Source organism: Micromonospora sp. BQ32, assembly GCF_059358895.1.
Genome location: NZ_JCADBI010000010.1, coordinates 1 through 57,671, shown reverse-complemented (window position 1 = coordinate 57,671; position 57,671 = coordinate 1). Strand labels below are relative to the sequence as shown.

The window sequence follows — 57,671 nt, the reverse complement described above, 5'->3', positions numbered from 1 at the left end:
TCCGCGACCAGCCGGACCGCCGGGACCTGCCGCCGCCTCCCCCGGCGTCGCAGCTGCGCTACGACCCGCTGACCGACGAGTGGGTGGCGGTCGCCGTGCACCGGCAGACCCGCACCTTCCTGCCGCCGGCGAACGAGTGCCCCCTCGACCCGTCCGAGGGCGACCGGCTGACCGAGATCCCCGCACCCGACTACGACGTGGTGGTCTTCGAGAACCGGTTCCCGTCGCTGAGCGGTCGGGTGGCCGACGAGCCCGGCGAGATCACCCCGTTCACACCGGTCCGGCCGGGCCTCGGCCGGTGCGAGGTGGTCTGCTTCACGTCCGACCACAACGCCTCCTTCGCCAGCCTGCCGCCGCGACGGGTCCGCACCGTGCTGGACGCGCTCGCGGACCGCACCGAGGTGCTCGGCGCGCTGCCCGGGGTCGAGCAGATCTTCTGCTTCGAGAACCGGGGCGTCGAGATCGGTGTCACGCTGCACCACCCGCACGGGCAGATCTACGCGTACCCCTTCGTGACGCCGCGCACCCGCGCGCTGCTGGCCGCGGCACGCCGGCACGCCGAGCGGACCGGCGGGGGCAACCTGTACGCGGACGTGCTGGCCGCCGAGCGCGCCACCGGTGACCGGGTGGTGGTTGAGAACGAACACTGGACGGCGTTCGTCCCGGCGGCCGCGCGCTGGCCGTTCGAGGTACACGTCGCGCCGCGCCGCGTGGTGCCGGACATCCCGGCGCTCAGCGACAGCGAGCGGGACGCCTTCGGGCCGCTCTACCTGGATCTGCTTCGCCGCTTCGACGGCCTGTTCGACATGCCGATGCCGTACATCTCGGCCTGGCACCAGGCGCCCGTACGGATCGACCGCGAGCTGGGCCACCTGCACCTTCAGCTATTCAGCATCCGGCGGGCCAAGGACAAGCTGAAGTACCTGGCGGGCTCCGAATCCGGGATGGGCGTCTTCATCAACGACATCGCTCCGGAACGCGCCGCCGACCTGCTGCGCGCCGCCTGAGCAGCACCGCTGCCGGCCGGGTGCGGAGCCCGAGCTTGGCGCGGCGCGGCATGAGCAGCGCAAGAGAGTGACGGGCGGCGGGCCTGAGCTTGGCGCGGCGCGGCGCGGCGCGGCGCGGCGCGGCCTGAGTTTGGCGGGAAACAGGGCGCGGGGGGCCCGGGACAGGGCCCCCCGCAGGGAAGGGACGGCTGGCTGTGCACGGCACAGCCGGGAAGGCTGGCTGATCGGCGCACGGGTGCCGCGGGTCGACCGTGGTCAACCTTCCTGGACTCGACTGGCATCTCGTCCATCCTGGTCAACGAGGCGCGCCGGCCGCAGTGACGCCGACCGGCGTGGCGACGCCGGACACGCCGAAGCCCGCCGGCGGGGTGCCGGCGGGCTCCGATGACGCGGTACGCCTGATCAGGCGGCGATCTTGCGGGCCAGGTTCTCGTCGAGCGCGTTCATGAACTCATCGGTGGTCAGCCACGGGGCGTCGCGCGAGATGAGCAGCGCGAGGTCCTTGGTCATCTGGCCACCCTCGACGGTGTCGACGATGACCTGCTCCAGGGTGTTGGCGAACTCGGTGACCGCCGGGGTGCCGTCCAGCTTGCCCCGGTGGGCCAGGCCCCGGGTCCAGGCGTAGATCGACGCGATCGGGTTGGTCGAGGTCTTCTCGCCCTTCTGGTACTGCCGGTAGTGCCGGGTGACAGTGCCGTGCGCGGCCTCGGCCTCGACGGTCCGGCCGTCCGGGGAGAGCAGGACCGACGTCATCAGGCCCAGCGACCCGAAGCCCTGCGCGACGGTGTCGGACTGCACGTCACCGTCGTAGTTCTTGCAGGCCCAGACGTAGCCGCCCTCCCACTTGAGCGCGGCGGCGACCATGTCGTCGATGAGCCGGTGCTCGTAGGTGATGCCGGCGGCGTCGAACTCGGCCTTGAACTCGGCCTCGAACACCTCGGCGAAGATGTCCTTGAACCGGCCGTCGTACGCCTTGAGGATGGTGTTCTTGGTGGACAGGTAAACCGGGTAGTTACGGTCCAGTCCGTACCGGAACGACGCCCGGGCGAAGTCCCGGATCGACTCGTCGTAGTTGTACATGCCCATGGCGATGCCGCCGCCGGGGAAGTTGGCGACCTCCATCTCCATCGGCGCGCCGCCGTCGGCCGGGGTGTAGGTGATGGTCACCGTGCCCGGGCCGGGGACGACGAAGTCGGTGGCCTTGTACTGGTCACCGTGGGCGTGCCGGCCGATGATGATCGGCTTGGTCCAGCCGGGGACCAGCCGCGGCACGTTGGACATGATGATCGGCTCACGGAAGACGACGCCGCCGAGGATGTTGCGGATGGTGCCGTTGGGCGACCGCCACATCTTCTTCAGGCCGAACTCCTCGACCCGGGCCTCGTCCGGGGTGATGGTCGCGCACTTGACGCCGACGCCGTGCTCCTTGATGGCGTTGGCGGCGTCGATCGTGACCTGGTCGTCGGTCTCGTCGCGGTGCTGGATCGACAGGTCGTAGTAGTGCAGGTCGACGTCGAGGTAGGGCAGGATCAGCTGCTCCCGGATCTGCTTCCAGATGATCCGGGTCATCTCGTCGCCGTCGAGTTCTACGACCGGGTTGTTTACCTTGATCTTCGCCATCGGCCGGCGCTCCTCTCGGGGGACACGTGCTCAAGCAGTACGAGCGTACTGCAATTGGGCCGGCAACCCCCAGCCGGCCTCGACCGGCCGGCGGAACCGGGCTGCGCGGAACAGGAATGCCCTGGAATCATCGTCCGATGCCACTGAACCGCACCCTCGGGTCTATCACGGTCACCGCACTCACCGATGGTGAGGGTGCCTTCTTCCAGCCCCGCGCCGAGGCGTTTCCGCAGGCCACGGCGGCACAGTGGGCGGAGGCCGACCGGCGCGACCCTGGCTCGGTGACCGCCGACGGGCAGTGGTGGCTGCCGTTCCGCAGCTTCGCGATCCGCACCGGCGACGGGCCGGTCACCCTGGTCGACGCCGGAATCGGCCCGGCCGACGCACCCGCCGCGAGCTGGGCGCCCGTGCCCGGCCGGTTGCCCGCCGAGCTGGCCGCCGCGGGCATCGACCCGGCCGACGTCGACACGGTCGTGCTGACCCACCTGCACAGCGACCACATCGGCTGGGCCGTCACCGGCACGCCCGGGCGGCCGTACTTCCCGAACGCGAGCTACCTGATCCAGCGCGCCGAACTCGACGCGGCGGAGACGCTCAACCCCGGGCTGCCGGCCGGCCTCATCGCGCCGTTGCGCGCCGCCGGCCAGCTCCGGGTGGTCGACGGCGAGAGCGCCCTCACCCCAGCGGTACGTCTGCTGCCCACCCCCGGCCACACTCCCGGTCACCAGTCGGTGCTCCTGACCTCGGCCGACGAACGGATGCTGCTCACCGGCGACCTGCTGGTGCACATGGTGCAGCTCGTCGACCCCGACCTCGCGTACGCCCACGAGGAGGACCCGGAACTAGCCCGCACCTCCCGGCTGACCGCCCTGCACACCCACTCCCCCACCATCCTGGCCACCCCCCACCTGGGCACCCCCTTCACTCCCCATCCGCCCGCGTAGATCACCCGTGTGGAACGGTCAAGATCGCGCTCGATCCTGGATATAGGGGCATCGAGCGCGGAGGTGGCCACTACAACCATGGTCGAGCACGATCTCGACCCAAGATCCGCTCAATTTTGGCGAAACACTGCCTGCGGAGCCCCAGAGGCAGCAACATCCCCGAAATTGCGCCCATCCCAACCCGCCCACCCACCCCTCCTGGTTGATCAAGAGGTTTGCGTCATCACAACCGCGATTCGTGACGCAAACCTCTTGATCAACCGACTGGGAGGCCGGCGGGGCGGCCCGGGCAGCACGGCGGGGGCGGCAGGCTCGGGGGTATGGCGGGGCTCGGGTCTGGACGGCGAAGGGCGCGCCGGCCTTTGCCGGCGCGCCCTTCGTTGGTGTGGTGGTTCGGGGGAACTACATGCTGGAGATGTCGCCCTGCTTGGCGCGGACGGCCTCGGCAGCCTCCAGCAGGCTGGCGCGCTCGTCGGCGTCCAGGTCGGTCTCGACGACCCGCTTGACGCCCTCGGCGCCAATCTCGGCCTCGACACCCAGGTAGACACCGGAGATGCCGTACTCGCCGTCGACCCAGGCGCAGACCGGCATGACCTCGCCGGAGTCCTCCGCGACGGCCTTCGCCATCCGGGCCGCGGCAGCGGACGGGGCGTAGTAGGCCGAACCGGTCTTGAGCAGCGCGACCACCTCGGCGCCACCGTTGCGGGTCTTGACGACCAGCTCCTCGATCTGCTCGGCCGGCATCGCGTCACGCAGCGGCTTGCCGTTCACGGTGCTCTTCGACGGCACCGGGACCATGGTGTCGCCGTGCGAGCCGAGGGTCAGCGTGCGTACCGAGGCCACCGGCACGTTCAGCGCCTCGGCGACGAAGTTGCTGAACCGGGCGGTGTCGAGCATGCCGGCCTGGCCGAGCACCCGGTTCTTCGGGAACTGGGTGGCGAGCTGGGCCAGCGCGGTCATCTCGTCCAGCGGGTTGGAGACCACGATGACGACGGCGTTCGGGGCGTACTTGGCGACGTTCTCGGCGACCTGACGAACGATCTTGGCGTTGGTCTCCAGCAGGTCCATCCGGCTCATGCCGGGCTTCCGCGGCAGACCAGCGGTGATCACGACGACGTCGGAGCCCTCGATGCTCTCGTAGCCCTCACCGTTGGGGCCGGTCGTCACGCCGACCACCTTGGTCTCGAAGCCCTCGATGGCCCGGGACTGGTTGAGGTCGAGCGCGAGGCCCGCGGGCTTGCCCTCCACGATGTCGGTGATCACTACGGTGTCGAAGACGTCGTACTCGGCCAGGCGCTGTGCGGTGGTGGAGCCGTAGAAGCCAGCCCCGACGACAGTGACCTTCTTACCCATGGTCGTCCCACTCCCTGATACCAGTCGGTTTTCCGGACCGTATCAGTCATCCTGGCACCGATCGGGCCAGGGGCGGCGGCCATCGCCGGGATGGGGCGAACGTCACCGCCGTCCTGGTTCGGCGCTCCCGACGTGCGGGTCAGCCGCGCTCGGCGCGCTCCACGACATTGGTGAGCAGCATGGCCCGGGTCATCGGGCCCACGCCGCCGGGCATGGGGACCAGCGCGCCGGCCGTCTCGGCCACCTCCGGGTCCACGTCGCCGGTGTAGCGGCCCTTGCCGTCCGCCCCGATCACCCGGGTGATGCCGACGTCCACCACCACCGCGCCTGGCTTGATCATGTCGGCGGTGAGCAGACCGGGTACGCCGGCCGCGACGATGACGATGTCGGCGGCACGGGTGTGCGAGGCGATGTCCAGGGTGCCGGTGTGGCAGAGGGTGACCGTGGCGTTCTCGCTCCGCCTGGTGAGCAGCAGGCCGAGTGGTCGGCCGACGGTGTTACCCCGACCGACGACCGCGACGGTGGCGCCGCGCAGCGCAACGTCGTGCCGGCGGAGCAGCTCGACGATGCCGCGCGGGGTGCACGGCAGCGGACCGTCGTAGCCGAGCACGAGCCGGCCCAGGTTGACCGGGTGCAGGCCGTCGGCGTCCTTGTCCGGGTCGATCAACTCCAGCACCCGCTGGGTGTCCAGGTGGGCCGGCAGCGGCAGCTGGACGATGTAGCCGTGGCACGCCGGGTCGGCGTTCAACTCGGCCAACACGTCGTCGACCTGCTGCTGGGTGGCGTCGGCCGGCAGTTCGCGGCGGATCGAGGCGATGCCCACCTCGGCGCAGTCGCGGTGCTTGCCGTTGACGTACGCCTGGCTGCCCGGGTCCGCCCCGACCAGCACCGTGCCGAGTCCGGGGATGATGCCGCGTTCCGCGAGTGCCTTCACCCGGATGCGCAGCTCGTCCTTGATTTCCGCTGCGGTTGCCTTGCCGTCCAGAAGCGTCGCCGTCACGACCAGATCGTCTCACGACCACCACCCGCGGTTCAGACGACCTCGCTCGGGCCGTCCGCCGCCACCGCAGTGCGCCGGCCACCGGATAGCCGGGCGGCGCTGGGCGGGCCGCCGCCGCATTGACGGTGTGTGACGTGTCGCTAGTCACTCTCAGTCACTGTTTGTGGGTTCGATTACGGTCGAACCAGGCAGATTGGGCCGGGGCCACGGAGAGCGGACGTTCGCCCCAGCAGCGGTCGACCCGACCCAGACGCGGTCAACCAACTCGCCAACGAATCGGAAATCCGCAGGCCATCGCCAATAAACCCGGTTTCGGTTAGCAGATCTGCTCGCCCCCGACAAGGGAGGCAGCCCCGGACCGTTACCCACCCGCAACCGTGTCGTTGCCGAAGGCCCGCCACCGACCTACCGTTACCGCTTGTTGCGCAGCGTAACCCAGCGTCGGGCCTGACTGCGCAGCGTGAGGAGATGAGGAGGCTCAATGCGAGTTCGTAGACTCGCCGCCTGGACCGCCCTCCCGCTCGCGGTGACGCTGGGCCTCGCGGCCTGCGGCAGCGGCGGAGACGGTGGATCCGGCGGCAGCGACAGTTCGGCGGTCAGCATCCAGATCGCCGAGCCGAAGCACCTGGTTCCCACCAACACCACCGAGACGTCCGGGTCGCAGGTGCTCGCCGGCCTGTTCAGCCCGCTCGTCGACTACGACGCCCAGAACAAGCCGTACGAGGTCGCCGCGCAGTCGATCACCTCGTCCGACAACAAGGTCTGGACGATCAAGCTCAAGGACGGCTTCACCTTCCACAACGGTGAGAAGGTCACGTCCGAGGACTACATCAACGCGTGGAACTACGGCGCGTACGCCCCGAACGGCCAGGACAGCAACTACTTCTTCGAGAAGATCGCTGGCTACGCCGACCTGCAGGGCAAGGCGCCGAAGGCCAAGGAGATGTCCGGCCTGAAGAAGGTCGACGACCTCACCTTCACCGCGACGCTGTCCGAGCCGTACATCGACTTCAAGACGACGCTGGGCTACAACGCGTTCTACCCGCTGCCGGACGCCGCGTTCTCCGCGCCGGGCGTGCTCAAGGACTCCTACGAGCAGTCGCCGATCGGGCAGGGCCCCTTCAAGATGAAGGGCGCCTGGCAGCACGACAGCAAGATCGATGTCGAGCGCTACGACGCCTACCCGGGCGAGAAGCCCAAGGTCAAGAACGTTGAGTTCCGGATCTACCAGCAGCTCACCGCGGCCTACGCGGACGTCCTGGCGGACAACCTGGACGTGCTGCCCACGATCCCGACCGAGAGCCTGAGCACCGCGCCGAGCGACCTGGGCGACCGGTACAGGACCAGCCCGATGTCGTCGTTCCAGTTCCTCGCGTTCCCGACGTTCGACAAGGACTACAGCAACCCGGACGTGCGCAAGGCCATCTCGATGGCGATCGACCGTGACGAGATCACCAAGTCGGTCTTCAAGGGTTCGCAGACCTCGGCGCGCTCCTTCGTCTCGCCGGTCCTGCCGGGCTACCGGGAGAACACCGCGGGCAAGGCGGGCGAGTTCAACCCGACCGAGGCCAAGAAGCTCTACCAGGCCGCCGGCGGCCCGTCGAAGATCGTCATCTCGTACAACGGCGACGGCGGTCACAAGGACTGGGTCGACGCCACGGTCAACCAGCTCAAGACCAACCTGGGCGTGGACGCGGTCGGCTCGGCCGAGCCGAAGTTCGCCGACCTGCTGACCAAGGTCGAGAAGAAGACGCCGGTGGGCGCGTTCCGGATGGGTTGGGTCATGGACTACCCGACCATGGAGGACTACCTCGGCCCGCTGTACAGCACGAACGGCTCGTCGAACTACTACGGGTACAGCAACCCGGAGTTCGACAAGCTGGTCAAGGAGGGTTCCGCCGCCAAGACGCAGGACGAGGCGATCGCCAAGTACCAGCAGGCGGAGGACATCCTGGCCAAGGACATGCCGGTGATCCCGCTCCGCTTCGGCGAGAACGTCTTCGGCCACTCGTCCAAGGTCAAGAACGTGGAGATGGACCTGTTCCAGCGGGTCAACCTCGTCAAGATCGAAGCAGCCAGCTGAGCTGACCATGGTGCGGGCCACCCGGGCGACGAAGCCCGGGTGGCCCCGACCGCGTCACCGGGGCCGGGCCGCAGCAGCGGACCCGGCGTCGGTGGCGCCGGCTCCCCCGGGCCGGACGGCACGTCTCGGATATTTCGGGTACGACCAGAGATGCCGTCCTGCGACCCTTTCGCACATTTCCGGAGAGACTGCTAAGCATGTTCCGCTACATCCTGCGGCGCCTACTGCAGATGGTCCTGGCGTTCTTCGGGACCACCCTGATCGTCTACGCGCTGACATTCGCCGGGCAGGGCGACCCGATCCAGGCGCTCGCCGGCGAACGGCCGGTGACGCCAGCGCAGCGGGCCTACCTCACCGAGAAGTACAACCTGGATCAGACGGGCGTCGGCGGCTTCTTCTACCGCTACTTCGACTACGTGAAGGACCTGCTCCAGGGCAAGCTGGGCGAGTCGCTCACCGGTCGGAGCATCGGTGACATCCTCCAGCAGGCATGGCCGGTCACCGTGCGGCTCGCGCTCATCGCGCTCGCCGTGGCGATCATCTTCGGTGTCACCGCCGGGGTCCTCGCCGGCATCCGCCGGGCCAGCATCTTCGACAACTCGACGCTGGTGCTGACCCTGCTGGTGCTGGGCATCCCGACCATCGTGCTGGCGCCGCTGGCGCAGTACTTCCTGGGCGTCAAGTGGCAGCTCTTCCCACCCACGGCCGGCTCCGACCCGACGTTCTACGCGCTCCTGCTGCCAGGCATCGTGCTCGGCTCGCTGTCGCTGGCCACCGCGCTACGACTCACCCGGGCCTCGGTGGCGGAGAACCTTCGCGCGGACTACGTCCGGACCGCCCGCTCCAAGGGCCTGGTCAAGCGGCGCATCGTCATCGTCCACGTACTGCGCAACTCACTGATCCCGGTGGTCACCTTCCTCGGTGTGGAACTGGGCAACCTGATGAGCGGCGCGATCATCACCGAGGGCGTCTTCAACATCCCCGGCGTGGGCTTCAACCTCTTCCGCGGCATCCGCACCGAGGACGGCCCCCTGGTGGTGGGAATCGTCAGCGTGCTCGTCGTGGTCTACCTGGTCTCGAACCTGGTGGTGGACGTCCTGTACGCCGTACTCGACCCGAGGATTCGCTATGAGTGAGCGCAGCGACCGTGCCGGCGCCGAGCGCAGCGAGGTGCAGGCATGAGTGATTTTGAAACTGTGGCGGCGACCGAGAACCAGGCCGCGCGACGCGGCCCCTCGGGGGAGCCGGGCGCACCCAACCAGGTCGGCGCCGCGCAGAAGCCTCGCAGCCTGGCCGGTGACGCCTGGCGAGACCTGCGCCGCAACCCGATCTTCTGGATCTCGCTGGCGCTGGTCGTCATCTTCACCCTGATGGCGCTGCTCCCCGGCGTGTTCACCGCCAACAACCCGAACGACTGTCTGCTCTCCCGGCAGCACGCCGGGCCGTCCGGCGGGGCCATCTTCGGGTACGACTTCCAGGGCTGCGACACGTACTCCCGAGCGGTCTACGGCACCCGGGCGTCGTTGCTGGTCGGCGCGCTCGCCGCGCTCGGCACCGGGATCATCGCGCTGGTGATCGGCATGTTGGCCGGTTACTTCGGCCGCTGGGTCGACGCGGTGCTCTCCCGGGTGATCGACGTGGTGCTCGGCATCCCGCTGCTGCTGGCCGCGATCGTGCTGCTCAAGCGGGTGTCCAGTGACAGCCAGTGGGCTCGGATCGGCGCGGTCGTCTTCGTGCTGGCCCTGCTCGGTTGGACCACCGCCGCCCGCGTGGTCCGGTCCTCGGTGATCACCGCCAAGGAACAGGACTACGTCGCGGCGGCCCGGATGCTCGGCGCCGGCAACAGCCGGATCATGTGGCGGCACATCCTGCCGAACTCGCTGGCCCCGGCCATCGTCGTGCTGACCATCGCGCTCGGCTCGTTCATCGCGGCCGAGGCGACGCTCTCCTTCCTGGGCATCGGCCTGAAGGCGCCCACCATCTCGTGGGGCCAGGACATCGACACCGGCCGGATCCACATGCGGGAGGCGGCCACCCCGTTGATCGTCCCGTCGGCCTTCCTGGCGCTGACCGTGCTGGCGTTCATCATGCTCGGCGACGCGATCCGTGACGCCTTCGACCCGAAGCTGCGGTGAGAACTTCCATGCGAGCGCGAGGAGTGAGCGAAGCGAGCCCCGCAGTCGCGAGCGAAAGGCAGGCACAGTCTTGACCGTTCAACCCACGCCCGCCTCCGCCACACCCGAGGGCGGTCACCTGCTGGAGTTGCGGGACCTGCACGTCGAGTTCCGCACCAACGAGGGTGTCGCCCGGGTGATCAACGGCGTGTCGTACCACCTGGACGCCGGCGAGACGCTGGCCGTGCTCGGCGAATCCGGCTCGGGTAAGTCGGTCACCGCCCAGGCGATCATGGGCATCCTGGACACCCCGCCCGCGTTCGTCCGCTCCGGCCAGATCCTCTACCAGGGCGAGGACCTGCTCACCCGCTCCGAGGAGCAGCGCCGGCAGGTACGCGGCAAGGAGATCGCGATGATCTTCCAGGACGCGCTCTCCGCCCTCAACCCGGTCTTCCCGGTCGGTTGGCAGATCGGTGAGACGCTGCGCCAGCGCGCCGGCATGTCCCGAACCGACGCTCGACGTCGTGCCATTGAGCTGATGGATCTGGTCAAGATTCCGGGTGCCGCAAAGCGGATCGGCGACTACCCGCACCAGTTCTCCGGCGGTATGCGGCAGCGCGTCATGATCGCCATGGCGTTGGCGCTGGACCCGAAGGTGCTGATCGCCGACGAGCCCACCACGGCACTCGACGTGACCGTGCAGGCCCAGATCATGGACCTGCTGGCCGACCTGCGCCGGGAACTCAACATGGCGATGATCCTGATCACCCACGACCTGGGCGTGGTCGCCGGTGTCGCGGACCGGATCGCGGTCATGTACGCCGGCCGGATCGTCGAGCACGCCGACGTCCGCTCGCTCTACAAGGCGCCCGCCCACCCGTACACCAAGGGTTTGTTGGAGTCGATTCCGCGCCTGGACGTCCGCGGCCAGGAGCTGTCGACGATCAAGGGGTTGCCGCCGAACCTGATGCGCATCCCGTCCGGCTGCCCGTTCCACCCCCGGTGCCCGTACGTGCAGCAGGTCTGCGTGGACGAGGTGCCGCACGACCTGGTCCTCGGCGACGGCCGGACCAGCGCTTGCCACTTCGCGCAGGAGGTCCGTGATGACAGCGTCGCCCGCTAACTCCACCAAGGTCCGGGGCGAGACCATCCTCTCCGTCGACAACCTGGTGAAGCACTTCCCGATCACTCAGGGCGTGCTGTTCCAGCGGCAGATCGGGGCGGTGAAGGCCGTCGACGGGGTGAGCTTCGAGCTGCGTCGGGGCGAGACGCTCGGCGTGGTCGGCGAGTCCGGCTGCGGCAAGTCCACTCTCGCCCGGCTGTTGATGCGGTTGGAGAAGCCCACCTCCGGACGCGCCACCCTGGAGGGCAAGGACCTGTTCAAGGCTTCCGGGGGCGAGCTGCGCCGGCTGCGCCGCAACATGCAGATGGTGATGCAGGACCCGTACACCTCGCTGAACCCGCGGATGACCGTCGGCGACATCATCGGCGAGCCGTTCGAGATCCACCCGGATGCCGCGCCAAAGGGCAGCAAGGCCAAGCGGGTCCAGGAGCTGTTGGACCTGGTCGGGCTCAACCCGGAGCACATCAACCGGTACCCGCACCAGTTCTCCGGCGGTCAGCGTCAGCGCATCGGCATCGCCCGCGCCCTCGCGCTGAAGCCCGAGGTGATCGTCTGCGACGAGCCGGTGTCGGCGCTGGACGTCTCCATCCAGGCCCAGGTGATCAACCTGCTGAAGCAGCTCCAGGGCGAGCTGGGGCTCTCGTACATCTTCATCGCGCACGACCTGTCCGTGGTGCGGCACATCGCCGACCGCGTCGCGGTGATGTATCTCGGCCGGATCGTCGAGATCGGCACCGAGGACGAGATCTACGAGCGGGCCACCCACCCGTACACCCAGGCTCTGCTCTCTGCCGTGCCGGTGCCGGACCCGGAGGCCCGCGACCAGCGCAACATGATCCGGCTGGTCGGCGACGTGCCCAGCCCGGCCGACCCGCCCAGCGGGTGCCACTTCCGGACCCGCTGCTGGAAGGCCCAGGAGATCTGCGCCGTCGAGGACCCGGCGACGGTCCCGAGAGCAGCGGACCCCCACCCCTCCGCCTGCCACTTCGCCGAACTCCGCCCAACCCTCCCGGCCTGACCCGACCCCAGCCCTGATCATGAAGTTATTGCCCTGACACGCCGGTCAGACGGGCAATAACTTCATGATCAACGAGGCTGAGGTGGGGACGGGTTCAGTGGAAGAAGTGGCGGGTGCCGGTCAGGTACATCGTCACGTTGGCCTTCTTGGCTGCTGCGATGACCTCTTCGTCACGGATCGAGCCGCCCGGCTGGACGATGGCGCGGACGCCGGCGTCGATGAGGATCTGTGGGCCGTCGGCGAACGGGAAGAACGCGTCCGAGGCGGCGACCGAGCCGCGGGCCCGGTCGGCGCCGGCGCGGGTGACCGCGAGCTGCGCCGAGTCGACCCGGTTGACCTGACCCATGCCGACCCCGACGGTGGCGCCGTCCTTGGCGAGCAGGATCGCGTTGCTCTTCACCGCGCGGACCGCCCGCCAGGCGAACGCCAGGTCCCGCAGCAGCTCCTCGTCGGCGGCCTCGCCGGTCGCCAACTGCCAACTCGCCGGGTCGTCACCGGGGGCGTTCACCCGGTCGGCGACCTGGGCCAGCACGCCACCGGTCACCGGTCGCAACTCCACCAGTGCCGGCGTCCAGGCCGGTGCCCGCAGCAGCCGGATGTTCTTCTTGCCCTGCAACACCTCGACCGCGCCCTCGTCGAAGCCGGGGGCGACCACCACCTCGGTGAAGATCTCAGCGACCTGCCGGGCCAGCTCGACCGAGACCGGCCGGTTGACCGCGATCACACCGCCGAACGCCGACACCGGGTCGCAGGCGTGCGCCCTGCGGTGCGCCTCGGCGACGTCCGCGCCGACCGCGATGCCGCACGGGTTGGCGTGCTTGATGATCGCCACCGCCGGCTGGTCGGCGAAGTCGTTCGCGGCCCGCCAGGCGGCGTCCGCGTCGACGTAGTTGTTGTACGACATCTCCTTGCCGTGCAGCTGCTCGGCCTGGGCCAGCCCCGCCGGGGCGTCCGGGTCGGTGTAGAGCGCGGCCGGCTGGTGCGGGTTCTCCCCGTAGCGCAGCGCGGTCGACTTGCGCAGCGCCAGCCCCGCGAACTGCGGCCACCAGTCGTCGGCGGGCGCCAACTCCTGGGCGCACCACTGGGCCACCGCGACGTCGTACTCGGCGATGTCGGCGAACGCCCGGGCGGCCAGCGCGCGACGCTGGGCCAGGGTGAAGCCACCCTCGCTGAGCGCGCCGAGCAGCGCCGGGTAAGCGGTCGGGTCGGTGAGCACGGCGACCGAGGCGTGGTTCTTGGCGGCGGCCCGCACCATGGCCGGGCCACCGATGTCGATCTGCTCCACGCACTCCTCGACGCCGGCGCCGGAGGCGACGGTCGCCTGGAAGGGGTAGAGGTTGGAGACCAGCAGGTCGAACGCCGCCACGCCCAGCTCGTCGAGCTGCGCCACGTGGGTGTCCTTGCGCAGGTCCGCGAGGAGACCCGCGTGCACCTTCGGGTGCAGGGTCTTCACCCGGCCGTCGAGCACCTCGGGGAACCCGGTCACCGTCTCCACCGGCGTCACCGGCACCCCGGCGGCGGCGATGGTGCCCGCCGTGCTGCCGGTGGACACGATCTCCACGCCGGCCGCGTGCAGGGCCTGAGCCAGCTCGACCAGCCCGGTCTTGTCGTAGACGCTGACCAGCGCCCGCCTGATCGGGCGGCGCCCGTCCTGAGTGGAACTCACGGAACCGTGACCTTCCTTCCGGTGATGGTCCAGCCTTCGCGGACCAGCCGACCGACCTGCTCGACGAGCTGGCGCCGCTCGGCTTCCTTGATGCGCTCGGTGAGCGTGTCGACGTCGTCGTCGTCCAGCACCGGCACCGCGACCTGCGCGACGATCGGCCCGGTGTCCATGCCGGCGTCGACGAAGAAGAGGGTGGCTCCGGTGAGCTTCACGCCGTAGGCGAGGGCGTCACGCGGGCCGTGGATGCCGGGAAACGCCGGCAGCAGCGTGTTGTGCGTGTTCAGGTAGCGGTCGCCGAAGGCGGCGAGGAAGTGCGGACCGACCAGCTTGAGAAAACCGGCGGAGATGACCAGGTCGGGTTGGTGCTTCGCGACGTGCGCGGTGAGCGCGTGGTCCCAGGCTTCCCGGGTGTCGTGGTCGCGGACCCGCTCGACGAAGGTCGGCACCCCGGCCGCGGCGGCCCGGTCCAGGCCCGCGATGCCGTCGCGGTCCGCGCCGACCGCGACGACCTGTGCGCCGTACGCGGGGTCGGCGGCGGCATCCAGCAGCGACTGAAGGTTGCTCCCGGAGCCGGAGATGAGGACGACGATGCGGGCGACGGACGCGGGCTCGGTCACCGGGCCACCCTATCGGGCAGGTCAGGGACGCCCTCCGGCCGGGCGGCGCGCCGATCTTCGACAGTGTCGACGTGCGTCGACCCGGTACGCTGCCGCTCGCTCGGGCCGAACGCCGCGCCGGCCCACACACCGCCCCTGATCCGGCACGCCAAGCGGTCGACAAGCGCCTGTTTGCCTGCTTTGAGAGACATGTCGTCCTGTTGCTGTACTGGGCTTTGGGAGGACTGACCGCGATCATGGATGGAAACAAAGAGCACCAACTGACGGAACCAGTCCAAGGAGCTTCTCGAATGCAGCCCGGTAACCCCGGTCAGGACCCGTACGGCCAGCAGCCCAACCAGGACCCGACCGCTCCCCAGCCGCCGGCCGCCCCGTACGGCCAGCAGCCCACCTCCGGCCAGCCGTACGGCCAGCAGCCGCACGACCCGTACGCCGCGCCGCAGGCCCCGTACGGTCAGCAGCCCACCTCGGGACAGCCGTACGGTCAGCAGCCGCCGTACCAGGACCCGTACGCCCAGCAGCAGCAGCAGCCGCCGTACGGCGCGGGCCCGACGTACCCGAACGCCGGGTACCCGCAGGCGCAGGGGCAGAACAACACCCTCGGCCTGGTGTCGATGATCCTCGGTATCGCGTCGATCCCGCTGATCTGCTGCCTGTACCTGGGCATCCCGGTCGGCATCGCGGGCATCGTGACCGGCTACCTCGCCAAGCAGAAGGTGGCCCAGGGCCAGGCCAACAACGCCGGCCAGGCCAAGGCCGGTCTGATCTGCGGCGCGGTCGGCGTCGGGCTGGGCATCCTGCTGCTCATCCTGAGCGTCGTGGCGCAGGTCAACCTGCCCACCCAGCCCTGACGGGCTCGGATTCGACGGGGTGCTCCGGGCTGGCCCGGGGCACCCCGCGCTCGTCTACTGCGCGGGCCCGCGGGTCAGCGCCCGGGTGGCCGCGGCGCCGAGGAGCGCGCCGACCGCGATGACACCGGCCGCCACCGCCCCGACCTGCCAACCCACCGGCCCGACCTGGGCCAGCCGACCGGCGCCGAGCGGCCCGCCGGAGACCGCGGCAGCCGCACCGAGCACCGCCCCGGCCACCGGCCCGGCCAGCGCCGCTGGCGCCAGCAACTCGGCCCAGCGCTGCGCAGCCCGCTCCGGCCCGGCGAGTCGAGCCACCCGACGGGCCAGCAGCCAGCCGGCGACCATCCCGGCCAGTACCGGCACCGCGAGCAGCAGGGCGCCGAAGCCGTCCACCGGGCCGCGCGGCAGGCCAGCGAGCAGCGGCACGGCCGGCAGCGCGCCGACCGACACCTCACTGGTGCGGACCGCGGTGTCGGTTCCGACCGCGAAACCCGGCCCGAGCAGGTAACTGGTGGACCAGACCGCCGCGTTGGGCGCGTACGCGACGCTGACCAGGGTGATGCCGGCCTGCCCGGCGACCCCGGTCCGGTACGCCCCGATCATGTCGGCCGCGTCGCCGCCGCCGGTGGCCACCGCCAGGCCGGCGGCGCCCGCGCCCGCGCCGAGCAGCAGCAGCCCGGCCACCAGACCGGTGCGAACGCCGTCGCGCACCGGGCCCGGCAGCCGGGTGACGAGCAGCCGGGTCACCGCGGTGATCCGGACCGCGCCGACCAGCGCGGCGAGTGTGCCGACCGCCGCGAACGTGCCACCCGCCCGGATCAGGGACACCTCCGGCCCACCCGTGCCGACCAGCACCGCCGCGAGCGCGCCGAGCAGCGCGTACGCGATGCCGACCGCAACCGCGGCGAGCAGTGCCCGGCGCGGCGAGCGGGTGTCGCGAGCACCGATCGCGCGGCTGACGTGCACGCCGGCGCGGGTCAGCCGCCAGAGCGCGAGCACGGTCAGCGCGAGCGGGGCGAGCCCGAGTGGACCGGACTCGGTGTGCAGCGGCACGCCGTGCCCGAGCAGCCAACCGGCCAGCGCGGTGCGCAGGGTGCCGGTGAGGGTGGTGGAGTCGGCGCCGAGCTGCACCAGGCCGAGCACGATGGCGACCGGCAGGTACGAGGTGAGAGCGGCCCAGCAGGCGGCCACCCCGGCGGCGACGGGCAACGGCGCCCGCCCGCGCGGCGCCCCGCCCGCGCGGGGCGCGGGCACCCGCCGGGCCGGTGCGGCACGGTCGACCGGCCGGTCGTCGGCGCTCACACCGCCGGGACGGCTGGGACGGTCAGGGGTGACGGGGGACATCCGCTCTACTCTGGCACGTCGCGCGGGCGGTGGCAGTCCGTTAACCCCTCCTAAGGTCGGCGAGTTCACCGAACCGCCGTCCTGCCCACCCGTGCCGGTCTAGCCTCGGCCCTGAGGGGGCGCGAGTCGCCGCCACCCGGGACGGGCCCGCCGGTCGCGGTCCGGGCCGGCACGTCGCCCACGACCGCTCGGAGGAAGCTGTGACGACGCCATACCCGCCTCCCCCACCACCACCGGCCCAGGGACGCGACCGGACCACCCTCTGGGGCGTGCTGGGCATCGTGCTGGGGCTGATCTGCTGCGGCATCTTCGGCATCGTCTTCGGCTACCTGTCCATCCGCGACGCCCGGCGGTACGGGCAGTCGCCGCTGCTCGGCTACCTCGCCATCGCGTTCGGCGTGATCAACATCATCGGTGGGGCGATTCTGCGCTCGACCGGCAACTACCCGTTCTGGAACAACGACTGACCAGCGCGGAGCGCGTACGCCGAAGGGGGTCGACCGTGACCGGTCGACCCCCTTCGCCCTGCCTGACCGGCTCAGCTGCCGGACATGATCTCCCGCATCAGCTTGGCGGTCTCGGTCGGCGTCTTGCCGACCTTGACGCCGACGGCCTCCAGCGCCGCCTGCTTCGCCTCGGCGGTGCCGGCCGAGCCGGAGATGATCGCCCCGGCGTGACCCATGGTCTTGCCGGGCGGAGCGGTGAAGCCGGCGATGTAGCCGACCACCGGCTTGGTGACGTTGGCCTTGATGAACTCGGCGGCCCGCTCCTCCGCATCGCCACCGATCTCACCGATCATGACGATGGCGTCGGTCTCCGGGTCGGCCTCGAACGCCGCGAGGGCGTCGATGTGGGTGGTCCCGATGATCGGGTCACCGCCGATGCCGACGCAGGTGGAGAAGCCGATGTCGCGCAGCTCGTACATCATCTGGTATGTCAGCGTGCCGCTCTTGCTGACCAGGCCGATCCGGCCGGAGCCGGTGATGTCGGCCGGGATGATGCCGGCGTTGGACGCGCCGGGCGAGGCGATGCCCGGGCAGTTCGGCCCGATGATCCGGGTCCGCTCGCCCTGCGCCACGTTGTACGCCCAGAACGAAGCGGTGTCGTGCACCGGGACGCCCTCGGTGATCACCACGGCCAGCGGGATCGCGGCGTCGATCGCCTCGACCACGGCGGCCTTGGTGAACTGCGGCGGCACGAAGATGACGGTGACGTCGGCCCCAGTCTCGGCCATCGCGTCCGCGACGGACGCGAAGACCGGCAGCTCGGTGCCGTCGAAGTCGACCTTCTGGCCCGCCTTGCGCGGATTGACGCCACCCACCACGTTGGTGCCGGCGGCCAGCATCCGCCGGGTGTGCTTGGAACCCTCGGAACCGGTCATCCCCTGGACGATGACCTTCGAGTCCTTGGTCAGCCAGATAGCCATGATCAGACCCCCGCAGCTGCCAGCTCGGCGGCCCGCTCGGCCGCACCGTCCATGGTGTCCACCCGCTGCACGAGCGGGTTGTTCGCGCTGTCCAGGATCGCCCGGCCAGCCTCGGCGTTGTTGCCGTCGAGACGGACGACGAGCGGCTTGGTGACCTGCTCGCCGCGCTGCTCCAGCAGGGCCAGCGCCTGGATGATGCCGTTGGCGACCTCGTCGCAGGCGGTGATGCCGCCGAAGACGTTGACGAAGACGCTCTTCACGGCCGGGTCGGAGAGCACGATCTCCAGCCCGTTCGCCATCACCGCGGCGCTCGCGCCGCCGCCGATGTCGAGGAAGTTGGCCGGCTTGACGTTGCCGTGCCGCTCACCGGCGTACGCGACCACGTCGAGGGTCGACATGACCAGACCCGCGCCGTTGCCGATGATGCCGACCTCGCCGTCGAGCTTGACGTAGTTGAGGTCCTTGGCCTTGGCGGCCTGCTCCAGCGGGTCCACCGCGGCCTGGTCGACCAGCGCCTCGTGGTCCGGGTGCCGGAACGCCGCGTTCTCGTCCAGGCTGATCTTGGCGTCGAGCAGCAGCATCCGGCCGTCGCCGTTCTTGGCGAGCGGGTTGACCTCGACCAGGGTGGCGTCCTCGGCGACGAACGCCTGCCACAGGCCGACGGCGATCTCGACCACCTGGTCGGCGACCTCGGCCGGGAAGCCGGCAGCGGTCACGATCTCGCGGGCCTTGGCCTCGTCTACGCCCTTCACGGCGTCGATCGGGGCCTTCACGACCTTGTCGGGGGTCTCGGCGGCGACCTGCTCGATGTCCATGCCGCCGGCGACGCTGGCGATGCAGAGGAAGGTGCGGTTCGCCCGGTCGAGCAGGTACGAGAAGTAGTACTCCTCGGCCACGTCCGCGGTCACCGTGATCATGACTTTGTGGACGGTGTGACCCTTGATGTCCATGCCGAGGATGTCGGTGGCCCGAGCCACCGCCTCATCCGGACCCTCGGCCAGTTTGACGCCGCCGGCCTTACCTCGGCCGCCGACCTTTACCTGCGCCTTGACGACCACACGGCCGCCGAGGCGTTCGGCGATCGCGCGGGCCTCTTCCGGGGTAGTGGCGACGCCGCCGGCCAGCACGGGCAAGCCGTGCCGCTCGAACAGGTCCCGCCCCTGGTACTCGTACAGGTCCACGATTGCGCGTCCCGTCCCGTCTCCGCGGCGCGCCGTCGCGCCGCCACCAGCGTTCAGAAAACAGTTTGACGCCTGTCATCAGTTGAAACAGGCCATTGGCCGCAGCCTAGCGAGGTCGGCACCACCGGCAACCGAGCGGGTGCGCGGTGTGCGGTAATGCACAACCGGACATCAGGTGTGGCCGGTTTGCGGCCAGCACTCGGGTGGCATCCACCGTCCGGGCGATGTTGTCCGGCTTGCGTAACCCTGCCGTGGGGGCGTCGTTGAGTCAGATGTCGGAGCGCTTAACAGCGCAAAGACGGGATACGGCCGATGCCCTGTCGGTCGAGGGGTGGCGGCGGGGCATCGTGCATAGAGGGGCCGGACGTGTGAGGGGTGCGTCCGGCCCCTCCCCCGTGCCCAAATCCGTTCGCGCAGCAGATCGGCGTGCCTCAGGAAACCGGCTGGGCCACGTTCTGTCGGACCCACTCGACAATCGCCTGGGTGGTGGCGCCCGGCGTGAAGATCTTCGCGACGCCCAGCTTCTCCAACTCGGGAATGTCGCCGTTCGGAATGATGCCGCCGCCGAACACGACGATGTCGCGGGCGTCCCGCTCACCGAGCAGTTCCAGCACCCGCCGGAAGAGCGTCATGTGCGCGCCGGAGAGCACGGACAGGCCGACCGCGTCGGCGTCTTCCTGGATGGCGGTCTCCACGATCTGCTCGGGGGTCTGGTGCAGGCCGGTGTAGACGACCTCCATCCCGGCATCCCGCAGGGCGCGCGCGACGACCTTCGCGCCGCGGTCGTGGCCGTCCAGACCAGGCTTCGCGACGACGACCCGAATACGAGAGCTCATCAGCGCACACCTTTCACCGGCTTGACCGCCTTCACCTTAACGAACGGTAACCCGGCGGGCCTGGCCCGGGAAATCCGGGCTCTGTCACCGGCCGTTACCCGGCGTGTCCACCGGGCAACCCCGGGGCGGCCCGGCCCCGCGCCGTCCCGCCACCGCCACCGCCCGGCTCCTGGCAGCGCCGTCGACACTGTCCCGGCGCGGCTCGGAGTCAAGCCGGACGACTCCGCCGGAACGGTCACGCTCGGCGACGAACGGGCAGCGACGGGGGCACCGTTCAGCGTCACGATGCATGACAATCACGGACGCAAACGGACAGATCGACACGCCAATTTTCCGCTCTAGCTTGTGACTCGCCTGGCGGTTGGCTAACGTGTCCACGGTTGTCATCAGGTCCATGGACGGGTGACGACGCGGTCAGCGGACGCTTCACTGGAGCTTCAGGGGACGCCCACCGGCCGCTTCGGAACCCCGACAACGGAGGGTGTGCGTGCGCCAGCGCCTGTCGTCTGAGCCCGATCGATATCGCGGTCGCCGCCGCGTACCCACCCCACCCCGCAGCCGTTACGCCGCTGTCGTCACCACCGCGTTCGTCGGTGCCGGCATCGTGGCCCTCGGCGCGAGTGCCCTGCCGGACGCCAAGGACGTCAGCCCGACGGTCCTCGACGAGCTCAAGCAGGCGTCGGTCACCAGTCAGGACGCCGCGGCCCGTGCGGACAACGCCGACCGCGCCTCCCGGGACAGCCGCAGCAAGGACAGCGCCGAGCCCGAGGTCTGGCTGCTGCCGCTACAGGGTTACGACTTCAACTCCCCGTACGGGATGCGCTGGGGCAAGCTGCACACCGGCGTGGACCTGGTCGCCGGCGAGGGCACGCCCTACGTGGCGATCCACGACGGGCTGGTCACCAAGGCCGGCTGGTTCGGTGGGTACGGCAACGCGGTGATCGTCCAGCACGCCGACGGCAGCGAGGCCATCTACGGCCACTCCTCCGCGGTGAGCGTCAAGGAAGGCCAGCAGATCAAGGCGGGCGACCAGCTCGGCCTCGTGGGTCAGACCGGCCACGCGTACGGCACCCACCTGCACCTGGAGATCCATGTCAAGGGGCAGCCGATCGACCCGGTGCCGTACCTCCAGGAGCGCGGAGTGGACATCAAGCTGCAAGTCGAGGCAATCTACAGCGAGGTAGCCGCCTCCTGACGGTGTGCAACGACCGTTGACCGCCCGGATCTGTCGATCCGGGCGGTTTTGCGTTCCCCGGTCCCGACCAATGTGTCCCGGGGCACACCACCGGTTGTGACCGACGCCACGCCCCAACATGATCACTTTTCCGGATGTAGCGCCGCAGAGCGGGTCATATCCGGGCACCCGACCGCCCACTCTCCGTCCGAGGGTTCGGTCCCCGCGCCTACCCCACCCCGGCCCGACACCAGTATTTCGAGGTCAAGTGCCCCTCGACTGTGAAGGTCCGCCGTGCAGGAAGACAGCCCCGTCCAGAACGAGAACACCCCCGACACCAGCCAGACCGCGCCGCCGCGGCGCACCGGCCGGCGGAGCCGCCTCATCGTGCTCGGGGCCGCCGCCCTGGTAGCCCTCGGCTTCGGTGGTGTCGCCGTCGCCACCAGCGGCACCGACCGCCCGGCACCCGCCGCCGTCTCCCTCGACGCCCAGTCCCGGGCCGAGGCCGCGAGCCGGGCCGACCGCTCGATCCGCGAGTCGAGCACCCCGATCACCCCCTCGCTCAGCCCGACGCCGAGCCCGTCCGCGGTCAGCGCCAGCCCGACCCCCACCAAGACGGCCGCCGCGAAGGCCAAGCCGAAGCCGAAGAAGACCACCAAGCCCACGCCCGCCTGGGTCGACCCGATGCCGGGCGCGGCCGTCACATCCTGCTACGGGCCGCGCTGGGGCACCCTGCACGCCGGTATCGACCTGGCGCTGCCCTCCGGTACGCCGATCCACGCCGCGGCCGCTGGCACCGTGACCCAGGCCGGCGACGCCTCCGACGGGTACGGCAACTCCGTCTTCATCGACCACGGGAACGGCTACCTGACCCACTACGCCCACCAGAGCCGGATCGCGGTCACGGTCGGCCAGGCGGTCAAGGCCGGCCAGGTCATCGGCTACGAGGGCGCCACCGGCGATGCCACCGGTCCGCACCTGCACTTCGAGGTGCACCAGGGCATGTGGAACCAGATCGACCCGGCCCCGTTCATGCGGGCCCGCGGCGTCGACCTGGGCTGCTGAGACAGCTGCAGCAACGCCGCGCGCTGCCGTGGCGATCGCCTCGACAGCGCGCGGCTACGCGGACGCCAACTGCTGCGCCAGCCGATCCAGGCCGCTCTTGATCAGCTGCGCGTACTCGTCATCGCCAAGCGCGTTGATCCCCGCCTCCGCACGATGGAGGTATTCGCGCGGGCCCCAAGCCCCTCCTCCGGAGTGCGACCCCGGCGCGACGGGGTCAAAGCTTGTCGACCGGGGCGTGCCGGAGCACCAGCCACATGGTCTGATCGCCGAAGTCGATCTGCGCCCGGGCACCCGGGCCGTGCCCCTCGACGGCGAGCACCCGCCCCAACCCGTACCGCTGATGATTGACCCGGTCGCCCGCGGACACCTTCGGCCCCTGCGGCAGCTCGCTGGCCGTGGTCAGCCGGCTGGCGTCCACGCCGAGCCGCTGGGCCAGTTGCGCCGCCTTCGGGGTGCCGCCGGTGAAATTGCCACGGCCGCCGGGCGCGCGGTCCGCACGGCCGCCGACGCCGCCGCCCCCGCCAGCCCACGAGGTGTACGACCCCTCGGTGCGCTCCCAGTGCACCAACTCGGTCGGCAGCTCCTCCAGGAAGCGCGACGGCGGGTTGTAGGACGGCTGCCCCCAGGCCGAGCGGGTCACCGCCCGGGAGAGGTAGAGCCGCTGTCGGGCGCGGGTGATGCCGACGTACGCCAGCCGGCGCTCCTCCTCCAACTCGCGGGTGTCGCCCAGCGAGCGTAGGTGCGGGAAGACGCCGTCCTCCAGCCCGGTCAGGAAGACCACCGGGAATTCCAGCCCCTTGGCGGTGTGCAACGTCATCAGGGTGACCACGCCCTGGTGGTCGGGGTCGTCGGAGGGGATCTGGTCAGCGTCGGCGACCAGCGCCACCTGCTCCAGGAAGCCGGCCAGGGTGGCCCGCTCCCCCTCCTCGCCCAGCGCCTCGATCCGCTCGGTGTACTCGCGGGCGACACTGACCAACTCCTGGAGGTTGTCCACCCGGCCGGCGTCCTGCGGGTCGAGGCTCTCCTCCAGCTCGGTGAGGTAGCCGGAGCGGGTCAGCAGCGCCTCCAGCACCTCCTCCGGGGTGCCGGTCTCGGCCAGCTCGCGGGCGCCGTCGAGCAGCGCCACGAAGTCGGCGATGCCGTTGGCCGCCCGGCTGGAGATGCCCGGCGCCTCCCGGGCCCGGCGCAGCGCCGCACCGAAAGAGATCCGATCGCGGCTGGACAGCGCCTCGACACACGCCTCGGCGCGGTCGCCGATCCCCCGGCGCGGGGTGTTGAGCACCCGCCGCAGGCTCACCGTGTCGTCGTCGTTGACCACCGAACGCAGGTACGCCAGCGCGTCGCGGACCTCCTTGCGTTCGTAGAAGCGCACCCCGCCGACCACCTTGTAGGGCAGGCCGACCCGGATGAACACCTCCTCGAAGACCCGGGACTGGGCGTTGGTGCGGTAGAAGACCGCGACGTCGCCGGGGCGGGTCTCGTCGGCGTCGACCAGCCGGTCGATCTCCCGGGCCACCCAGTCGGCCTCGGCGTGCTCGGTGTCGGCCACGTAGCCGACGATCTGCTCGCCGGCGCCGGCCTCACTCCACAGCCGCTTGGGTTTGCGGGAGGTGTTGCGGTCGATCACCGCGTTGGCCGCGTTGAGGATGGTCTGGGTGGAGCGGTAGTTCTGCTCCAGCAGGATCGTCCGGGCGTCGGTGAAGTCCCGTTCGAACTCCAGGATGTTGCGGATCGTCGCACCCCGGAACGCGTAGATCGACTGGTCGGCGTCGCCGACCACGCACAGCTCGGCGGGCTCCAGCCCGTCGGTGCCGGAGACCAGTTCCTTGATCAGGACGTACTGGGCGTGGTTGGTGTCCTGGTACTCGTCCACCAGCACGTGCCGGAACCGCCGGCGGTAGCTCTCCGCGACGTGCGGGTGGGACTGGAGCAGGTGCACCGTGGTCATGATCAGGTCGTCGAAGTCCAGGGCGTGTGCCTCACGCAGCCGGCGCTGGTAGAGCGTGTACGCCTCGGCCAACGCCCGCTCGTTGGGCCCGGTGGCCCGCGCCGCGAACTGCTCCGGGTCGACCAGCTCGTTCTTCAGGTTGGAGACCTGGGCGGCCAGCCCCCGCGCCGGGTAGCGCTTCGGGTCGAGATCCAGCTCGCGGGTCACCAACTGCATCAGCCGGCGGGAGTCGTCCGCGTCGTAGATCGAGAACGTCGACTTGAGGCCGGCGTGCTCGTGCTCGGCACGCAGGATCCGCACGCAGGCCGAGTGGAACGTCGACACCCACATCAGGCGGGCCCGGGGGCCCACCAACGCGGCGACGCGCTCCTTCATCTCGCCGGCGGCCTTGTTGGTGAAGGTGATCGCGATGATCTCACCGGGGTGCACGTCCCGCGCGGCGAGCAGGTAGGCGATCCGGTGCGTGAGCACCCGGGTCTTGCCGGACCCGGCGCCGGCCACGATCAGCAGCGGCGAGCCGGCATGGCTGACGGCGTCGCCCTGCGGCCCGTTAAGCCCGGCGAGCAACTGCTGCGGATCGAGGCGCGCGGCGGCCGCCCCGGGTCGGTGCGGGCGGGCCGGCGCGGACTCCGGCGCAGGCGGGGACGCGGGGATGTCGAAGAGAGGATGCATCGCCCGACAAGTCTATGCCGCCGGCCGGACACTGCGCCTCTGGCGCTCAGCAGCTCGTGCCGACGGCGCGCACCCCCACCCCGTACGCCCACCGGTGAGAAAGGTGCCCTTCGCGACGCGGAATGCTTGCGCACCCGGCAACGACGTGGGCATACTCGTCGACGTGATCGCTGCGCGCTACTACTTTTACTATGGCACCGGGAGTCCGGCTGCCGTAGGTCGCGCCTGATCGATTCAGACCTGCTAAAGCCCCGGGCTCCTGGAGTCCGGGGCTTTTCCGTCCCAGGTTCCGGGCACCGGGCACCACAGTGCGAGAGGTACCCGATGATGACAGACGTGATGGAGCAGAGCGGCAGCCCGATCCGACCGGGGCAGCCCGCGGCGCAGGGAGCGGAGCCGACGGTGGCCACACCGCCGACGGGTGGCGACGCCGAGCCGGCCGAGCAGCAGACCGGCACCCAGGAGCCGTCCGCCTCAGCGCGGATCGTGCAGATCAGGGAACGGATCGACGAGATCGACCACGCGTTGATCACGCTCTGGCAGGAGCGGGCCGCGTTGTCCCAGGAGGTCGGGGTGACCCGGATGGCGTCCGGTGGGACCCGCCTGGTGCTCTCCCGGGAACGGGAGATCCTGGAGCGGTTCCGGGTCGCGCTCGGTGCCGACGGCACCCAGTTGGCCCTGCTGCTGCTCCGCGCGGGCCGCGGCCCGCTGTGAGCCACACCGGCCCGCGGTTGAGTCACCCGGCCCACTGACCCCGTGAGGTGCGGCACCGCACCCGGCGGATCCGGGTCACGGACAGACGAAACCGCCTGCCGTCGTCGTGGCGACGGCGGCAGGCGGTTTCGGTGACTCACGCCTCGTGGGTTACGACGATCTCGCGCTTCTCCGCGAAGTGGCAGGCGCTCGGGTGGTCCGAGTCCCGACGGATCTCCAGCAGCGGGACCTGCTCGGCGCAGACGTCCTGCGCCTTCCAGCAGCGGGTCCGGAACCGGCAGCCCGAGGGCGGGCTGATCGGCGACGGCACGTCACCCGTGAGCCGGATGATCGTCTTGTTGTTCCGCTGGGTCGGGTCCGGCACCGGCACCGCGGAGAGCAGCGCCTGGGTGTACGGGTGGGTCGGTCGCTCGTAGATCTCGTCCTCGGTACCGATCTCGACGATCTTGCCGAGGTACATCACCGCGACCCGGTCCGAGAGGTGGCGGACCACCGACAGGTCGTGCGCGATGAAGACGTACGAGAGGCCGAACTCGCCCTGCAACTGCTCCAGCAGGTTCATGACCTGGGCCTGGATGGAGACGTCCAGCGCCGACACCGGCTCGTCGCAGACGATGATCTCTGGCCGCAGCGCGAGCGCGCGGGCGATGCCGATGCGCTGACGCTGACCGCCGGAGAACTGGTGCGGGTACCTGTTGATGTGCTCCGGGTTGAGCCCGACCAGGTCGAGCAGCTCGCGGACCTTGGCCCGGCGGCTGCCCTTCGGCGCCACCTCCGGGTGGATCTCGAACGGCTCACCGAGCAGGTCACCGACGGTCATCCGCGGGTTCAGCGAGGTGTACGGGTCCTGCATGACCAGCTGGATCTGCCGGCGCAGACGCCGCAGCGCCCCACCGGACAGCTTCGAGATGTCCTGGCCCTTGTAGACCACGTTGCCGGCGGTCGGCTTCTCCAGGTTCATCAGCACCCGGGCGAGCGTCGACTTACCGCAGCCGGACTCGCCGACCACACCGAGCGTCTCACCGGAGCGCAGTCCGAACGAGACCCCGTCGACCGCCTTGACCTGACCGACGGTCTTCTTGAACACCACACCCTGGGTGACGGGGTAGTGCTTGACCAGGTCATTGACCTCGAGGATGTTCTCAGACACGGTTCACCAGCTCCTCGGCGAAGTGGCAGGCGCTGGCTCGGGCGGGGCCGACCTGCAGCAGCGGCGGGACCTTCTCCCGGCACACCGGCTGAGCCATCGGGCACCGCGGGTTGAACGGGCAGCCCGGCGGGATGTTCATCAGGTTCGGCGGGAGGCCCTTGATGGTCCGGAGCTGCTGCCCCTTCTCGTCGAGGCGCGGGATCGAGTCGATCAGACCCAGCGTGTACGGGTGCGCCGGCTTGGCGTACAGCTCGTACACGTCGGCTTCCTCGACGATCCGGCCCGCGTACATGACCGCGATCCGGTCCGCGACGTCGGCAACCACACCGAGGTCGTGGGTGATCAGGATCATGCCCATCTGCCGCTCGCGCTGAAGCTCGGCCAGCAGGTCCATGATCTGGGCCTGCACGGTCACGTCGAGGGCGGTGGTCGGCTCGTCCGCGATCAGCACCTCGGGGTCGAGCGCCAGCGACATCGCGATCATCGCGCGCTGCCGCATACCGCCGGAGAACTGGTGCGGGTAGTTGTTGAACCGGTCCTTGGCGTTCGGGATCTTGACCTGGTCGAGCATGTCGATCGCGCGCTTCTTGGCCTCCGCGCGACCCATGCCCCGCCGGACCCGGAACTGCTCGGCGATCTGGAACCCGACGGTGAAGACGGGGTTCAGAGCGGAGAGCGCGTCCTGGAAGATCATCGCGATGCCCTCGCCGCGGATGCGGCGGCGCTCCTCGTCGGACATGCGGAGCATGTCCTTGCCGTGGAAGCGGACCTGACCACCTGTCACGAAGCCGGGCGGCGTGTCGAGGATGCCCATGATGGTCTGCGCCGTGACGCTCTTACCGGAGCCGGACTCGCCGAGCACGGCGAGGGTCTCCCCCGCGTCGACGTGGTACGTGACCCCGTTGATGACCTTTGCGACGCCGTCCCGGGTACGGAACTCCACCCGCAGGTCGTCGACCTCGAGCAGCCGGCCGGAGGGACGCCCGGACCTGCCGGGCCCCGACGCGGACTGCTCGGACACGAGAATGTCGGACACTGGATATCCCCTAGCGGAGTTTCGGATCGAGGGCCTCGCGGACCGCCTCACCGAGCATCACGAAGCTCAGCACTGCGGTGACGAGGAACGCGGCGGGGAAGAACACCAGCCCCGGCGCGACCCGGACGAACTGCTGCCCACCACTGATCATGATGCCCCAGGAGACCACCGGCGACTTCAGACCGACGCCCAGGAACGACAGGGTGGCCTCGGCGCCGATGAACGAGCCGACCATGATCGTGCCGTAGACCAGCAGCGGGGCCAGGCAGTTCGGCAGCAGGTGCTTGAAGATGATCCGGCCGGTGCCGGCACCCAGCGCGCGGGCCGCCACGATGTAGTCGGCCTCCCTGGTGGCCAGCACCGAGGAGCGCATCAGTCGCATCACGACCGGCCAGCTCAACACGATCAGGGACGCGGTCACCAGGCCCATGATCTTGTTCTTGCTGTTGCCGGATCCCGACCCGTTGAAGGTGGTCAGGATGACGATCGCGCCGAGCACGAAGGGCAGGCCGAAGAAGACGTCGGCGATCCGGCTGAGCAGTGCGTCCACCCAGCCACCGCGGTAGCCGGAGATGATGCCCATCATCCCGCCGATGAGCAGGGTGCCCAGCACGGAGAGCACGGCGACCTGAATGGACGCACGCGCGCCGTAGATGACCCGGGCGTAGACGTCACGGCCCTGCACGTCGTAGCCGAACCAGCCATCGGCGCCCGGCTTGTTCAGGCTGCGGGCCAACTCGCCGTTCTCCGGGTCGCCGCCCGGAGCGAAGAGCGCCGGGAAGGCCGCCATCAGCAGGAAGATCACGATCAGCGTTGCCGAGATCCAGAACAACGGCTTGCGCCGCAGGTCCCGCCAGGCGTCACCGAGCAGACCGCGCGGCTTGTCGTTGCTCTGCGGCTGGCCCGCGGTGGCGGGGGCGGCGGAGTCGGTGGGCTTTGCGCCAGGGGTGCTGACGATCGATGCAGTACTCGGGTCACTCATAACGGATCCTCGGGTCCAGGGCGGCGTAGAGCAGGTCAACCAGCAGGTTCATCACGAGATAGACCAGCACCAGGACGACCACGATGCCTACCACCGTGGCGCTCTCCTTGGTGATGATCGCCCGGAAGACCTGGCGGCCGATCCCGTTGATGCCAAAGATTCCCTCGGTGACGATCGCGCCACCCATCAGGGCACCGAGGTCGGTGCCGAGCAGGGTCACCACCGGGATGAGCGAGTTGCGCAGCAGGTGCACACCCACCACCCGGCGCATCGGCAGGCCCTTGGCGATGGCGGTGCGCACGTAGTCCGCGCGACGGTTCTCCGCGATGCTCGTTCTTGCCACCCGTGCGATGTACGCCACTGACGCGCTGCCGAGCACGAAGCCGGGCACGATCAGCTCGGACCACCGCATCTCCGAGGAGACGGTCGGCTTGATGATGCCCCACTGCACACCCAGCAGCCACTGCAGCACGAAGCCGACCACGAAGACCGGCAGCGCGATCAGGAAGAGGGTGGAGACCAGGACCAGGTTGTCCAGGAAGCCGTTACGCCGCAGACCGCTCAGCACGCCGGCGCCGAGGCCGATGACCGCCTCGATGGCGAGCGCCACGAGAGCCAGCTTCAGCGTGTTCGGGTACGAGGTCAGGATGATGTCGCTGATCTCGCGCTGCGAGAACGTCTGACCGAAGTCGCCCTGGAGCAGATTCTTCATGTAACTGCCGTACTGCACGAAGACGTTCTGGTCGAGGTGGTACTTCTCGGTCATGAAGGCGATGTACTGGTCCGGGCAGCGACGCTCACCGCACTTGCCGGCGAACGGATCGCCCGGAACGGCCCAGACGAGCCAGTAGATCAGGAACGTCGTACCGATGAAGACCGGCACGAGTTGGAGCAGCCGTCTCAACAGATAACGGCCCATGGGGTGGTCCTCCAGACAGGGGGCGCGTCGGACGGCCGACACGGTGGTGACAACGTGCGAGTGGAGTGTTGTAACACCCAATCGCGGAACGGCCCCGGGTCGGGCTCACCGGATGTGGCGAGCCCGACCCGGGGTCAGACCGTTCGGATCAGAGCTCGACCGAGGTGATGTCGATCTCGCCGACGTTGTTCAGCTCGAGCTTCTTGATCTTCTCCGAGTGACCGGACTGCTGGCCGTAGAAGTAGACCGGGATGCTCGGGACGTCCTGGTCGACCTTCTCGACCGCCTTGGCGAACGCCTCGTGCGAGGCCTCCAGGCTCGGAGCGCCGCTGGCCTGCTTGGCGAGGGCGTCGACCTCGGGGTTGCTGTAGAGGCCGTCGTTCGAGGAGCCGCCCGTGATGAACAGCGGGTTGACCCAGTTCTCGACGTCCGGGTAGTCCTGCTGCCAGGCAGCGCGGTACGGGCCGTTCATCTTGTGGGCGTTGATGTTCTGGCGGAACACCGCGAAGGTCGGCACACCCTCGGCCCGAGCGTTGATGCCGAGGTTGGTCTTGACCTGCTGCGCGACGGCGTCCATCCAGTCCTGGTGGGCGGAGTCCGCGTTGTAGTAGAAGACCATCTCACCGCTGAAGCCACCGGCCTCGGCGAGCAGCTGCTTGGCCGTGGCCGGGTCGAACTTGCAGGCGGTGCAGTTGCCCGGCTTGGCGCCCGGGGTCAGCGGGTTCGCCCAGCTGTCGGCCGGCTTGCGGGTGCCGAAGAAGATCTTGTCGGAGATCTCCTGCCGGTTGACCGCCAGCGACACGGCGCGACGCAGCTTCGGGTTCTGGAAGCGCTTGTCGTAGATCGGGAACGCGATGAACGCGGTCGACGGCGTGACGGTCGAGCGGCCCCGGTCACCGAGGTCGGTCTTCCACTTGTCACCGGCGAGCGCCGAGGTGGGGACAACCTCCATGAAGTCGAGGTTGTTGGCCAGCAGATCGGCGTAGGCAGCGTTGTCGTCCTGGTACAGCTTGACGTCGACGTCCTTGACCTTCATCTTGTCGCGAAGGTTGTAGTCGTCGAAGCGCGTCAGCTTGATGAGGGAGTTGTCCTCCCACGACACGAACTTCACCGGGCCGTTGGCGATCGGCTTGCGGCCGAACTCTTCCGGCTTCATGGTGAAGAACACGTCCGGCAGCGGCATGAAGGCGCTGTAGCCGAGCTTGGTCGGGAAGACCGCGGTCGGAGCGGCGAGGGTGACCTCGAAGGTCTGGTCGTCGATGACCTTCAGGCCGGACAGCTTCTCAGCCGTCGGCGCCGGGGCCTTCTGCGGGCCGTCCGGGCCGTCCGGGTCCGAGGTGTAGGTCTTGTCGAAGCCCGCGATGTCCGCGAAGAAGGTGCCGTTCTGCGCGCCGTTCGGCGAGTAGGCGGCCCAGTTCCAGGCGTCGACGAAGTTCTTCGCCTTGACCTCGGTACCGTCGTGGAACTTGGTACCGGCCTTGATCTTGATCGTGAAGACCTTGGAGTCCGTGGTGTTGATGGACTCCGCCAGCGCGTTACGCGGGGCCCCACCGTCGTTCGGGTACTCGACCAGGCCAGTGAAGAGCCAGTCGATGATCTTGCCACCGCCGGTCTCCGTGGTGTTCGACGGGACCAGCGGGTTCTCCGGCTGGACGCCGTGGACAACGATCGAGCCGTCCTTGCTGGCGGCAGCGTCGCCGTCGCCGTCACCGCTCGAGCAACCGCTCGCGACAAGCGCGGCAGCCGCGCTGAGCGCGATCGCGCTCGTCGCCCGCTTCGAGACTCTCATTCCGAGGGGCCTCCTCTTTCTAACCAGGTTCCGTCGTGGGTTTCACGCACGTTTGGGGGTGACACCGCCCGACCACCCCGGGGCGCGGGTCGCCGGGACCACAGGGAAGTTGGGGACACCCCTGATGTTCCGATCCGCCGGGCTCCCCCACCAACGAGGCCTGACACGACGCAATCGACACAGCCACGGGCCGCCGAGATCGGCAGAATCGTGGTCGTGGGGCGTACGGAGTGCCACACACCGATGGTGAGGTGCTGCCACTGTGACACCCACTGGCCGCTTCCGTGAAGGTGCCGTTATCAAGCCGTTAGTTGCCCGCCACGTCGCCGATACTTGAAAAATGATCATAAAGCGGTCGAGGCGGGCGGCACTGAGCAGGAAATACGTTGCGCGACCCGAACAGCCGGCCTCGGCCCGTACGCAAGCACCGGGGTCACCCCCACCCGGCGGGACGTCCGTCACCGCTCATGTTTCGACCCATCCGGATGAGGCCACCTACGGCTACCCGGTCACGATCACCGGCTGGGTGTACGAGGGCGCCCAGGACGTTTCTCTGATCCTCGCCGGTGCCGACGCACCGTCACACCAGCCGGCGATCCGCCGCCCAGCGGGAGAGTTCGTAGCGGTTGGACATCTGAAGCTTGCGCAGCACGTTCGACACGTGCGTCTCCACCGTCTTGATGGAGATGAACAGCTCCTTGGCGATCTCCTTGTACGCGTACCCCCGGGCCAGCAGCCGCAGCACCTCCCGCTCCCGGTTGGTGAGCTGGTCCAGCTCCGGGTCGGCCACCGGCGCGTCCGGCCGGGCCGCGAAGGCGTCCAGCACGAACCCGGCCAGCCGTGGGCTGAACACCGCGTCCCCGTCGGCCACGCGACGGATCGCGGCAGCCAACTCGTCTGGAGAGATGGTCTTGGTGACGTACCCCCGGGCACCGGCACGGATCAGCCCGATCACGTCCTCCGCCGCGTCGGAGACGCTCAACGCGAGGAACTTGACCTGCGGGTGCGTACGCCGCATCGCCTCCAGCACGGCGCGACCGCCGCCGTCGGGCATGTGCACGTCGAGCAGCACCACGTCCGGGCCGACGGCGGCGATCCGGGTGACCGCCTCGGCCACCGTGCTGGCCTCGCCCACCACCTCGACGTGGGCGCCCAACTCCGCGCGCACCCCGGCCCGGAACATGGCGTGGTCGTCCACCAGGAACACCCGCAGCCGCTCGGGGCGGGCATCCGCCGGGTCGAGGTGCTCGGTCGACTGCTCGGCCATGGTCATCTGTTCCTCTCCGCTGCGGACGAGTCCCGGGCGATCGGCAGGATCAACCGGACCTCGGTCCCCTCCCCCGGACCGGACCGGATTTCGGCCCGTCCGCCGTGCCGCTTCATCCGCCCGATGATCGAGCCGCGTACGCCGTGCCGGTGGTCCTCCACGGTATCCGGATCGAAGCCCTTCCCCCGGTCCCGGACGAAGACACTGACCTGATCCGGCTCCACCTCGGCGTAGAGCGACACCGTCTGCACGCCGGCGTGCCGGGCCGCGTTCACCAACGCCTCCCGCGCCGCCGCGACCAGCGCGCCCACCTTCTCGTCGGTCTCCCGGTCCCCCACCACGACCGTCTCCACACTGATCGCGAAGGTGTCCTCGACCTCGGCCGCGGCCTGCTCCAGCGCGGCGGCGAAGCGCTCGCTCGGCGAAGCGGTCGGCTTGTAGAGCCAGTTTCGCAGCGAACGTTCCTGCCCTCGGGCCAGCCGCTGCACCGTCTTGACGTCGCCGGCGTTGCGCTGGATCAGGGCCAAGGTGTGCAGCACCTGGTCGTGCACCATCGCGGCCAGCTCGGCCCGCTCCTGCTCGCGGATGCGCCCCTCGCGCTCCGAGCGGAGCTGGCTGTACGTCCGCCAGAGCACCGGCGCGGCGACCACGCCGACGCCCGCCAGCCCGACCAACGCGAAGATCACGCCATTGATCACCGCGTCGAAGTTCTGCGCTGGCGAGTAGACGGCCGCGACGCCGATGATGCCGACCGCGACCAGCACTCCGCCGCCGATGAACCGGAGCACGAAGGCCCGCCGGTCGCTCTCCTCGACGACCGCGCCGAGCCAGGGCACCGGCATCGCGTCGCCCCACTGTCGCCGCCGCTCCGGCGCGGACTGGTGCCAGATGACCCCGGCGCCGACCGCGATGATGGCCACCAACCACCCGGCGGTGCCCGCCGCGCCGACCGAGTCGAAGACCATCACCTGGATCAACAGGACACCCAGCCCGATCCCCACGAACGGCAGGAGTTGGGCGACGTCCCGCCGGGGCGGCACGGCGGTGTCACCGGGACGCAGCGGCACCACCGCCCAGAAGGCCGCGTAGAGCAGCAGGCCGAGCCCGCTCAGCCCGAGCAGCACCATGAACGCGACGCGCACCCGCAGCACCGAGATGCCGAGGTGGTCGGCGATACCGGCGGCGACGCCGGCGGCCATCCGATGCTCCGGGGCGCGGTAGAGGCGCGGGGGCGGGGTCACGGTGCTGATCGGGGGCTCCCTGGTCACGGTGGCGGACAGGTCGAGGTCGGTGACTCGATCGTCACACGCTGCGGCGTCCGCGACCACGGGGACGCCCCCGACATTCCGGCCGCCGGATCTCAGGGTGGGGTCAGGGTCGGGTCCTGAGGTCGTTCGGGTGGACCGGGCAGCAGGATCGAAGCATGACCGAGGAAGCTGCCCCGCCGCCCCGACCGGGGTCGGCACAGCCGGGCGGTTCAGCACCGCCCCCGCCCACCACCACGCCCACCGAATGGACCGAGCCCCGCACGTTCAGCCCGCAGGTCGGCACCGACGCGACCGCCGGCACCGCGCCCGGCGATCCGGCCGACGGCTACGGGCCGCCCCCGGCGGGCTACGGCCCAGGCCCGGGGTTCGCGGCGGGCACCGGCTACGGCCCGGGCGGCACGGTCCCCGGGCCGGGTGGTCCCGGTCCGTCCGCGCCGCCACCGCCGCTGGGCGGCACCGGCTTCACCTCCCGGTACGGGCTGGTGCGGCCGCGCGAGGGGCGGTATCTGGCCGGCGTCTGCGCGGCGATCGGGCGCGCCACCAACACCGATCCGGTGCTCTGGCGGGTGCTGCTCGCGGTGCTCGGGTTCTTCGGGGGCATCGGCATCCTGGTGTACGTCGCCGCCTGGCTGATCATCCCGAACGAGGGCGACACCGCGTCCCCCGTCGAGTCCATGCTCGGTCGTGGTCGCTCCAGCATGTCGCCGGTGACGGTGATCGTCCTGGGCATCCTGGTCGCGGCCAGCTTCGCGTACATCGTCACCGACGCCTTCCGCGCGGTGCTGCTCGGCGCGGCCATCCTGGTCGCCGGTGCGCTCCTGCTCAACCGGGATGGCCGCAACCAACGGCCCGGCACCCCGGGCGGCCCGCCGCCCGGCGCACCGTCCGGCAACCCGGCCGGCCCCGTCGTCCCGCCGGTGACCTGGCCCGCACCGTCGTACGGCCCGGCACCGTCGACCGGCCCGGCGGCGACCCCGCCGATGTTCAGCACCGGTCCGGGGTACGCCACCGCGACGGGGTCGGCGCCCACCGTCACCATCCCGGCGTACGACGCGCCGCCGACCAGCGCGGCGCAGCCGGTGTCGGGGGTGGGCCCGGTGTCCGGTCAACCGGCCGGCGCGACGGCTGCCCAGCCCGGCTGGCCGAGCACCGCGATGTCCAGCGCCGGCTGGCCGTCGGCCCCGGTCAGCAGCGCACCCGCTGCCCCGGCCGGCTATCCGACCGCCCCGCCGCCCTCCGGCTACCGCCCCCCGTTCGCGCCACACGGCCCGTACGCTTCGCCGACCCCGCCGCCGCCTCCTGCGCCCAAGCCACCGAAGCCGCCGAAGCGCCCCAAGGAGCGGTCGCCGCTCGGCGCGGTGACCTTCTCGCTGATCTTCCTGGTGCTCGGTCTGGTCGCCCTGCTCGACCTGCTGGACGTCTTCACCATCAGCGCCTCGGCGTACTTCGCGGCCGCGTTGGCCACGATCGCGCTGGGGCTGCTGGTCGGCACCTGGTTCGGTCGGGCCCGGTGGCTCATCGCGCTCGGTCTGGTGACCGCGGCGGCACTGGGCACGGCGACCGTCGCCGAGTCCTACGACCGGATCCGGGGGGTCGACGGCGCGGTGACCTGGGCACCCACCGACTACCGCGACCTGGCCGACCGGTACGAGAACAGCTTCGGTGACGCCGTGCTCGACCTGCGCGGGCTCGACTTCGCGAAACGGGACAGTCAGGTGACCGTGGCCGTCAACTTCGGCCAGGCGACAGTGGTCGTGCCGCCGAACGTGGACGTCACCACCGTGGCCGACGTCAACGCGGGTGACGCCACCATCTTCGGCAACCGCTCCGGCGGGCTGGACGGCCGGCTGCGGGAATCCACCGACGTCGGTGCGGACGGGCCCGGCGGCGGGACCCTGCGCCTCTACATCCATGTCAATGCCGGCAACCTGGAGGTGACCCGGTGAAGGCTCACCGCACGGATCTGGTGTCGTTCGCCTTCGGGCTCGTGTTCCTGGCGCTGTCCGCCTGGTGGCTGCTCGCCCAACTGCTCGGGCTCGCGCTGCCGCCGGTCGGCTGGTTCCTGGCCGGCGCACTCATCCTGATCGGGGTCTTCGGGCTGGTCGGCGCACTGCGCTCGGGTCGGCCGAGCCAGCCGGAGCCGGCCGCCGAGGCCGGTGCCGCCGATGCCGTCGCGCCCGTCTCCGGCACGTCCGTCGCCGGTGCGCCCATCTCCGGTGCGCCCGTGCCGGTCTCCGGTGCCGCCACGTCCACCTCCGGCACGGCCCTGCCGGTCTGGGAAGCCGAACGACCCACCTGGGACATCCCCTCCTCGGACCCGACGCTCAGCTCGGATCGGACGCTCAGCTCGGACCCAACGCTTTCCTCGGAGCCGACGCTTTCCTCGGACCGGACGCTGGAGACGCCGACCACCGAGGTGCGGGCGGAGGCCGCGCCAACCACCGACGTGATCCACCCGGCCTGGCTGGCACACCAGCCGTCGGAGCCGCCGACCGAGCCCATCCCGGGCCAACCCGGCAACGCGGACGAGGAGGCGACCATCGGGAACCTCGCCCGCCCGGCGTCCTCCGAGGGGGACGAGCCGACCCGGTCCAACCAACCGGTCGAGGCCGTCGGCGACCCGGCGGGCGACGAGCGGGAGGGTCCGCGCAGGGAAGCCTGACCTCGGGCGTCCGTCCGCGTCGGTCCACCGCAGCCCCACGGCGGTGCGGCCGGCGCGGACGGCCGCATATGCTGGCCGGTGGAGATCTCGCCTCCGCCGGCCGGCCCGTCCCGCCCATGGCGGTCCCGCCGCGATTCCCGTCTCTACCCCCGTCAGGAGCCCGCCCGACATGACCCAGTCCCCCGCCGTGCGTACCACCGGCCGGTCCGGTCCGGTCCGCATCGGCGAGCGAGCCGCCCGTACCCTCGTCGCCGAGCTGGCCCGGATCAACGACGCCAAGGCCGCCCTACTGGTCGGGGTGACCCCGGACTCCGCTGTGCTGGCCGCGGCGATCGAGGCACTGCTCCCCGGTGACCGGCTCACCGTGGTGCCCGCCGAGCCGTTCGGCGCTGCTGCGCTCCGCGAGCACGTCACCGCCCAGGGCCGCTGGGTCGCCGACCGGGTGAGCGTCGTCGACTCGCTGGCCGAAGCCGAGGCCGCCGAGGTCGTCATCGCCGGTGAGGTGTTCACCGGCACCGCCGAGGCGACCCGCAGCGGCGTCGAGGGGTTGGCGAAGTACCTGGCCGACGGGGCGGTGCTGAGCGTGGCGACCGTCGCCGCGCCCGGCCGGACCGAGGGCGCCGCCGCCGAGCTGGCCCGACAGGACGCCCTGTACGGCGTCGGTGCCGACCTGGTGCTGCGCAACTCGCCACCGGTGCGGATCTTCCGACTGCGGTTCACTCCGGCCAGCCCGGCTTCGGCCGACAGCCTGACCCCCGCGTACCGGCCGTCGAGTGTGCCGCTGACCCGGGGCATGCACATCGACTCCAACGGCGTGGCGGCGGCGGGCATCGCGCTGGGCCTCGCGGCGCTGGCCCGGGTGACGCGCCCGTCGTCCAAGCTGTGGCTGCTGCCGGCCCTGGCCGCCGGGCCGGTCGCCGCGTTCTTCCGGGATCCCGAGCGGGACGTTCCGGAGGACCCGAGCGCCGTGGTGGCCAGCGCGGACGGCAAGGTCCTGTCGGTGCAGCGGCTGCACGACGAGCGCTTCGGCGACGGCGAGTGGCTGCGGATCGCGGTGTTCCTGTCGGTGCTGGACGTGCACGTCAACCGCGCCCCGGTCGCCGGCAAGGTGGTGGACTACTTCGTCGCCGACGGCGGCTTCGTCAACGCCATGAAGCCGGACGCCGAGCACAACGTCGCCGCGTACACCGTGCTGGACACCGCTCGCGGCACGGTGGTGGTCGCGCAGCGCACCGGGCTGATCGCCCGCCGGATCGTGCAGCGCGCGCCGATCGGCGCGCTGCTGGCCAAGGGCGAGCGCTTCGGGCTGATCCGGTTCGGCTCCCGGACCGACGTCTACCTGCCCGCCGAGGCCGCGGACCCGCTGGTGGGGCCGGGCGACAAGGTGGTCGGGGGGTCCACGGTCATCGCCCGCTGGCGCTGACCCGCGAACGAGGAACGGGGCGCCGCTGTCCGCGGCGCCCCGTTCTGTCTGCTTACCTCAGGCGGTACGACGCTGCCGCAGCCAGAGAACCGGCCCGCTGACCAGGTAGCCCACCACGATCAGGGCGAACGTGAGCCGGATGTCGACCAGCGCGCCGATCACCGGAGCCAACCAGAGCCACGGCGGCAGCTTCACCAGCCGGGCGAGCTTGGCGTATGGGAAGCTCGACACCATCGCGAAGGCCAGCAGTGCCACCCCGGCGACCAGCACGGCACCGGGCACCGGCAGGCCGATCGCCACGGTCACTGCGAGCACCGCGGCCGCCATGGTGGTGGGCACCCCGCAGAAGAACCGGCCGTCCTTCGGCGAGACGTTGAAGCGGGCCAGTCGAATCGCGGCACACGCCGCGACCAGGGCGCACGCCACCGCCGCCGCTGCCGTGGAGACGGAGCCGGCGAGCGAGGCGTAGACCACGACCGGCGCGGCGAGACCGAACGAGCACATGTCGGCCAGGGAGTCCATCTGCGCGCCGAACGGGCTGGCCACACCGAGCCGTCGGGCCAGCGCGCCGTCCAGACCGTCGAAGGCGACGCAGGCGATCAGGCAGAGCGCGGCGATGCGTACCTCGCCCTGCATGGCCAGGAAGATGGCCAGCATGCCGAGCATCAGGCTGGCCAGCGTGCAGGCATTGACCAGGCCGAACTTCATTCGGCGGGCGATGGTGCGCTCGCCGGGGAGCAGCGGGATCGGGCGGGCCTCGTCGACCTGCGCCATCGGCGGCATCGCCGGGCTGACCGGCATGACCGCATCGATGTCGGCTCGGTCCAGGCCCAGTGTCGGGTCCACACCCAGTGTCGGCCGGCTGAGCCGGTCCAGGCCGTAGCGACGGCGCTGCCGATCGGCGTACCGGTGCTCGGTCGGGGCCAGGTCAGTCGGGTGCAGGTCGCCGTCGCGGCGACCGACCCGGACCAACAGCACCTGGCGGGCGAACGTGCTGCTGCGGCGCAACCGGCCCGCCCAGCGACGCCCTGCGGGGCGCGGACTGTCAGTAGTACGACGCCGGCGCCATGGGGCTCTCGGCACGTTTCCTCCATCACCGGATCTGCTGGCCGCCATGTGGCGGGTGTCCGGCTGTCTCGTGCCGGACCTTGCATGGCCCGGCAGCCGTTTTGCGGAGTACACCATCGCATAGGGGAACATGGCTTGGCGATAGCTGCCGGCGGTACTTATATCTGGCTTAAACCGCTCGAACCGCTCGCTTGTTCCCATCCCGGGCGTCATCGCCCGTTTCCTCCATCATTCCCGCCTTTGACTGTACCGGAGGGTCACCAGGTCGGCTCACCGAGCGGGGTGCTATCGGCCACTCTGTCCGATTGCCACGGCAGCGATGTCGCTCAACGGCAGGTCAACCGCCTCGGCCCGGGTGAACCACCCCGCCCGCGCCGTCGACCCTCCGCCGGACTCGGTGACCACGGCGTCGGTAGGTACGTCCACCAGCACCCGATAGATCACCCGTACGCCATGCCAGTCCAAAGGCCGACCCTCCGGGCCCAGTGCGGCGGGATTGTGCAGGTTGTTGACGCCAAGGAGCTCCACCACCCGGCCCACCTGCCCGCCCTCCTCGACCAACTCCCGGAGCAACCCGGTGGCCGGCTGCTCACCGTGATCGGTGCCACCGCCGGGCAGGTGCCACAGGCCGGCCCCCGGATAGCCCGCCGCGATCTGCGTGAGCAGAATCCGCCCAGCCGGGTCGGTGACCAGCCCGTACGCCCCAAAGCGCAGCCGACGGTCGGGGTGCGGCGGCGGAAACGGATCCCCCGACCGGTGTGTCCCGGCCGGCAACGGGGTGAGCGGCAGACCGAGCGCCTCGGCGGTGAACGGGGTCAGCGGCAGCCGCGCCACCTTCGCCAGCGAAAGCCAGCAAGCCTGATCAACCTGATCACCCCCGCCGCCCCGCAACCCGCTCTCCGGCCTTGCGCTCTCGGGCAGTGCGTCGTGGGGCGCGCTGAGCTCGAACAACAGCCGGTCGGTGTGCAGCGCGACCTTGTCCTCCGGAAAGGTGACCACATCGGCGACCACCTGGAGTAGTCGCGTCACCGCGACCGTCAGCCCGGCCTGTTCGGCGACCGCGCGGACCACAGCGCGCTCCGGGTCCTCCGCATGCGCGACGGCACCGCCCGGCAACCGCCAGACCCCCGGAAACTCACCCTCCACCCCGTCCCGAACCACCAAGACCCGGCCCGAATCCCGCAAAAGTCCGTACGCCCCGACTCGCCGCGTAAGTTGCACCGTTGCTCATCCCCCGCTTCGCACCCCGGCCCGTTGATCATGAAGTTATCGCCATCCATCTCGCGCCCTGACGATAACGTCATGATCAATCCGGGACAGCGCGCGGGAATACCCGCAGAGCTGGCAAGCCGGGGCGCTCGGACTGAGGTAGCCAACCACGCAGCGGCCGATTTCCACCGGCAGGAACGATTTCGCCTGGTCTGCCAGTGTGCCCGCTTCGCTCCATTAGCCCTCATTGTGGAGTCCATTCGCGTCACGCCGGCCAGAACGAACGGTGATCAACTCGGCTTCACGAAAGGCGCGGTATCCCAGCGCCCGGGATACCGCCTATTCATGGAATGCGAGTTGATCAGAGGCCGGAGGGCACAGGCGCAGGTCGCCGGCGACACACCTGTCGCGGGCCACCCGACTCCGGTTCTGGGCCACCCGACTCCGGCCACTTTCCCAACACGCACCAAACGGGCGCGGGGGTCGTGCGCCCACAAAATGACCCTGATCCAGCTCGCGCCGAGAAGCTACGTGCGCGCTCGAGGCAGGGCCGGGGCCCCGCCTAGGCGTAATGGCGCGCCCACTTGAGGCATGGCCAGCGCTCCCGCCTGCGCGTGATGCGCCCGCCCACTTGAGGCACGCGGGTGACCCCGGTAACCGGCGGCACCCGCCGACAGCACATGCCCGAACCTGGACACCGTCGACGGCGCGCTGGGCCGCCCGGCCAACCGGGCAGACCGGTCGGGGTCAGGTGAGCTGGGCTGCTTGGACTGCTTCGGCGGTCACCTCGGTGAGGCGGTCGGTGGGGAGAGCGCCCAGCTCCTCGCGGGCGAACCAGCGGGCCTCGCAGGTGGAGCCACCCACGTCGGCCACGGTCAGTGGGTTGGGCTGGTCGACGACGACCCGGTAGAAGGCGCGTACGCCGTGCCAGTCGATGGGGTAGCCCTCGGGGCCGAGCGAGGCGGCGTCGCGGTGGCTGGCGACTCCAAGCAGTTCGACGAGGCGGCCGGCCTGGCCGGTCTCCTCGATCAACTCTCGGATCAGGGCCGCGCCGGGCTGCTCGCCGTAGTCGGTGCCGCCGCCGGGCAGGTGCCAGCAGCCGGCGCCCGGGTAGCCGTCGGAGATGCGGGTGAGGAGCACCCGGCCGGCGGGGTCGGTGCAGACCGCGTACGCGGCGAAGCGCTGGGCCCGGTGCAGCCCGTCGGGGCCGGGCACGGCGTAGAAGGAGGGGAATTCGGGGGCCTCGTCGGGCACCACGTCGGCCGAGGAGGCGGGCAGCCCGAGGGCGCGTGCGGTGAACGAGCGCAGCGGCAGTTCGCGCGCCTCGTCGAGGGTGTACCACCGGGCCAGGTCGGTGGGGCGTTCGCCGACCCGGTCCGCGAGGGTGCCGCCGCGCACGGCCACCTGGTAGATCAGGCGGTCGGTGTGGATGGTGATGCCGCGGTCCGGGAGTGCCCGCATGTCGGCGAGCACGTCGACCAGGCCGGAGACGGCGACCGAGAGGCCGGTTTCGGCGGCGGTCTCGCGAACGACCGTGTGGTTCGGGTCCTCGCCGTGGTCGACCGCCCCGCCGGGCAGCGACCACGCGCCGGGGGTGCCGGAGCGCTCCGATGCGCGGACCAGCAAGACTCGGCCGCTTGAATCAGCACAAACTGCGTATGCCGCGATCCTGCGGAGCGGCTTCAGCAAGGTGGTCACGGAAGCAAATTCTCCCCGGGCCGGGTTACCGGAACGGAAAAGAGTCGGATTCCTGACTGTCCGGCCCCGATCAGGGATTGGTCAGGGTAATGATCCGGGCGGTCACCGAGGGCAGGCCGGGCGCCAGCGCGGACCGTGGGGGTATGACATCGACCACCGCTCCCCGCGCCCCGTACAAGCAGCTTCGGCGACCCACCACCGACCGCATGGTCGCGGGGGTCGCCAGCGGCGTCGGCCGCTACTTCGCCGTCGACCCCACCCTGGTCCGGGTGATCTTCGCGGTCACCGGACTGCTCACCGGCGGGCTCGCGCTGTTCGCGTACCCGATCATGTGGTTCCTGATGCCGGAGGAGCCCAGCGGCGCGCCGGCCTGGCCGCACGCCGCGGGCGTCGCGCCGCAGAACGGCCCGCCGCCCACCGCCGGGCCCGCGCCCGGCGGACCACCGCAGGGGTACGCCCCGACGCCGCCCTACCCGCCGACGACCCCGTCCAGCCCGCCGCCGGTCGCCTGAGCGGCGCTCACTCCCACTCGATGGTGCCCGGCGGCTTGCTGGTGACGTCCAGGACCACCCGGTTCACCTCGGCGACCTCGTTGGTGATCCGGGTGGAGATCCGGGCCACCACGTCGTAGGGCAGCCGGGACCAGTCGGCGGTCATCGCGTCCTCGCTGGAGACCGGGCGCAGCACTACGGGATGCCCGTAGCTGCGCCCGTCTCCCTGCACGCCGACGCTGCGTACGTCGGCGAGGAGCACCACCGGGAACTGCCAGACACCCCGGTCGAGGCCGGCGGCGGTCAGCTCCTCGCGGGCGATCAGGTCGGCCTGGCGGAGCAGGTCGAGGCGCTCCTGGTCGACCGCGCCGATGATCCGGATGGCCAAGCCTGGGCCGGGGAACGGGTGCCGCCAGACCATCGCCTCGGGCAGGCCCAACTGGAGGCCGAGCGCTCGGACCTCGTCCTTGAACAGGGTGCGCAGTGGCTCGACCAGTGCGAACTTCAGGTCCTCCGGGAGGCCGCCGACGTTGTGGTGGCTCTTGATGTTCGCGGTGCCGGTGCCGCCGCCGGACTCCACCACGTCGGGGTAGAGGGTGCCCTGGACGAGGAACTCGACATCGGCGTGTGCGGCGATCTCGCGGGCCGCCGCCTCGAAGACCCGGATGAACTCCCGACCAATGATCTTGCGCTTCTGCTCCGGGTCGGTCACCCCGGCGAGCGCGCCGAGGAACCGGTCGGCGGCGTCGACCACCTTCAGCTTGATGCCGGTGGCGGCGACGTAGTCCTTCTCCACCTGCTCGGCCTCGCCGGCGCGCAACAGGCCGTGATCGACGAAGACGCAGGTCAGCTGGTCACCGACCGCCTTGTGCACCAGCGCCGCGGCGACCGCCGAGTCGACCCCGCCGGAGAGGCCGCAGATGACCTCCTTGTCGCCGATCTGGGCGCGGATCCGGGCGACCTGCTCGTCGATGATGTTCTCGGGCGTCCAGGTCGGCTCGATGCCGGCGATGTCGTAGAGGAATCGGGTCAGCATCTCCTGGCCGTGCGCGGTGTGCCCGACCTCCGGGTGGAACTGCACACCGGCCCGACGCCCGGCCAGGTCCTCGAATGCGGCAACCGGGGCACCCGCCGACTCGGCGGTCACCGTGAAGCCCTCGGGCGCCTCGGTGACGCAGTCGCCGTGGCTCATCCAGACCGGCAGGTCGGCCGGCAGGTCACGCAGCAGCACACCGGGGTCGAGGAGGCGGGGGCGCAGCGGGGTGCCGCCGTACTCACGGTTGCCGGTCCTGGTGACCGTGCCGCCGAGCGCCTGGGCCATCGCCTGGAAGCCGTAGCAGATGCCGAAGACCGGCACGTCGGCGTTGAACACGCCCGCGTCGATCTGCGGCGCGTCCGGGGCGTACACGCTGGCCGGGCCACCGGAGAGGATGATCGCGGCGGGGTTCTTCGCCAGCATCTCGGCGATCGGCATCGAGTGCGGCACGATCTCGGAGTAGACCTTCGCCTCACGGACCCGGCGGGCGATGAGCTGGGCGTACTGGGCTCCGAAGTCCACCACGAGGACGGGGCGAGGCAGGCTCATGTGCACGAAGCCTACCCACAGTCACGGCCACCCCCGGCACCGGCTCGCCGGCAATCCACTCGCCCCGCGATCTTGCACTTGCTGTCTGAACAAAAGCCACACGCGCCACAGAACGACGACCGAAACTGCAAGATCGCCGCAAGGTGGGGGGTCAGGGTCGTAGCGCTCCTGGGGCGTTCGGCGGGACTGCCGGGTTCTGTGGGGGTACGGGTACTAGCCGGCGGTACGAGGACCCGAGCGCCGGGCGGGGGTCCTGCTCGCCCTTGTTGGGCCAGAAGGACATCGCTCGTTCGGCCTGGGCGGTGATCGTCAGGGAGGGGTTCACGCCCAGATTGGCGGAGACGGCGGCCCCGTCGACCACGTGCAGCCCGGCGTGCCCGTACACCCGGTGCCAAGGGTCGATCACCCCGTCGGCCGGGTTCGCCCCGATGACCGCCCCGCCCAGGATGTGCGCGGTCATCGGGATGTCGAACGGTTCGGTGAGCGAACCGCCGGGGGTGCCGCCGATCTCGTCGGCGAGCAGTCGGGCCGCGGTGTTACCGGCCGGGATCCAGGTCGGGCTGGGCGTGCCGTGGCCCGGGCCGGTGACCAACCTCCGACCGAGCGGGCCACGCCGCCACCGGGTGGTCAGTGAGTTGTCCGCGGACTGCATGACCAGGGCGATCACCGTCCGTTCCGACCAGCCGCGGACCGACAGCATCCGCGCGGCCAACCCGGGCTGCCGCACCATGCTGCTCAGCCAGCGACGTACCCGGTGTGGGCCGCCGTCGACCAGCAGCGACTGGAGCAGGCCCATCGCGTTGGAGCCCCGCCCGTACCGGACCGGCTCGATGTGCGTCTGCGGGTCGGGGTGGAACGAACTGGTGATGGCCACCCCCTCGGTGTAGTCCAGCCGCTCGGACCGGGCTCGTTGACGTGGCACCGAGGCACCGAGGATCGCCTCCGAATTGGTCCGGGTCAGCTCGCCGAGGCGGGGCGAGAGCTCGGGTAACGCCCCGTCGGCCCGCATCGCGTGCAGCAGCCGCTGGGTGCCGAGCGCCCCGGCGGCGAAGACCACCTGGTCGGCGTGGATGACCTGCCGACCCTTGCGCAGCCAGGCGCCGGTGCGCTCGGTGTGCACCTCGTACCCGCCGCCGTTGGCCGGCCGGACAGCGGTCACCGTGGTCAACTGACGGACCGTGACCCCGAGCCGCTCCGCGAGCCAGAGGTAGTTCTTGACCAGCGTGTTCTTCGCCCCGTGCCGGCAGCCGGTCATGCACGAGCCGCAGTGCAGGCAGCCGGTGCGTTCCGGGCCGGCGCCGCCGAAGTACGGGTCGGCGACCCGCTGACCGGGCCGGCCGATGTGCACGCCCACCGGGGTGGCGTGGAAGGTGTGCCCCACCCCCATCCGCTCGGCCACCGCGCGCATGGCGCGGTCCGCGCCGGTGTGCACCGGGTACGTGGTGACACCGAGCATCCGTTTCGCCTGGTCGTAGTGGTGGGCCAACTCGTCGCGCCAGTCGGTGATGTCGCGCCACTGCGGGTCGGTGTAGAAGGCCGGCAGTGGTTCGTAGAGGGTGTTCGCGTAGACCAGCGAACCGCCGCCCACCCCGGCACCGGAGAGCACCAGCACCCCGCCGCCGGATCGTCGGTCGGCCGGGCGGAGCAGGGTGAGCCGTTGGATGCCGTAGCAGCCCAGCTTCGGTGCCCAGAGGAACCGGCGGACCCGCCAGGACGTCTGCGGGAATTCGTCGTCGGCGAAGCGGCGACCGGCTTCCAGCACCGCGACCGAATAACCCTTCTCGGCCAGTCGGAGCGCGGTGACGCTGCCACCGAAGCCGGACCCGATGACGACCACGTCGTACCGCATGGACGCATCATTACTCGCGAGTAGCGCTCGCGCCAGCGGCACTTTTCGCGCGATCATGCTCCGGCCGACCGACCCGGCGCCTCCCGGCCGCAACCCGGAGCACCCGTCGGAGCGTTGTTTACCAGACGGGTGGAAGGAATCCAAGATGGTTCTCGGGTCGATGGCGCCGCGCCGACGGTGGCTGCTGCTGGGGTTGGCGGCCCTCGCGGTCGTCGCGCTGATCGCGGCCGGCACGGTGGTGATCACCCGGCTGACCGGCGACAACAAGCCGGGCGGCGCTCCGGTGGGCGGCTCGCCGACTCCGTCTCCGATCGGCACGCCGACCCCGAGCCCCAGCGGTCCACCGCCGGGCGCGGACATCACCGGCCCACTCAACCTCCTGCTGGTCGGTGTGGACACCCGGGTCAGCGTGCCCGGCTGGGAGCCGCACTCGGACGCCGTGCTGGTGCTGCACGTACCCAAGGGGTTGGATCGCGCGTACCTCTTCTCGCTCCCCCGCGACCTGCTGGTGGACATCCCGGCGTTCCCGAAGGCCGGCTACAAGGGCGGCAAGACCAAGCTCACGCACGCGATGAGCTTCGGCAGCCGGGTGCCGGGCAAACCCAAACAACCCAGCACAGCCCAGGGGTACGAGCTGCTGCGCAGCACGGTCAGCGGTTACACCGGGCTGCGCATCGACGCCGGCGCGGTGCTCACGTTCAACGGGTTCGACCGGCTGGTCGACGCCCTGGGCGGCGTGGACATCTACGTCGACCAGCGGGTCGCCTCGATGCACCGCCGACCGGACGGCAAGTACCGGGAGAGCGCGCCGGGCGGGTACAAGGGACCGCAGCAGGTCTACGAAAAGGGCGAGCGGCACCTCAACGGCTGGCAGGCGCTGGACTACGCGCGGCAGCGCTACATCACCGGTGGTGACTACGCGCGGCAGCGGCACCAGCAGCAGCTGATCCGGGCGATGACCCGCAAGATCCTGGATGAGGGTCTGGCCCGGCAGCCGGAGCGGGTCGACCAGGTGGTCTCCGCGCTGGGCGACACGCTGGTCTACGTGGGCGGCCGCCGGATCGTCGACATCGCGTACGCCCTGAGTGGCGTGCCGGAGAACCGTTTCACGCTGGTCGGGCTACCCGGTTCCGGCGTCGGAAAGGGCAGCGCCTACCGGGGCGAACAGTTGACCACCGAGGGCCGCAAGTTCCTCACCGAACTGCGCGCCGGCCGCGCCGACGCGTACCTGGCCGCCCACCCCGCCCTGGTCGTCAAGAACTGACCGCCGTTCAGAGCCGCTTGGGCAGGGCGGGCTTCTTGGTGCCATAGAGCCAGGCGTCGAAGACCGCGTCGAGCTGCTTGCCGGAGATCCGCTCGGCCAGGGCCACGAACTCGGCCGTGGTCGCGGTGCCGTCGCGCTTCTCCGCCGCCCAGGTCCTGACGATCTCGAAGAACGTCTTGTCGCCGACCGCCACCCGCAGGGCGTGCAGGGTCATCCCGCCGCGCTGGTAGACCGACTCACTGAACAGTTTGTCCACGCCCGGCTTGCCCGGCGGGGTCTGCCACACCTGCGCGGACATGCTGGCGTACCGGCTGTCGAACGCCTCCTTGGCGGTGTACGCCTTGGTGTGCTCGGCCCAGAGCCACTCCGCGTACGTCGCGAAGCCCTCGTTGAGCCAGATGTCCTCCCACTTGGCCAACGCGACGCTGTCGCCGAACCACTGGTGGGCCAACTCGTGCGCGACGACCTCGGTGTTCTCGCCCTGCCGGAAGAAGCTCGCCGCGTAGACCGGTCGGCTCTGCGTCTCCAGGGCGTAGGAGATCCGGCTGTCGGAGATCACCACCCCGCCGTACGCGTCGAACGGGTACGGCCCGAACACGCTCTCCAGGTAGTCGGCCACCGCGACGGTCTGCGCGATGGACGCGTCCGCGTTGCCCTTGGCCTCGGTGGTGGTGACCGCGTTGTAGACCGGGCGACCCTTGTGCTCGCCGGTGGTGATCCGGAACTTGCCGATCACCAGCGTGCTCAGATAGCTGGCCATCGGCGACTTCTCCGACCACTTCCAGGTGGTCCAACCGCCCGAGCTCGCCTTTCCGCCGGGAACGCCGTTGCTGATCGCGGTCAGGCCGTCCGGAACGGTGACCTCGAAGTCATAGGCCGCCTTGTCCGACGGGTGGTCGTTGACCGGGAACCAGGTGCTGGCCGACTCGGGCTGACCCAGCGCGATGGCACCGTCGGTGGTGTGCAGGAAACCGCCGTCACCGAGCGTCTCGTTCTTCAGCGGCTTCGGCTTACCGGCGTAGGTGATCTCGGCGACGAACCCGTTGCCGTTGATCAGGCCGGAGGCCGGCTTGATCACCAGCTCGTTCCGCTTGCGGCTGTGAGTCGCCGGCGCGCCGTCCACGGTGACCGCGCTGACGGTCAGGCCGGCCAGGTCGAGGTTGAACGTCGACAGGTCCGCCGTCGCGGTGGCCCGCACGGTGGTCGTACCCGTCAACTGGTCCTTGGCCGGGTCGTAGCGCACCTTCACGGTGTACCGCCCGACGTCGTAGCCGCCGTTGCCGTAGGTCGGGAAGTAGGCGTCGCCGACCCCGTCGGCGCCCGCGGTGAACGTCCGCGGCGGCGTGGGGGACGCGCTCGGTGGTAGCGCCGTCTCCGGGGCCGTCGAGTCGCATCCGGACAGTGCGAGCGCACCGGTCACCAGCAGACCGGCGGCCATTCGCAGTCTGTGCCGCGTCCCCCGCATCCCACACCCTTTCCGCACGGTGGCCGGTCACGGCCTCTGCCGCTCCGCGCGAACGGGCGCCTACCCGCCGTTCGCAGGCGGCAGCATATCGACCGGGCCGCAGGGCCGGGTCACGGCAGTGTGGGAGCCGACCCACCCACCAACCAGGCGTCGAAGAGCGGACGCAGTTGCCGCTCCGCGACCCGCTCGGCCAGCGCGACGAGGTCCGCGGTGGTCGCGTTGCCCGCCGCCCGCTCGCTGGTCCAGGTACGCAGGATGCGGAAGAAGAGGTCGTCACCGACGGTACGGCGCAACGCGTGTACGGCGAGCGCCCCGCGCTTGTAGACGGCCGTGCCGAACATCTGCTCCCGGCCCGGCTCGACCGACGGCTGCGTCCAGTCGGTCGCCGCGTACTGGATCTCGAAGTTGCGCTGGGCGGTCTGGCCGCCGTCGTGCTCCTCCCACAGCCATTCGGCGTAGCTGGCGAAGCCCTCGTTGAGCCAGATGTCGCCCCACCTGGTCAGCGACACGCTGTCGCCGAACCACTGGTGCGCCAGTTCGTGTGCGACGACGCTCGTGTTCGGCAGGTCGTCGGAGAAGAAGGCAGGCCCGTAGACCGGCCGGGACTGGGTCTCCAGCGCGTACCCGATCCGGTCGTCGGCGATCACGATCCCGCCGTACGAGTCGAACGGGTACGGGCCGAAGCGGCTGGCCAGGAAGTCGACGATCGCGCCGGTGCGGGCCAGCGAGGTGGCCGCGCCGCCGGTCGCCGGCAGGCTCGCGGCCACCGCCGTGACCATCGGCCGCCCGGCGTGCGTGCCGGTCACCACCCGGTAGTCACCGATCACCAGCGTGCTCAGGTAGCTGGCCATCGGGGCGCGCTCCGACCAGCGCCAGGTGGTCCAGCCGTCGGCGCTGCTCTTCGGCCCGGGTACGCCGTTGCTCAGCGCGGCCACGCCGTCCGGGACGGTCACCGCCAGGTCGTAGGTGGCCTTGTCCGACGGGTGATCGTTGACCGGGAACCAGGTGGCGGCCGAGTCGGGTTGGCCGAGCGCCACCGCGCCGTCGGCGGTGTGCAGGAAACCGCCGCTGCCCAACGCCCCGTCGTCGACGGCCGTGGGGACGCCCGCGTAGTCGACCGTCACGGTGAACTGCCGACCACGCGGCAGGCCGTCGCGGGGCGTCACCACCAATTCGCCGTCGCCGCGCCGGTGCTCAGCCGCCGCGTCGCCCACGGTGACCGCGCCGACCTCCAGGCCGACCAGGTCCAGATTGAACCGGGACAGGTCCTGGGTGGCGGTGGCAGTGATGACGACTCGACCGGTCAGCCGGTCGGTCGACGGGTCGTAGCGGACGTCGAGGCCGTAGTTCGCGACGTCGTAGCCGCCGTTGCCGTGCCCCGGCACGTACGGGTCGCCGGCGTCGGCGGCACCGGGTCGGAAGCCGTCGCGGTCGTCGCCGGTACAACCGGTTGCGACCAGCCCGATCAGGCAGGTCAGCGCGGTGACGACGCGCAGTCTCCGTCCAGTCAGGACCATGCGCACCCCTCCTGCGGCGTTCCGGCTTTCTGCGGTGTTCCCGCCTTTTGCGGCGTTCCGGTCAGGACGAGCGTAGTCAGCATCGCGGGCCACGCGGCCGGTATCGACGACCATCAGTGACTTTCGTCGAATCGAACAAAAGCTGCCGTCGATCGAACCTTTCTTTCGACTTAGACCGACGTTAGTGTCTGTCTCCGACCACCGTCGCGAAAGGTGGAACCCATGCCAGACCACACCGCCCCCGACGCCACCCCCACCGGCCGGCTCAGCCGCCGATCCCTGCTCGCCGCCTCCGCCGGCGCCGCCGCCGCGATCGGCGCGGCCGGCCTACCCGTCCTCGCCACCGGCGCCCCCGCGCTCGCCAACCCTGGCAACGCGAGCAAGCTGCGGGTCGAGCCGCTGATCCCGGCCAGGAACTGCGGCATCATCCTCTACAGCGTCCGCGACCGGATCACCGCCGCGCCCGACGACAGCGGGGTGCCGTACGGCTTCGAGCGCGTCCTCGCCCGACTCGCCGAGATCGGCTACAAGGAGATCGAGTTCGCCGGCTACACCCAGAGCACCGAGATCCTGGGCCGACAGATCACCCCCGCCGAGATCCGCAAGATCCTCGACGACAACGGTCTGGTGGCCAACGGCACCCACGCCTCGATCCAGCCGGCCACCTTCCAGCAACAACTCGACATCGCCGAGGAAATCGGCATGAAGAACATCGGCACCGGCAGCGACCCCACCAGCAGCGCGTACAAGGCCGAGTGGGACGCCGCCGCGGACATCTGGAACGAGCTGGGCCGGCAGGCCAGGGCCCGGGGCATGCGGCTCTACACGCACAACCACGACGCCGCGTACAGCTTCCTGATCGACCGGGGACCGCGCGACGCTCAGGGCCGGCAGACCCGATCCTCCGGCATCCGCCGACTGGAGTACTTCTTCGAGATCACCGACCCGCGGTACGTCTTCTTCGAGCTGGACATCTACTGGGCCTACGTGGCCCGCTACAAGCACCAGAAGTACGTCAACCCGGCCGGCCAGGAGGTCACCAACCTGTTCGACCCGATCCTCACCGTGGCCGACCGGACCACCCGGTTCCCGCTCTTCCACGCCAAGGACGGCGACCGGGACACCAGCGTCCCCAACGGATACCAGATGACCCCGCTGGGCGACGGTGACCTCAACTTCCAGCAGTTCTTCCAGACCATCGGCGAACGCAACTTCCACCACGCCAACTGGGAGATGGACACCGCCCCCGGCGGCACGGACAACAAGGGCCAGTCGCTCGACTTCGCGGCGACCAGCTACCGCAACATGTCCGACCTGACCATCTACCTGGAGAAGTGACCCCCGGCTGAACGCGACGAAGGCCGGCCCCGCACCTGCGGGGCCGGCCTTCCGGCGTCTGACGGATCGGTCAGCGGTCGAGGACCAGACCGACCTTCTGGAACTCCTTCAGGTCGCGGTAACCACACTTGGCCATCGCCCGACGCAGCCCGCCGAACAGGTTGAGCTGACCGTCGGCCTCGTCCGCCGGCCCGAAGAGCAACTGCTCCATCGACCCGAGCGGCTCACCGGAGACCTCGAAAGCGCCCCGGGGCAGCGACGGGTGGCTCGCCGCCGAGTGCCACCAGGCACCACCGGCGGGGGCCTCGTCGCAGAGCGACAGCGGCTCACCGAGCATCACCGCGTCCGCGCCGCAGCCGAGCGCCTTGGCGATGTCACCCGAGGTCTGGATGTCACCGTCGGCGATCAGGTGCACGTACCGGCCACCGGTCTCGTCCAGGTAGTCACGGCGGGCTGCCGCGGCGTCGGCGATCGCGGTGGCCATCGGCACCCGGATGCCCAGCACCGACTCGGTGGTCGACCACTCGTCGCCACCGATGCCCACGATCACACCGGCCGCGCCGGTACGCATCAGGTGCAGCGCCGTCTTGTAGTCCGTGCAGCCACCGACGATCACCGGCAGGTCGAGGTCGGCGATGAACTCCTTGAGGTTCAGCGGCTCGTCGGTGGTCGACACGTGCTCGGCCGAGACGATGGTGCCCTGGATGACCAGGATGTCCACCCCGGCGTCCAGGATCACCGGCGCGAGCGCGAGGGTGTGCTGCGGGGAGACCCGCACCGCCACCGTGCCGCCACCGGCGCGTAGCTCGCGGACCCGCTCGGCGATCAGGTCCGGGCGGATCGGCTCGGCGTACACCTCTTGGAGCCGCTTGGTGGCGCGCGCCTCCTCGTCGAGGCCGGCCAGCTCGTCCAGCACCTTCGTCGGGTTCTCGTAGCGGGTCCAGAGCCCCTCGACGTTGAGCACGCCGAGGCCGCCGAGCTGACCGAGGCGCACCGCCGAGGACGGGCTCATGGTGGCGTCGGAGGGGTGGCCGACGCACGGAATGCCGAACGGGTACGCGTCGAGCTGCCAGGACGTCGAGACGTCATCGACGTCCCGGGTACGGCGGCTCGGCACGATGGCGATGTCGTCCAGGTGGTAGCCGCGCTGCGCGGTCTTGCCCAGCCCGATCTCGACCACGTCACGCATGGGGGACTCCAGGTGGTTGGGGGTGGTGGGTCAGCGGGTGTGGTAGTTGGGCGCCTCGACGGTCATCTGGATGTCGTGCGGGTGGCTCTCCTTCAGGCCAGCCGCGGTGATCCGGATGAGCTGGCCCCGGCGGTGCAGATCGGGGATGTTCTCCGCACCGGCGTACCCCATGGCCAGTCGCAGACCGCCGACCAGCTGGTGGGCCACCCGGGAGAGCGGCCCCCGGTAGGGCACCTGGCCCTCCACGCCCTCGGGGACCAGCTTGTCGTCGCTGAGCACGTCCTGCTGGAAGTAGCGGTCCTTGCTGTACGACTTGGCCTGACCCCGGGACTGCATCGCGCCGAGCGACCCCATCCCGCGGTACGTCTTGAACTGCTTGCCGTTCACGAAGATCAGCTCGCCGGGGCTCTCCTCGCAACCGGCCAGCAGGCTGCCGAGCATCACCGTGTCGGCGCCGGCCACCAGGGCCTTGGCGATGTCGCCGGAATACTGGATGCCGCCGTCGCCGATCACCGGCACGCCGGCCGGGCGGGCGGCCCGGGCCGCCTCCATGATCGCGGTCACCTGCGGCACGCCGACCCCGGCGACGATCCGGGTGGTGCAGATCGCGCCCGGCCCCACGCCCACCTTGACGCCGTCGGCGCCGGCGTCGACCAGCGCCTTCGCGCCGGCGTACGTGGCCACGTTGCCGCCCATGACGTCGACGGACACGTCCGCCTTGAGCCGGCGGACCATGTCCAGCACGGCCCGCTGGTGACCGTGCGCGGTGTCCACGATCAGCACGTCGACGCCCGCGTCGACCAGGGCACGGGCCCGCTTGTAGGCGTCCTCGCCGACACCGATGGCGGCGGCGACCCGCAGCCGGCCGGCGTCGTCCTTGCTGGCGTCCGGGTACTGCTCGCTCTTGGTGAAGTCCTTGACGGTGATCAGGCCACGCAGCCGGCCCGAGTCGTCGACGATCGGCAACTTCTCGACCTTGTGCTGACGCAGCAGCGCCAGGGCGTCGTCCTTGCTCACCCCGACCCGTGCGGTGACCAGCGGGGTGTGGGTCATGATCTCGCGGACCGGAGTGTTCGGCTCGGAGACGAAACGCATGTCCCGGTTGGTGACGATGCCGACCAGCTGGCCGTCGCCGTCCACCACCGGAACGCCGGAGATGCGGTAACGCCCGCACAGCTCGTCGACCTCACGCAGGGTGTCGTCCGGGCTGGCGGTCACCGGGTTGGTGATCATGCCGGACTCGGAGCGCTTGACCAGGTCGACCTGGAGGGCCTGGTCCTCCAGCGAGAGGTTGCGGTGCAACACGCCGATGCCGCCCTGGCGGGCCATGGCGATCGCCATCCGGGCCTCGGTCACCGTGTCCATCGCGCTGGACAGCAGCGGAATGGACAACTCGATGTTGCGGGTGAGCTTCGTCCGGGTGTTGACCCGGCTGGGCACCACGTCCGACTCGCCCGGCTGAAGCAGCACGTCGTCGAAGGTGAGACCGAGCGGAACCACCCGGGCGGAGCCGGCCGGCAGCTCGGGCAGGTGGCCGCCCAGGTCGGCGTGCTCGACGCCGGCCGGAAGATCGGTGCTGGGCGAATTTTCCACGATTGCTCCCCTGAGCTGCTCGGATGGGCTTCAGCGAGGTGGCGCGGGCGGGCACCGGAGCGCGCCACGGTGCCGGCACGTCGCCTCATCGTACCCAGTGAGCTGGGCGACCCGTCCGTGGCAGGCCGGCCCGGCACGGAGGCCGGGGGGCGGACGTTCGCGCCGCGTTGGGTCTACGGTGAGGGGGTGCACGACGAGCCCATCGACCCGTTCAATGGCGACCCGGCCGATCCGACCGCGGGTCTGGATGACCCGGGCGATGACGCGACCCCGGATCCGCTGACCGACGTCGAGCGGCAGGATGTGCTGGAAGACCTCGCCGACCTGGAGATCTACCAGGCTCTGCTGGCCCCGATCGGGGTCCGCGGGCTGGTGATCGAATGCGAGGACTGTCGGGAGCCGCACTACTTCGACTGGGACCTGCTCCGCGGCAACCTGCGGCACCTGCTCAACTCCGGTCGGCCCCGGGTGCACGAGCCCGCGTACGACCCCGACCCGGACCACTACGTGACCTGGGACTACGCCCGGGGATACGCCGACGGGGTGCACGACACCCTGTCCGAGGGCACCGAGGACGAGCCGGGCACCCCGAACGCCACCAAGTGACGCTGCCGCGCGGCTGCCCGGCGTACCCCCTGCTGTCGCGCGGCTGCGCGACGAACCCCCTGTTGTCTCGTGGCCTGCGGCGCGGCCGCACGGCGGCTGCTCCGGTGCCGCGCGGCGTACCCGGCTGCCGCGGCGTACCGTGCGGCTGCTCCGCTGGCACGCGGCTTAACCGGCTGCGCGGCGTGCCCTGCGGCGAACCCTGGCTGCACGGCGTGCCTGCGGTGGCGCGGCGCGTATGTCAGGCCACTAGTCCGGCGCGGAAGCCCGCCGCCACCGCGTGCGCCCGGTCCCGGGCGCCAAGCTTGCGGAACAACCGGCGGGCGTGCGTCTTGACGGTGTCCTCCGAGACGAACAGCTCCCGGCCGATCTCCGCGTTGCTCTTGCCCTCGGCCATGCCGAGCAGCACCTGAAGCTCACGCTCGGTGAGGCCGATCGACGCCCGACTGGGTCGGGCGCTCGGGGCGGGACGGCCCGGATCGGTCTGCGTCGCCGACTCGCCGTTCCCCGCCTCCGCCTCGTCGTCGCCTCGCTGCACCGGCACCGACGCGACTCCGGCCGGCCCATCAGCGGCCGTGGCCGCCCAGCCCGGCTCACCGGAGCCACGCGGCGACGGCCCGGAGCGTCCGGAACCACCCACCGCCGCGGCATCGCGGGCCGGATCGGTGATCCGCTGCCGGGACGCTCGGCCGGGCGCGGTGAGCAGCAGTAGCGCCTTCGCCACCGCGCTGGTCAGGTCATGGTCGACATTCTGGATGAGCCCCCGGGCACCGGCGCTGATGGTGGCCGCCGCGGCCTCGGACTCCTCGGTGCCGAGCAGCAGCACCGCCGCCTGCGGCGCACGCGCCAACACCCGGCGGACGAAGCCGGCGCTGTCCGGCCGGGTGAGGGCCGTGTCGGCCAGGACCACGTCGGCCGGTCGCTCGGCCAGCCGCAGCATCACCTCGGGATCAGAGACGGCGGTACGAACGATCGCGGACAACCCCAGCCGCGCGGCAGCAGAAGTAAGGTGCTGGGCCGCGAGTGGTGTCCGAACGCACACAAGAACGGTACGCACTGTGGTCTCCTCTCCGCCAACGAGCAGACCATGACGCGGTCGGCCGGGGAGGGGGTTCCCGGCAATCCTTCGAACTTTTCCGACAGATGGGGCAAAAGCCGCAATTTCGCGGACCTTTTCGATCACACACGTGTGAGTTGGCGACAGCCCGGGTACCGGGAGATCCAGGCCGGGAACGGTGCGCCTGCGCGGCCCGCCGCCCGGACGCCGGCCATAAGGATTCTCGCGGAGCCGCGCGGGAGGAGGGGTGCTGATGTCGAACGTACGTAGACTGCCCGGACCCATCGTCGATCTCTGGGACTGGCAGCGACTCGGTGCCTGCCGAGGGCGCGACAGCGCCCAGTTCTTCCACCCCGACGGGGAGCGTGGCTCTTCCCGGCTGCGTCGCGAGTCCGCCGCCAAGTCGGTCTGCCGCGCCTGCCCGGTTCGCGCCGAATGCGCCGCCCACGCACTGTCAGTACGCGAGCCGTACGGGGTGTGGGGCGGCTTCAGCGAGTCGGAGCGCCTACGCCTGCTCGCCGTCGGCTGGGAGGACCTGGCGGACCGCCGGCACGCCCGGGTGGATGTGGCACGACTGGAGGCCCGCCTGGGCCGCCCGCACAAGTCGACCGTCCCGGCCCAACGCAACGTCGCCTGACCCGACGCGTCCCTAACATCCGCGAAACCGCGCCCCCGACCCTGGGGGCGCGGTTTCGCGCGCTCCAGGGCGGACCGCCAACCTCCGACCGCTGACCGGCGGCCGGGGGCCGGGGGCCGGGGGCCGGGGGCCGGGGGCCGGGGGCCGGGGGCCGGGGGCCGGGGGCCGGGGGCCGACGACGTCATGATCGACTCGGGTTCTTTGATGTCGGGGCATCCCACCGACCCGGACACCCCGATTTCCGTGACCCCGAGTGGATCAAGACCGGGCACGCGGACCGAGGGGCGAGCAGGGACGTCCTCTGGGAGGTTTGTCCGATCCCTGGGGCGTTAGAGCTGGTGCAGGGCTTAAGATCTGCGAGGTATGCGGCCCTTTGCCGGTTGACCGGTCGCACCCGTGGCCCGGAATCATCGCCGGGCCGGGGTCGTTACATACCCTGACGATCGCAGCACCACCGACCGGCCGCCGACCCCCAGGGCTGGTCGCGCAGGTTGGAATGCCAGCCTCCGCCGGGTCGTTACGGTCCCCACGAACGACCGCACGCGCCGCCTTGTTGAGGGTGCCGCGGGCCACCCCGGAATGACCCTGGCCTCCCGGTCGTTGCAGTCCCACGAACGACCGCAGGCACCGCCCCGATGAGGGTGCCGGAGGGTGGGCCACCCGGAATGACCTGGGCCCCCCGGTCGTTACACAGGGACCCGGCGCCACGAGCCCCCGCTCGTCAGGTCGCCGACCCCGACGCCCGACAGGGCGTCACCCCTTTCAGACTTTTCCCCTTGTTTGTGCAGCGCCGGACGAGGTGCTCACACCCCGCCGTCTTCCCCCTTGCGGTTGGGGTGTCCTACCCCCGAAGGAG

The 57,671-nt window shown here is 70.6% G+C and carries 46 protein-coding genes and 1 pseudogene (1 of these 47 running past the window's edge); 20 read left to right on the top strand and 27 right to left on the bottom strand.

The features are described from left to right. Nucleotides 1–1,007, top strand: partial view of a galactose-1-phosphate uridylyltransferase gene (galT, locus tag AC5L30_RS19685; RefSeq protein ID WP_494868974.1) — the 3' portion only. The gene continues 70 nt to the left of window position 1, outside the view; 1,007 of the gene's 1,077 nt are visible here — the last part of the coding sequence; its start codon lies off the left edge, out of view; the stop codon is at nucleotides 1,005–1,007. 402 nt (nucleotides 1,008–1,409) lie between these two features. Here galT and AC5L30_RS19680 read toward each other — a convergent pair whose 3' ends face one another. Then, on the bottom strand, nucleotides 1,410–2,627 hold the full coding sequence (locus AC5L30_RS19680) for an NADP-dependent isocitrate dehydrogenase (protein ID WP_350858005.1): 1,218 nt from the start codon (nucleotides 2,625–2,627) through the stop codon (nucleotides 1,410–1,412). 137 nt (nucleotides 2,628–2,764) lie between these two features. On the opposite strand from AC5L30_RS19680, the gene AC5L30_RS19675 reads away from it, so the two are divergent. Next, complete coding sequence (locus AC5L30_RS19675; RefSeq protein WP_494868973.1) at nucleotides 2,765–3,571, top strand: MBL fold metallo-hydrolase; 807 nt, start codon at nucleotides 2,765–2,767, stop codon at nucleotides 3,569–3,571. Between the two features lie 402 nt (nucleotides 3,572–3,973). Here the strand turns inward: AC5L30_RS19675 and AC5L30_RS19670 are convergent, their stop codons facing one another. Together AC5L30_RS19670 and AC5L30_RS19665 are read right to left on the bottom strand one after the other, a co-directional pair. After that, nucleotides 3,974–4,924 (bottom strand): malate dehydrogenase, encoded by a 951-nt coding sequence (locus AC5L30_RS19670; protein WP_112583765.1) that lies wholly within the window; start codon nucleotides 4,922–4,924, stop codon nucleotides 3,974–3,976. Nucleotides 4,925–5,063: 139 nt separating this feature from the next. Further along, entirely contained in the window at nucleotides 5,064–5,924 is an 861-nt protein-coding gene (locus tag AC5L30_RS19665; protein ID WP_494868972.1) for a bifunctional methylenetetrahydrofolate dehydrogenase/methenyltetrahydrofolate cyclohydrolase, read from the bottom strand. A gap of 481 nt (nucleotides 5,925–6,405) precedes the next feature. On the opposite strand from AC5L30_RS19665, the gene AC5L30_RS19660 reads away from it, so the two are divergent. The 5 genes from AC5L30_RS19660 (at nucleotide 6,406) to AC5L30_RS19640 (ending at nucleotide 12,262) form a co-directional block, all read left to right on the top strand. Next, complete coding sequence (locus AC5L30_RS19660) at nucleotides 6,406–8,007, top strand: peptide ABC transporter substrate-binding protein (RefSeq protein WP_494868971.1); 1,602 nt, start codon at nucleotides 6,406–6,408, stop codon at nucleotides 8,005–8,007. A gap of 197 nt (nucleotides 8,008–8,204) precedes the next feature. Beyond that, nucleotides 8,205–9,143 (top strand): ABC transporter permease, encoded by a 939-nt coding sequence (locus AC5L30_RS19655; protein WP_494868970.1) that lies wholly within the window; start codon nucleotides 8,205–8,207, stop codon nucleotides 9,141–9,143. A 42-nt stretch (nucleotides 9,144–9,185) separates the two neighbouring features. Further along, complete coding sequence (locus AC5L30_RS19650) at nucleotides 9,186–10,142, top strand: ABC transporter permease (RefSeq protein WP_494868969.1); 957 nt, start codon at nucleotides 9,186–9,188, stop codon at nucleotides 10,140–10,142. Nucleotides 10,143–10,212: 70 nt separating this feature from the next. Beyond that, nucleotides 10,213–11,244, top strand: a complete 1,032-nt coding sequence (locus AC5L30_RS19645) for an ABC transporter ATP-binding protein (RefSeq protein WP_494868967.1) — start codon at nucleotides 10,213–10,215, stop codon at nucleotides 11,242–11,244. Next, nucleotides 11,225–12,262, top strand: coding sequence for an ABC transporter ATP-binding protein (locus AC5L30_RS19640; protein ID WP_494868966.1), 1,038 nt, complete (start codon nucleotides 11,225–11,227; stop codon nucleotides 12,260–12,262). Before AC5L30_RS19645 ends, AC5L30_RS19640 begins: the two co-directional genes overlap by 20 nt. Nucleotides 12,263–12,356: 94 nt before the next feature. On the opposite strand, the gene purH is transcribed toward AC5L30_RS19640, so the two are convergent. Further along, the gene (gene purH / locus AC5L30_RS19635; RefSeq protein ID WP_494868965.1) at nucleotides 12,357–13,928 is read right to left on the bottom strand and encodes a bifunctional phosphoribosylaminoimidazolecarboxamide formyltransferase/IMP cyclohydrolase; all 1,572 of its coding nucleotides are present in this window, start codon (nucleotides 13,926–13,928) and stop codon (nucleotides 12,357–12,359) included. Beyond that, complete coding sequence (gene purN / locus AC5L30_RS19630; protein WP_494868963.1) at nucleotides 13,925–14,545, bottom strand: phosphoribosylglycinamide formyltransferase; 621 nt, start codon at nucleotides 14,543–14,545, stop codon at nucleotides 13,925–13,927. The genes purH and purN overlap by 4 nt, the downstream gene beginning before the upstream one ends. Nucleotides 14,546–14,835: 290 nt before the next feature. Between purN and AC5L30_RS19625 the strand changes: the two genes are divergently transcribed. After that, a complete protein-coding gene (locus tag AC5L30_RS19625; protein WP_494868962.1) occupies nucleotides 14,836–15,396 on the top strand; it encodes a DUF4190 domain-containing protein in 561 nt (186 codons plus the stop codon). 54 nt (nucleotides 15,397–15,450) lie between these two features. On the opposite strand, the gene AC5L30_RS19620 is transcribed toward AC5L30_RS19625, so the two are convergent. After that, nucleotides 15,451–16,740, bottom strand: coding sequence for a cell division protein PerM (locus AC5L30_RS19620; protein WP_494868961.1), 1,290 nt, complete (start codon nucleotides 16,738–16,740; stop codon nucleotides 15,451–15,453). A gap of 200 nt (nucleotides 16,741–16,940) precedes the next feature. Between AC5L30_RS19620 and AC5L30_RS19615 the strand changes: the two genes are divergently transcribed. Further along, nucleotides 16,941–17,207 (top strand): hypothetical protein, encoded by a 267-nt coding sequence (locus AC5L30_RS19615; RefSeq protein ID WP_091406354.1) that lies wholly within the window; start codon nucleotides 16,941–16,943, stop codon nucleotides 17,205–17,207. A gap of 71 nt (nucleotides 17,208–17,278) precedes the next feature. On the opposite strand, the gene sucD is transcribed toward AC5L30_RS19615, so the two are convergent. The 3 genes from sucD to icmB form a co-directional block, all read right to left on the bottom strand. Next, nucleotides 17,279–18,166: a succinate--CoA ligase subunit alpha gene (gene sucD / locus AC5L30_RS19610; RefSeq protein WP_238657516.1), complete on the bottom strand. Its 888-nt coding sequence runs from the start codon at nucleotides 18,164–18,166 to the stop codon at nucleotides 17,279–17,281. A gap of 2 nt (nucleotides 18,167–18,168) precedes the next feature. Further along, nucleotides 18,169–19,347 carry an ADP-forming succinate--CoA ligase subunit beta gene (gene sucC / locus AC5L30_RS19605; RefSeq protein WP_091406357.1) on the bottom strand — a complete coding sequence of 393 codons (1,179 nt, stop codon included), beginning with the start codon at nucleotides 19,345–19,347 and terminating at the stop codon, nucleotides 18,169–18,171. A 431-nt stretch (nucleotides 19,348–19,778) separates the two neighbouring features. Next, on the bottom strand, nucleotides 19,779–20,183 hold the full coding sequence (gene icmB / locus AC5L30_RS19600; protein ID WP_030491849.1) for a coenzyme B12-dependent isobutyryl CoA mutase small subunit: 405 nt from the start codon (nucleotides 20,181–20,183) through the stop codon (nucleotides 19,779–19,781). A 487-nt stretch (nucleotides 20,184–20,670) separates the two neighbouring features. Between icmB and AC5L30_RS19595 the strand changes: the two genes are divergently transcribed. Beyond that, a complete protein-coding gene (locus tag AC5L30_RS19595; protein ID WP_494868958.1) occupies nucleotides 20,671–21,378 on the top strand; it encodes a M23 family metallopeptidase in 708 nt (235 codons plus the stop codon). A gap of 273 nt (nucleotides 21,379–21,651) precedes the next feature. Beyond that, nucleotides 21,652–22,422: a M23 family metallopeptidase gene (locus AC5L30_RS19590; RefSeq protein WP_494868957.1), complete on the top strand. Its 771-nt coding sequence runs from the start codon at nucleotides 21,652–21,654 to the stop codon at nucleotides 22,420–22,422. A 214-nt stretch (nucleotides 22,423–22,636) separates the two neighbouring features. Here AC5L30_RS19590 and pcrA read toward each other — a convergent pair whose 3' ends face one another. Continuing rightward, nucleotides 22,637–25,042, bottom strand: coding sequence for a DNA helicase PcrA (gene pcrA, locus AC5L30_RS19585; RefSeq protein ID WP_494868956.1), 2,406 nt, complete (start codon nucleotides 25,040–25,042; stop codon nucleotides 22,637–22,639). A gap of 324 nt (nucleotides 25,043–25,366) precedes the next feature. Between pcrA and AC5L30_RS19580 the strand changes: the two genes are divergently transcribed. Then, nucleotides 25,367–25,756 carry a chorismate mutase gene (locus AC5L30_RS19580; protein ID WP_494868955.1) on the top strand — a complete coding sequence of 130 codons (390 nt, stop codon included), beginning with the start codon at nucleotides 25,367–25,369 and terminating at the stop codon, nucleotides 25,754–25,756. A 136-nt stretch (nucleotides 25,757–25,892) separates the two neighbouring features. Here the strand turns inward: AC5L30_RS19580 and AC5L30_RS19575 are convergent, their stop codons facing one another. The 7 genes from AC5L30_RS19575 to AC5L30_RS19545 form a co-directional block, all read right to left on the bottom strand. Then, entirely contained in the window at nucleotides 25,893–26,906 is a 1,014-nt protein-coding gene (locus tag AC5L30_RS19575) for an ABC transporter ATP-binding protein (protein ID WP_494868953.1), read from the bottom strand. Then, nucleotides 26,899–27,927 (bottom strand): ABC transporter ATP-binding protein, encoded by a 1,029-nt coding sequence (locus AC5L30_RS19570; protein ID WP_494869186.1) that lies wholly within the window; start codon nucleotides 27,925–27,927, stop codon nucleotides 26,899–26,901. The genes AC5L30_RS19575 and AC5L30_RS19570 overlap by 8 nt, the downstream gene beginning before the upstream one ends. Nucleotides 27,928–27,952: 25 nt before the next feature. Beyond that, complete coding sequence (locus AC5L30_RS19565) at nucleotides 27,953–28,924, bottom strand: ABC transporter permease (RefSeq protein WP_494868951.1); 972 nt, start codon at nucleotides 28,922–28,924, stop codon at nucleotides 27,953–27,955. Continuing rightward, nucleotides 28,917–29,843, bottom strand: coding sequence for an ABC transporter permease (locus AC5L30_RS19560; RefSeq protein ID WP_494868950.1), 927 nt, complete (start codon nucleotides 29,841–29,843; stop codon nucleotides 28,917–28,919). The genes AC5L30_RS19565 and AC5L30_RS19560 overlap by 8 nt, the downstream gene beginning before the upstream one ends. Before the next feature lie 148 nt (nucleotides 29,844–29,991). After that, the gene (locus AC5L30_RS19555) at nucleotides 29,992–31,632 is read right to left on the bottom strand and encodes a peptide ABC transporter substrate-binding protein (RefSeq protein WP_494868949.1); all 1,641 of its coding nucleotides are present in this window, start codon (nucleotides 31,630–31,632) and stop codon (nucleotides 29,992–29,994) included. A 580-nt stretch (nucleotides 31,633–32,212) separates the two neighbouring features. Continuing rightward, on the bottom strand, nucleotides 32,213–32,899 hold the full coding sequence (locus tag AC5L30_RS19550; RefSeq protein ID WP_030337843.1) for a response regulator: 687 nt from the start codon (nucleotides 32,897–32,899) through the stop codon (nucleotides 32,213–32,215). Nucleotides 32,900–32,901: 2 nt separating this feature from the next. Beyond that, nucleotides 32,902–34,167, bottom strand: a complete 1,266-nt coding sequence (locus AC5L30_RS19545; protein ID WP_494869184.1) for a PspC domain-containing protein — start codon at nucleotides 34,165–34,167, stop codon at nucleotides 32,902–32,904. Nucleotides 34,168–34,322: 155 nt separating this feature from the next. Here AC5L30_RS19545 and AC5L30_RS19540 point away from each other — a divergent pair, with 155 nt between their 5' ends. The 3 genes and pseudogenes from AC5L30_RS19540 to AC5L30_RS19530 all read left to right on the top strand — a co-directional run bounded on the left by AC5L30_RS19540 (nucleotide 34,323) and on the right by AC5L30_RS19530 (nucleotide 38,252). Continuing rightward, on the top strand, nucleotides 34,323–36,113 hold the full coding sequence (locus AC5L30_RS19540) for a PspC domain-containing protein (RefSeq protein ID WP_494868947.1): 1,791 nt from the start codon (nucleotides 34,323–34,325) through the stop codon (nucleotides 36,111–36,113). Beyond that, nucleotides 36,110–36,358 (top strand): annotated as a pseudogene (locus AC5L30_RS19535) (hypothetical protein); the annotation flags it as partial. The gene AC5L30_RS19540 and the pseudogene AC5L30_RS19535, both read left to right, overlap by 4 nt. Nucleotides 36,359–36,998: 640 nt before the next feature. Continuing rightward, nucleotides 36,999–38,252 carry a phosphatidylserine decarboxylase gene (locus tag AC5L30_RS19530; protein ID WP_494868946.1) on the top strand — a complete coding sequence of 418 codons (1,254 nt, stop codon included), beginning with the start codon at nucleotides 36,999–37,001 and terminating at the stop codon, nucleotides 38,250–38,252. 57 nt (nucleotides 38,253–38,309) lie between these two features. On the opposite strand, the gene AC5L30_RS19525 is transcribed toward AC5L30_RS19530, so the two are convergent. The 3 genes from AC5L30_RS19525 to AC5L30_RS19515 form a co-directional block, all read right to left on the bottom strand. Beyond that, on the bottom strand, nucleotides 38,310–39,260 hold the full coding sequence (locus AC5L30_RS19525) for a CDP-alcohol phosphatidyltransferase family protein (protein ID WP_494868945.1): 951 nt from the start codon (nucleotides 39,258–39,260) through the stop codon (nucleotides 38,310–38,312). Between the two features lie 345 nt (nucleotides 39,261–39,605). Beyond that, nucleotides 39,606–40,541 (bottom strand): NUDIX hydrolase, encoded by a 936-nt coding sequence (locus tag AC5L30_RS19520; RefSeq protein ID WP_494868944.1) that lies wholly within the window; start codon nucleotides 40,539–40,541, stop codon nucleotides 39,606–39,608. A 735-nt stretch (nucleotides 40,542–41,276) separates the two neighbouring features. Beyond that, complete coding sequence (locus tag AC5L30_RS19515; RefSeq protein WP_494868943.1) at nucleotides 41,277–42,227, bottom strand: NUDIX hydrolase; 951 nt, start codon at nucleotides 42,225–42,227, stop codon at nucleotides 41,277–41,279. A gap of 143 nt (nucleotides 42,228–42,370) precedes the next feature. Between AC5L30_RS19515 and AC5L30_RS19510 the strand changes: the two genes are divergently transcribed. Further along, nucleotides 42,371–42,739: a PspC domain-containing protein gene (locus AC5L30_RS19510; protein ID WP_494868942.1), complete on the top strand. Its 369-nt coding sequence runs from the start codon at nucleotides 42,371–42,373 to the stop codon at nucleotides 42,737–42,739. Nucleotides 42,740–42,746: 7 nt separating this feature from the next. Here the strand turns inward: AC5L30_RS19510 and guaA are convergent, their stop codons facing one another. Both guaA and AC5L30_RS19500 read right to left on the bottom strand, forming a co-directional pair. Next, nucleotides 42,747–44,303: a glutamine-hydrolyzing GMP synthase gene (guaA, locus tag AC5L30_RS19505; RefSeq protein WP_494868941.1), complete on the bottom strand. Its 1,557-nt coding sequence runs from the start codon at nucleotides 44,301–44,303 to the stop codon at nucleotides 42,747–42,749. A gap of 151 nt (nucleotides 44,304–44,454) precedes the next feature. Beyond that, nucleotides 44,455–46,152 (bottom strand): FAD-dependent oxidoreductase, encoded by a 1,698-nt coding sequence (locus AC5L30_RS19500; RefSeq protein WP_494868940.1) that lies wholly within the window; start codon nucleotides 46,150–46,152, stop codon nucleotides 44,455–44,457. 145 nt (nucleotides 46,153–46,297) lie between these two features. Between AC5L30_RS19500 and AC5L30_RS19495 the strand changes: the two genes are divergently transcribed. Beyond that, nucleotides 46,298–47,416, top strand: a complete 1,119-nt coding sequence (locus AC5L30_RS19495; RefSeq protein ID WP_494868938.1) for an LCP family protein — start codon at nucleotides 46,298–46,300, stop codon at nucleotides 47,414–47,416. Nucleotides 47,417–47,423: 7 nt separating this feature from the next. Here AC5L30_RS19495 and AC5L30_RS19490 read toward each other — a convergent pair whose 3' ends face one another. Together AC5L30_RS19490 and AC5L30_RS19485 are read right to left on the bottom strand one after the other, a co-directional pair. Beyond that, nucleotides 47,424–48,881, bottom strand: coding sequence for a M1 family metallopeptidase (locus AC5L30_RS19490; protein WP_494868937.1), 1,458 nt, complete (start codon nucleotides 48,879–48,881; stop codon nucleotides 47,424–47,426). A 110-nt stretch (nucleotides 48,882–48,991) separates the two neighbouring features. After that, a complete protein-coding gene (locus AC5L30_RS19485; protein ID WP_494868936.1) occupies nucleotides 48,992–50,398 on the bottom strand; it encodes a M1 family metallopeptidase in 1,407 nt (468 codons plus the stop codon). A gap of 222 nt (nucleotides 50,399–50,620) precedes the next feature. On the opposite strand from AC5L30_RS19485, the gene AC5L30_RS19480 reads away from it, so the two are divergent. Then, a complete protein-coding gene (locus AC5L30_RS19480; RefSeq protein ID WP_494868935.1) occupies nucleotides 50,621–51,736 on the top strand; it encodes a sugar phosphate isomerase/epimerase family protein in 1,116 nt (371 codons plus the stop codon). Nucleotides 51,737–51,806: 70 nt separating this feature from the next. Here the strand turns inward: AC5L30_RS19480 and AC5L30_RS19475 are convergent, their stop codons facing one another. Next, nucleotides 51,807–52,925: a GuaB3 family IMP dehydrogenase-related protein gene (locus AC5L30_RS19475; RefSeq protein WP_124778268.1), complete on the bottom strand. Its 1,119-nt coding sequence runs from the start codon at nucleotides 52,923–52,925 to the stop codon at nucleotides 51,807–51,809. 30 nt (nucleotides 52,926–52,955) lie between these two features. Beyond that, nucleotides 52,956–54,518 carry an IMP dehydrogenase gene (gene guaB, locus AC5L30_RS19470; RefSeq protein WP_494868932.1) on the bottom strand — a complete coding sequence of 521 codons (1,563 nt, stop codon included), beginning with the start codon at nucleotides 54,516–54,518 and terminating at the stop codon, nucleotides 52,956–52,958. 186 nt (nucleotides 54,519–54,704) lie between these two features. On the opposite strand from guaB, the gene AC5L30_RS19465 reads away from it, so the two are divergent. Continuing rightward, nucleotides 54,705–55,124, top strand: coding sequence for a DUF5319 domain-containing protein (locus AC5L30_RS19465; RefSeq protein ID WP_494868930.1), 420 nt, complete (start codon nucleotides 54,705–54,707; stop codon nucleotides 55,122–55,124). Nucleotides 55,125–55,362: 238 nt separating this feature from the next. Here AC5L30_RS19465 and AC5L30_RS19460 read toward each other — a convergent pair whose 3' ends face one another. Continuing rightward, complete coding sequence (locus AC5L30_RS19460) at nucleotides 55,363–56,178, bottom strand: helix-turn-helix transcriptional regulator (protein ID WP_494868929.1); 816 nt, start codon at nucleotides 56,176–56,178, stop codon at nucleotides 55,363–55,365. Nucleotides 56,179–56,431: 253 nt separating this feature from the next. Between AC5L30_RS19460 and AC5L30_RS19455 the strand changes: the two genes are divergently transcribed. Beyond that, entirely contained in the window at nucleotides 56,432–56,815 is a 384-nt protein-coding gene (locus AC5L30_RS19455; RefSeq protein ID WP_091406539.1) for a WhiB family transcriptional regulator, read from the top strand. The last annotated feature ends 856 nt before the right edge of the window (nucleotides 56,816–57,671 follow it).

Excerpts from the sequence above, each read along its gene's own strand:
- AC5L30_RS19680 (WP_350858005.1), bottom strand. The coding sequence starts at position 2,627 with ATGGCGAAGATCAAGGTAAACAACCCGGTCGTAGAACTCGACGGCGAC.
- AC5L30_RS19675 (WP_494868973.1), top strand. The coding sequence starts at position 2,765 with ATGCCACTGAACCGCACCCTCGGGTCTATCACGGTCACCGCACTCACC.
- AC5L30_RS19670 (WP_112583765.1), bottom strand. The coding sequence starts at position 4,924 with ATGGGTAAGAAGGTCACTGTCGTCGGGGCTGGCTTCTACGGCTCCACC.
- AC5L30_RS19660 (WP_494868971.1), top strand. The coding sequence starts at position 6,406 with ATGCGAGTTCGTAGACTCGCCGCCTGGACCGCCCTCCCGCTCGCGGTG.
- AC5L30_RS19655 (WP_494868970.1), top strand. The coding sequence starts at position 8,205 with ATGTTCCGCTACATCCTGCGGCGCCTACTGCAGATGGTCCTGGCGTTC.
- AC5L30_RS19650 (WP_494868969.1), top strand. The coding sequence starts at position 9,186 with ATGAGTGATTTTGAAACTGTGGCGGCGACCGAGAACCAGGCCGCGCGA.
- AC5L30_RS19640 (WP_494868966.1), top strand. The coding sequence starts at position 11,225 with ATGACAGCGTCGCCCGCTAACTCCACCAAGGTCCGGGGCGAGACCATC.
- AC5L30_RS19625 (WP_494868962.1), top strand. The coding sequence starts at position 14,836 with ATGCAGCCCGGTAACCCCGGTCAGGACCCGTACGGCCAGCAGCCCAAC.
- AC5L30_RS19620 (WP_494868961.1), bottom strand. The coding sequence starts at position 16,740 with ATGTCCCCCGTCACCCCTGACCGTCCCAGCCGTCCCGGCGGTGTGAGC.
- sucD (WP_238657516.1), bottom strand. The coding sequence starts at position 18,166 with ATGGCTATCTGGCTGACCAAGGACTCGAAGGTCATCGTCCAGGGGATG.
- icmB (WP_030491849.1), bottom strand. The coding sequence starts at position 20,183 with ATGAGCTCTCGTATTCGGGTCGTCGTCGCGAAGCCTGGTCTGGACGGC.
- pcrA (WP_494868956.1), bottom strand. The coding sequence starts at position 25,042 with ATGCATCCTCTCTTCGACATCCCCGCGTCCCCGCCTGCGCCGGAGTCC.
- AC5L30_RS19580 (WP_494868955.1), top strand. The coding sequence starts at position 25,367 with ATGATGACAGACGTGATGGAGCAGAGCGGCAGCCCGATCCGACCGGGG.
- AC5L30_RS19565 (WP_494868951.1), bottom strand. The coding sequence starts at position 28,924 with ATGAGTGACCCGAGTACTGCATCGATCGTCAGCACCCCTGGCGCAAAG.
- AC5L30_RS19560 (WP_494868950.1), bottom strand. The coding sequence starts at position 29,843 with ATGGGCCGTTATCTGTTGAGACGGCTGCTCCAACTCGTGCCGGTCTTC.
- AC5L30_RS19555 (WP_494868949.1), bottom strand. The coding sequence starts at position 31,632 with ATGAGAGTCTCGAAGCGGGCGACGAGCGCGATCGCGCTCAGCGCGGCT.
- AC5L30_RS19550 (WP_030337843.1), bottom strand. The coding sequence starts at position 32,899 with ATGGCCGAGCAGTCGACCGAGCACCTCGACCCGGCGGATGCCCGCCCC.
- AC5L30_RS19540 (WP_494868947.1), top strand. The coding sequence starts at position 34,323 with ATGACCGAGGAAGCTGCCCCGCCGCCCCGACCGGGGTCGGCACAGCCG.
- AC5L30_RS19530 (WP_494868946.1), top strand. The coding sequence starts at position 36,999 with ATGACCCAGTCCCCCGCCGTGCGTACCACCGGCCGGTCCGGTCCGGTC.
- AC5L30_RS19510 (WP_494868942.1), top strand. The coding sequence starts at position 42,371 with ATGACATCGACCACCGCTCCCCGCGCCCCGTACAAGCAGCTTCGGCGA.
- guaA (WP_494868941.1), bottom strand. The coding sequence starts at position 44,303 with ATGAGCCTGCCTCGCCCCGTCCTCGTGGTGGACTTCGGAGCCCAGTAC.
- AC5L30_RS19500 (WP_494868940.1), bottom strand. The coding sequence starts at position 46,152 with ATGCGGTACGACGTGGTCGTCATCGGGTCCGGCTTCGGTGGCAGCGTC.
- AC5L30_RS19495 (WP_494868938.1), top strand. The coding sequence starts at position 46,298 with ATGGTTCTCGGGTCGATGGCGCCGCGCCGACGGTGGCTGCTGCTGGGG.
- AC5L30_RS19490 (WP_494868937.1), bottom strand. The coding sequence starts at position 48,881 with ATGCGGGGGACGCGGCACAGACTGCGAATGGCCGCCGGTCTGCTGGTG.
- AC5L30_RS19485 (WP_494868936.1), bottom strand. The coding sequence starts at position 50,398 with ATGGTCCTGACTGGACGGAGACTGCGCGTCGTCACCGCGCTGACCTGC.
- AC5L30_RS19480 (WP_494868935.1), top strand. The coding sequence starts at position 50,621 with ATGCCAGACCACACCGCCCCCGACGCCACCCCCACCGGCCGGCTCAGC.
- AC5L30_RS19475 (WP_124778268.1), bottom strand. The coding sequence starts at position 52,925 with ATGCGTGACGTGGTCGAGATCGGGCTGGGCAAGACCGCGCAGCGCGGC.
- AC5L30_RS19455 (WP_091406539.1), top strand. The coding sequence starts at position 56,432 with ATGTCGAACGTACGTAGACTGCCCGGACCCATCGTCGATCTCTGGGAC.